47 protein-coding genes (2 of these 47 only partly in view) are annotated in these 57,138 nt (G+C 70.5%); 19 read left to right on the top strand and 28 right to left on the bottom strand.

Annotation, left to right across the window (positions count from 1 at the left end; genetic code table 11):
- Positions 1 to 374, top strand: partial view of an alpha/beta hydrolase gene (locus AB0B61_RS25265; RefSeq protein WP_358436237.1) — the 3' portion only. It extends 715 nt beyond the left edge of the window; the window shows 374 of its 1,089 coding nt (coding positions 716–1,089); the start codon falls outside the window, past its left edge; its stop codon occupies positions 372 to 374.
- On the opposite strand, the gene AB0B61_RS25260 is transcribed toward AB0B61_RS25265, so the two are convergent.
- The 4 genes from AB0B61_RS25260 to AB0B61_RS25245 are packed head-to-tail and all read right to left on the bottom strand — an operon-like array spanning position 351 to position 5,054.
- Positions 351 to 2,243 carry a DUF6807 family protein gene (locus AB0B61_RS25260; RefSeq protein WP_358436234.1) on the bottom strand — a complete coding sequence of 631 codons (1,893 nt, stop codon included), beginning with the start codon at positions 2,241 to 2,243 and terminating at the stop codon, positions 351 to 353. The genes AB0B61_RS25265 and AB0B61_RS25260 overlap by 24 nt on opposite strands.
- Before the next feature lie 2 nt (positions 2,244 to 2,245).
- Positions 2,246 to 3,295 carry a mandelate racemase/muconate lactonizing enzyme family protein gene (locus tag AB0B61_RS25255; RefSeq protein WP_358436231.1) on the bottom strand — a complete coding sequence of 350 codons (1,050 nt, stop codon included), beginning with the start codon at positions 3,293 to 3,295 and terminating at the stop codon, positions 2,246 to 2,248.
- The gene (locus AB0B61_RS25250; RefSeq protein WP_358436228.1) at positions 3,292 to 4,170 is read right to left on the bottom strand and encodes a 5-dehydro-4-deoxyglucarate dehydratase; all 879 of its coding nucleotides are present in this window, start codon (positions 4,168 to 4,170) and stop codon (positions 3,292 to 3,294) included. Before AB0B61_RS25250 ends, AB0B61_RS25255 begins: the two co-directional genes overlap by 4 nt.
- On the bottom strand, positions 4,167 to 5,054 hold the full coding sequence (locus AB0B61_RS25245; protein WP_358436226.1) for an NAD(P)-dependent oxidoreductase: 888 nt from the start codon (positions 5,052 to 5,054) through the stop codon (positions 4,167 to 4,169). Before AB0B61_RS25245 ends, AB0B61_RS25250 begins: the two co-directional genes overlap by 4 nt.
- A gap of 221 nt (positions 5,055 to 5,275) precedes the next feature.
- On the opposite strand from AB0B61_RS25245, the gene AB0B61_RS25240 reads away from it, so the two are divergent.
- Together AB0B61_RS25240 and AB0B61_RS25235 are read left to right on the top strand one after the other, a co-directional pair.
- Positions 5,276 to 6,247: a LacI family DNA-binding transcriptional regulator gene (locus AB0B61_RS25240; RefSeq protein WP_357656179.1), complete on the top strand. Its 972-nt coding sequence runs from the start codon at positions 5,276 to 5,278 to the stop codon at positions 6,245 to 6,247.
- Positions 6,244 to 7,185 (top strand): aldose epimerase family protein, encoded by a 942-nt coding sequence (locus AB0B61_RS25235; protein ID WP_358436224.1) that lies wholly within the window; start codon positions 6,244 to 6,246, stop codon positions 7,183 to 7,185. Before AB0B61_RS25240 ends, AB0B61_RS25235 begins: the two co-directional genes overlap by 4 nt.
- On the opposite strand, the gene AB0B61_RS25230 is transcribed toward AB0B61_RS25235, so the two are convergent.
- Positions 7,167 to 9,638 carry a SpoIIE family protein phosphatase gene (locus tag AB0B61_RS25230; protein WP_358436221.1) on the bottom strand — a complete coding sequence of 824 codons (2,472 nt, stop codon included), beginning with the start codon at positions 9,636 to 9,638 and terminating at the stop codon, positions 7,167 to 7,169. The genes AB0B61_RS25235 and AB0B61_RS25230 overlap by 19 nt on opposite strands.
- A 184-nt stretch (positions 9,639 to 9,822) precedes the next feature.
- Between AB0B61_RS25230 and AB0B61_RS25225 the strand changes: the two genes are divergently transcribed.
- The 7 genes from AB0B61_RS25225 (at position 9,823) to AB0B61_RS25195 (ending at position 17,097) form a co-directional block, all read left to right on the top strand.
- Positions 9,823 to 10,443 carry a response regulator gene (locus AB0B61_RS25225; protein WP_358436219.1) on the top strand — a complete coding sequence of 207 codons (621 nt, stop codon included), beginning with the start codon at positions 9,823 to 9,825 and terminating at the stop codon, positions 10,441 to 10,443.
- A 93-nt stretch (positions 10,444 to 10,536) separates the two neighbouring features.
- Positions 10,537 to 13,044, top strand: a complete 2,508-nt coding sequence (locus AB0B61_RS25220; protein ID WP_358436217.1) for a DNA translocase FtsK — start codon at positions 10,537 to 10,539, stop codon at positions 13,042 to 13,044.
- 78 nt (positions 13,045 to 13,122) lie between these two features.
- A complete protein-coding gene (locus AB0B61_RS25215; protein ID WP_358436215.1) occupies positions 13,123 to 13,887 on the top strand; it encodes a helix-turn-helix domain-containing protein in 765 nt (254 codons plus the stop codon).
- A 46-nt stretch (positions 13,888 to 13,933) separates the two neighbouring features.
- A complete protein-coding gene (rimO, locus tag AB0B61_RS25210) occupies positions 13,934 to 15,343 on the top strand; it encodes a 30S ribosomal protein S12 methylthiotransferase RimO (protein WP_357946937.1) in 1,410 nt (469 codons plus the stop codon).
- Positions 15,340 to 15,912: a CDP-diacylglycerol--glycerol-3-phosphate 3-phosphatidyltransferase gene (pgsA, locus tag AB0B61_RS25205; protein WP_358436212.1), complete on the top strand. Its 573-nt coding sequence runs from the start codon at positions 15,340 to 15,342 to the stop codon at positions 15,910 to 15,912. Before rimO ends, pgsA begins: the two co-directional genes overlap by 4 nt.
- Before the next feature lie 2 nt (positions 15,913 to 15,914).
- Complete coding sequence (locus tag AB0B61_RS25200) at positions 15,915 to 16,406, top strand: CinA family protein (protein WP_358436210.1); 492 nt, start codon at positions 15,915 to 15,917, stop codon at positions 16,404 to 16,406.
- Between the two features lie 334 nt (positions 16,407 to 16,740).
- Positions 16,741 to 17,097, top strand: coding sequence for a helix-turn-helix transcriptional regulator (locus tag AB0B61_RS25195; protein WP_357656163.1), 357 nt, complete (start codon positions 16,741 to 16,743; stop codon positions 17,095 to 17,097).
- Here the strand turns inward: AB0B61_RS25195 and AB0B61_RS25190 are convergent.
- Together AB0B61_RS25190 and AB0B61_RS25185 are read right to left on the bottom strand one after the other, a co-directional pair.
- Positions 17,094 to 17,873, bottom strand: coding sequence for a DNA-formamidopyrimidine glycosylase family protein (locus AB0B61_RS25190; protein WP_358436209.1), 780 nt, complete (start codon positions 17,871 to 17,873; stop codon positions 17,094 to 17,096). The two genes, AB0B61_RS25195 and AB0B61_RS25190, sit on opposite strands and share 4 nt — an antisense overlap.
- An 84-nt stretch (positions 17,874 to 17,957) precedes the next feature.
- Positions 17,958 to 18,407: an Rrf2 family transcriptional regulator gene (locus AB0B61_RS25185; protein WP_214638527.1), complete on the bottom strand. Its 450-nt coding sequence runs from the start codon at positions 18,405 to 18,407 to the stop codon at positions 17,958 to 17,960.
- 235 nt (positions 18,408 to 18,642) lie between these two features.
- On the opposite strand from AB0B61_RS25185, the gene AB0B61_RS25180 reads away from it, so the two are divergent.
- Entirely contained in the window at positions 18,643 to 19,824 is a 1,182-nt protein-coding gene (locus AB0B61_RS25180; RefSeq protein WP_358436207.1) for an ROK family transcriptional regulator, read from the top strand.
- A gap of 71 nt (positions 19,825 to 19,895) precedes the next feature.
- Here AB0B61_RS25180 and AB0B61_RS25175 read toward each other — a convergent pair whose 3' ends face one another.
- Genes AB0B61_RS25175 through AB0B61_RS25160 form a run of 4 tightly spaced genes read right to left on the bottom strand, consistent with a single transcriptional unit; the run spans position 19,896 to position 24,585 of the window.
- Positions 19,896 to 21,335 carry a glycoside hydrolase family 3 protein gene (locus tag AB0B61_RS25175; protein ID WP_358436205.1) on the bottom strand — a complete coding sequence of 480 codons (1,440 nt, stop codon included), beginning with the start codon at positions 21,333 to 21,335 and terminating at the stop codon, positions 19,896 to 19,898.
- Between the two features lie 58 nt (positions 21,336 to 21,393).
- On the bottom strand, positions 21,394 to 22,245 hold the full coding sequence (locus AB0B61_RS25170; protein ID WP_358436202.1) for a carbohydrate ABC transporter permease: 852 nt from the start codon (positions 22,243 to 22,245) through the stop codon (positions 21,394 to 21,396).
- On the bottom strand, positions 22,242 to 23,249 hold the full coding sequence (locus AB0B61_RS25165) for a sugar ABC transporter permease (RefSeq protein WP_358436199.1): 1,008 nt from the start codon (positions 23,247 to 23,249) through the stop codon (positions 22,242 to 22,244). Before AB0B61_RS25165 ends, AB0B61_RS25170 begins: the two co-directional genes overlap by 4 nt.
- A gap of 4 nt (positions 23,250 to 23,253) precedes the next feature.
- Complete coding sequence (locus AB0B61_RS25160) at positions 23,254 to 24,585, bottom strand: extracellular solute-binding protein (protein ID WP_358436196.1); 1,332 nt, start codon at positions 24,583 to 24,585, stop codon at positions 23,254 to 23,256.
- A 138-nt stretch (positions 24,586 to 24,723) separates the two neighbouring features.
- Between AB0B61_RS25160 and AB0B61_RS25155 the strand changes: the two genes are divergently transcribed.
- The 3 genes from AB0B61_RS25155 to AB0B61_RS25145 are packed head-to-tail and all read left to right on the top strand — an operon-like array spanning position 24,724 to position 27,651.
- Positions 24,724 to 25,869 (top strand): ROK family transcriptional regulator, encoded by a 1,146-nt coding sequence (locus AB0B61_RS25155; protein ID WP_358436194.1) that lies wholly within the window; start codon positions 24,724 to 24,726, stop codon positions 25,867 to 25,869.
- 12 nt (positions 25,870 to 25,881) lie between these two features.
- Entirely contained in the window at positions 25,882 to 26,541 is a 660-nt protein-coding gene (locus AB0B61_RS25150; RefSeq protein ID WP_358436191.1) for a M15 family metallopeptidase, read from the top strand.
- Between the two features lie 24 nt (positions 26,542 to 26,565).
- Entirely contained in the window at positions 26,566 to 27,651 is a 1,086-nt protein-coding gene (locus AB0B61_RS25145; RefSeq protein ID WP_358436189.1) for a glutamate--cysteine ligase, read from the top strand.
- Positions 27,652 to 27,661: 10 nt separating this feature from the next.
- Here AB0B61_RS25145 and AB0B61_RS25140 read toward each other — a convergent pair whose 3' ends face one another.
- From AB0B61_RS25140 to AB0B61_RS25100, 9 genes are all read right to left on the bottom strand, one after another.
- On the bottom strand, positions 27,662 to 28,411 hold the full coding sequence (locus AB0B61_RS25140) for a sulfite exporter TauE/SafE family protein (protein ID WP_358436186.1): 750 nt from the start codon (positions 28,409 to 28,411) through the stop codon (positions 27,662 to 27,664).
- Positions 28,408 to 30,249, bottom strand: coding sequence for a gamma-glutamyltransferase family protein (locus AB0B61_RS25135; protein ID WP_358436184.1), 1,842 nt, complete (start codon positions 30,247 to 30,249; stop codon positions 28,408 to 28,410). The genes AB0B61_RS25140 and AB0B61_RS25135 overlap by 4 nt, the downstream gene beginning before the upstream one ends.
- On the bottom strand, positions 30,246 to 31,214 hold the full coding sequence (locus tag AB0B61_RS25130) for an oligopeptide/dipeptide ABC transporter ATP-binding protein (RefSeq protein ID WP_358436181.1): 969 nt from the start codon (positions 31,212 to 31,214) through the stop codon (positions 30,246 to 30,248). Before AB0B61_RS25130 ends, AB0B61_RS25135 begins: the two co-directional genes overlap by 4 nt.
- Positions 31,211 to 32,179 carry an ABC transporter ATP-binding protein gene (locus AB0B61_RS25125; RefSeq protein ID WP_358436178.1) on the bottom strand — a complete coding sequence of 323 codons (969 nt, stop codon included), beginning with the start codon at positions 32,177 to 32,179 and terminating at the stop codon, positions 31,211 to 31,213. Before AB0B61_RS25125 ends, AB0B61_RS25130 begins: the two co-directional genes overlap by 4 nt.
- Positions 32,176 to 33,051, bottom strand: a complete 876-nt coding sequence (locus AB0B61_RS25120) for an ABC transporter permease (protein WP_358436175.1) — start codon at positions 33,049 to 33,051, stop codon at positions 32,176 to 32,178. The genes AB0B61_RS25125 and AB0B61_RS25120 overlap by 4 nt, the downstream gene beginning before the upstream one ends.
- On the bottom strand, positions 33,044 to 34,003 hold the full coding sequence (locus tag AB0B61_RS25115; RefSeq protein WP_358436172.1) for an ABC transporter permease: 960 nt from the start codon (positions 34,001 to 34,003) through the stop codon (positions 33,044 to 33,046). The genes AB0B61_RS25120 and AB0B61_RS25115 overlap by 8 nt, the downstream gene beginning before the upstream one ends.
- Entirely contained in the window at positions 34,003 to 35,610 is a 1,608-nt protein-coding gene (locus AB0B61_RS25110) for an ABC transporter substrate-binding protein (protein ID WP_358436169.1), read from the bottom strand. The genes AB0B61_RS25115 and AB0B61_RS25110 overlap by 1 nt, the downstream gene beginning before the upstream one ends.
- A gap of 78 nt (positions 35,611 to 35,688) precedes the next feature.
- On the bottom strand, positions 35,689 to 36,378 hold the full coding sequence (locus AB0B61_RS25105) for a GntR family transcriptional regulator (RefSeq protein ID WP_358436166.1): 690 nt from the start codon (positions 36,376 to 36,378) through the stop codon (positions 35,689 to 35,691).
- Positions 36,379 to 36,448: 70 nt separating this feature from the next.
- Positions 36,449 to 41,326: a DEAD/DEAH box helicase gene (locus tag AB0B61_RS25100; RefSeq protein WP_358436163.1), complete on the bottom strand. Its 4,878-nt coding sequence runs from the start codon at positions 41,324 to 41,326 to the stop codon at positions 36,449 to 36,451.
- Positions 41,327 to 41,415: 89 nt separating this feature from the next.
- Between AB0B61_RS25100 and AB0B61_RS25095 the strand changes: the two genes are divergently transcribed.
- A complete protein-coding gene (locus tag AB0B61_RS25095; RefSeq protein WP_358436160.1) occupies positions 41,416 to 41,904 on the top strand; it encodes a VOC family protein in 489 nt (162 codons plus the stop codon).
- Positions 41,905 to 42,143: 239 nt separating this feature from the next.
- Positions 42,144 to 42,338, top strand: coding sequence for a DUF3046 domain-containing protein (locus AB0B61_RS25090; RefSeq protein WP_225290661.1), 195 nt, complete (start codon positions 42,144 to 42,146; stop codon positions 42,336 to 42,338).
- A 65-nt stretch (positions 42,339 to 42,403) separates the two neighbouring features.
- Here the strand turns inward: AB0B61_RS25090 and AB0B61_RS25085 are convergent, their stop codons facing one another.
- Complete coding sequence (locus AB0B61_RS25085) at positions 42,404 to 42,685, bottom strand: hypothetical protein (RefSeq protein WP_358436158.1); 282 nt, start codon at positions 42,683 to 42,685, stop codon at positions 42,404 to 42,406.
- Positions 42,686 to 43,021: 336 nt separating this feature from the next.
- The gene (locus tag AB0B61_RS25080) at positions 43,022 to 43,489 is read right to left on the bottom strand and encodes an alpha/beta fold hydrolase (protein WP_358436368.1); all 468 of its coding nucleotides are present in this window, start codon (positions 43,487 to 43,489) and stop codon (positions 43,022 to 43,024) included.
- Positions 43,490 to 43,782: 293 nt separating this feature from the next.
- Here AB0B61_RS25080 and recA point away from each other — a divergent pair, with 293 nt between their 5' ends.
- From recA to rny, 3 genes are all read left to right on the top strand, one after another.
- Positions 43,783 to 44,883 carry a recombinase RecA gene (gene recA, locus AB0B61_RS25075; RefSeq protein WP_225290663.1) on the top strand — a complete coding sequence of 367 codons (1,101 nt, stop codon included), beginning with the start codon at positions 43,783 to 43,785 and terminating at the stop codon, positions 44,881 to 44,883.
- A 36-nt stretch (positions 44,884 to 44,919) separates the two neighbouring features.
- On the top strand, positions 44,920 to 46,587 hold the full coding sequence (gene recX / locus AB0B61_RS25070) for a recombination regulator RecX (protein WP_358436156.1): 1,668 nt from the start codon (positions 44,920 to 44,922) through the stop codon (positions 46,585 to 46,587).
- 878 nt (positions 46,588 to 47,465) lie between these two features.
- Positions 47,466 to 49,082, top strand: a complete 1,617-nt coding sequence (gene rny / locus AB0B61_RS25065) for a ribonuclease Y (RefSeq protein WP_358436153.1) — start codon at positions 47,466 to 47,468, stop codon at positions 49,080 to 49,082.
- Between the two features lie 537 nt (positions 49,083 to 49,619).
- Here rny and AB0B61_RS25060 read toward each other — a convergent pair.
- The 6 genes from AB0B61_RS25060 to AB0B61_RS25035 form a co-directional block, all read right to left on the bottom strand.
- Positions 49,620 to 50,582 (bottom strand): ABC transporter permease, encoded by a 963-nt coding sequence (locus tag AB0B61_RS25060; protein WP_358436151.1) that lies wholly within the window; start codon positions 50,580 to 50,582, stop codon positions 49,620 to 49,622.
- Positions 50,582 to 51,589, bottom strand: a complete 1,008-nt coding sequence (locus AB0B61_RS25055; protein ID WP_358436148.1) for an ABC transporter permease — start codon at positions 51,587 to 51,589, stop codon at positions 50,582 to 50,584. The genes AB0B61_RS25060 and AB0B61_RS25055 overlap by 1 nt, the downstream gene beginning before the upstream one ends.
- On the bottom strand, positions 51,586 to 52,656 hold the full coding sequence (locus tag AB0B61_RS25050; protein ID WP_358436145.1) for a dipeptide ABC transporter ATP-binding protein: 1,071 nt from the start codon (positions 52,654 to 52,656) through the stop codon (positions 51,586 to 51,588). The genes AB0B61_RS25055 and AB0B61_RS25050 overlap by 4 nt, the downstream gene beginning before the upstream one ends.
- Positions 52,656 to 53,678 (bottom strand): ABC transporter ATP-binding protein, encoded by a 1,023-nt coding sequence (locus tag AB0B61_RS25045; protein WP_358436142.1) that lies wholly within the window; start codon positions 53,676 to 53,678, stop codon positions 52,656 to 52,658. The genes AB0B61_RS25050 and AB0B61_RS25045 overlap by 1 nt, the downstream gene beginning before the upstream one ends.
- 48 nt (positions 53,679 to 53,726) lie before the next feature.
- Positions 53,727 to 55,553 carry an ABC transporter substrate-binding protein gene (locus AB0B61_RS25040; RefSeq protein ID WP_358436140.1) on the bottom strand — a complete coding sequence of 609 codons (1,827 nt, stop codon included), beginning with the start codon at positions 55,551 to 55,553 and terminating at the stop codon, positions 53,727 to 53,729.
- Between the two features lie 209 nt (positions 55,554 to 55,762).
- Positions 55,763 to 57,138: the 3' portion of a prolyl oligopeptidase family serine peptidase gene (locus AB0B61_RS25035; protein WP_358436137.1), read on the bottom strand. Its footprint extends 472 nt past the window's final position; only the last 1,376 of its 1,848 coding nucleotides appear in the window; the start codon falls outside the window, past its right edge; its stop codon occupies positions 55,763 to 55,765.

Genomic DNA, 57,138 nt, shown 5'->3' with positions numbered 1-57,138 from the left:
TGCGCGCGGCGCTGCTCGGCGCGTTCGACACCGGCATCGACGCGGTCGCCGTCGCCGCGATGGTCTCCACCTACCGCGAGGTCCTGGACGGCTACGTCGCCGGGCACACCTGGATGTTCTTCCCGCCCGGACTGTCGCGCGTCTGCGACTGGCCGGCGCTGGTCGCCGCCCGCGCGCCCGAACCGCTCCTGGTCATGTACGGCGAGCGCGACCAGCTGTTCCCGCCGGCCGGGATGCGCGCGGCGCACGAGGCCATCGCGCGCCACCACCCGGACGGCGGTTACGAGGGGGTCTTCTTCGACGCCCCGCACGTCTTCGACGTCCCCATGCAGGAGCACGCCTTCACCTGGCTAGAGCGCCACCTCGGCGGCTAGCCCGGCCGCCTCGGCGGCGGTCAGGCGCCCGTCGGCCACGACCACGGACACGCCCCGGGTCAGCTCGTCCTCGAAGACCAGCGGCGTGTCCCAGGCCAGCGCGGTGCCCACACCGGGATACTGCGCCACCCTGACGAACCACGGATCGTCCCCCGCCCGGACGAACACCAGCGTCCAGTCCTCGCCCGCCAGCGCCAGCCAGGGCGCCCGGGAGCCGTGGACCCGCTCCTCGCCGTCCTCCGACGAGGTGAACACCCGCAACCCCCGCGACCCCGCCGGCGCCCGCCAGAAGAAGCCGCCATAGCCCGCCCCGGCCCGGCCCTTGGTGGCCGAGCTCTGGATCGTCAGCGGCGCGCCCGTGAGGTTGTGCAACGTGAAGCCGAAGTCCAGCGCCCAGCCCCGCGACAGCGGGACGGCCCGCACGGTCCGCTCCTCACGCACCACCGGCTCCTCGCCCGGCCGCTGCCACAGCAGGGTCTCGGCGAAGCCCGAGGAGTCGCGCCCGGTGAAGGACACATGCCGCTGGATCCCGTGGTCGTCCAGCCACTGAGGCCCCTGGTCCTTGACGAACGTCCGGCCGCCCCAGAAGTTGCGCCCGCCGACATCGGTCACGGCCACCCCGGCGCCGAGGTGGTGCGGATGGTCAGGCGGCTGCACCTCGGTCACCACCGTGCCGTCCAGCGTGCGGACCGGGTGGAGATAGGGCCGCGGAGCCGCGCTGAACGGCAGGTCGGGCCGGGTGACGTACTCGGCCACCACCTGGTCGGCCACCATCAGCGGCACGGCCCAGCTCACGCCCAGCTCCGAGAAGAGCTCCAGCCGCTCCGCGCAGGACTCGACCACCTGGGCGATGCCGGGCAGCACCGGCCCGTCGCCGGACAGGTCCTGGTGGTCCTGGGCGATCGGCAGCGGATCGGGCGCGACCCTGATGGCATCCAGGACCTCCATGAACGCCCCGGTCCGGTGGATCGGCACGATCAGATCGGCTCCGGAGCGTACGTGCTCGACGAGGTTCTCCAGCAGGTCGGCACGGGGGAAGCGGCGCACGGGGCCGTCGCCGACGCGGACCTCGTCCACCGTGTACGTGAACGTGATCGTGCCCCGTTCACCGTGGACGACCACGTACGGCTCGTCGCGGCCGGTGGCGCAGAGCGTCACGGCGGCCACGATCGGCGGCCCGTCCGCCAGGTGGATGCGGATGGCCGAGGTGTCGTCCGACTCGATGGCGTTGGCGTGGAACAGCTCCGCCTCGACCGAGGTGACCGCGCCGCGCTCCTCGGCGCCCGCGACGGCGAGCGCGGTGGCGACGGCGTGCGCGAACGGGTTGGTCAACGCGCCGTCCACGATGTCCACGCCGTCGAGCCGGCGCCGCCCCGACCAGGAGCTGCGGGTGAAGTAGGAGGCGGGCCGCGGCCACGCCCCCGCCACCCCGATACCGGTGACGCGGCCGATCGTGTCCTCGGCGATCAGCCGCCGCACCTCCGGCAGGGCCGCCGACGCGAGGCTCTGGAAGCCCACCTGGCAGGCGAGACCGGCCTCGGCGGCGGCCTGCTCCATGCGCTCGAAGTCGGCGAGCGTGGCCGCCGTGGGCTTCTCCACCAGCACGTGCGCGCCGGCGGCCAGTGCCGCCAGCGTCAGGTCCGCGTGCGTCGGGATCGGGGTCGCCAGGATGGCGATCTTCGCGCCGGTCCGCTTGATCAGCTCGGGCAGGTCGGTGGAGAACTCCGGCGTGCCGAGCCCGTCGAGGTCTTCGGGGGAGACCGGCCGCACGTCGCAGACGCCCGCCAGCTCGATCTGACCGGCCAGCCGCCGCAGCCGGTTGAGGTAGTGGGCGCCGAACCCGTGCGCTCCGGCGAGTACGACCCGCATGCTCATCTCCAGTGGAGGCCGAGCCCCCGGTGCTCACCGACGCGCACCTTCGCGTCGTCCACGTGGACGGGATACGGCTCGGCCAGCAGGCCCAGCGCGGCGAACGAGGCGTCCTCGACCTCCTCGGCCATGCACGGCAGCGGCAGCGCCAGCGCGAGCTGCGCCGACAGGTCGGGCAGCAGATGCGGATAGACCGGTACGTCGAAGGTCCTGGCCAGCTCGGTGATGCGCAAGAACGGGGTGATTCCGCCAACCCTGACCACATTGGGCTGCACGATGTCGCAGGCCCCGGCCGTCAGCAGGTCGCGGAAGCCGTAGACGGTGTAGACGTTCTCGCCGACCGCGATGGGCACGTCCACGGACCGCCGCAGCTCCACGTGCGCGGCGACGTCGTCGGCGGGCAGCGGCTCCTCCAGCCAGTGCAGGTCGTACGGGGCCAGCGCCGCGACGGCGCGCCGGGCCCGGTGCAGGTCCCAGCGCTGGTTGGCGTCGATCATCAGCAGCGTGCCGGGGCCGACGACCTCGCGGACCGCGGCCACCCGCTCGACGTCCTCGGCGAGGTCGGGCCGGCCCACCTTCATCTTGACCCCGGGATAGCCCGCGGCCTTCCACCGGCCGGCCTGGGCGACCAGCTCCTCCAGCGAGTAGTGCAGGTTCACGCCGCTGCCGTAGACCGGCACCGTGTCCCGGCGCCGCCCCAGCACGTCGGCCAGGCCGCGCTCGCCGCAGCGCAGATCCCACAGCGCCAGGTCGACCCCGGCCAGCGCGACGGTGGTGATCCCGCCGGGCCCGGCCTCGCGCAGGTGCCGCCAGAGCCGGTCCCACACCACCTCAGGATGCGGGTCCAGGCCGATGACGGCCTCGCGGATGTCGTTCTCCAGCAGCGCCTGTACGGCCCGCGCCCCGATCTGCGGCGTCCAGGAGAAACCGGTGCCCGTCCGGCCGTCGTCGAGTGTGAGCTCCACGACCATGACGTGGTTGACGGGCACGTCCGGCCCCCACGGCCTGGACAGCTCGGCGGTGTGAGCGCTCACTTTCAGGTCACGGATCATGAGACGCCTGCCAGCGACCGCCCGTGTTCGATCAGGGCCTTCAGCTCGGCCACGTGCTCGGGCGAGGCGTCGACCAGGGGCGGGCGTACCGGGCCCGCGTCCAGGCCGCCGAGCCGTACACCGGCCTTGACCAGGGAGACGGCGTAGCCGGGGACCTTGGAGCGCAGCCGTACGAGCGGCTCGTAGAACTCGGTGAGCAGGTGGTCGGCGCCGTTCAGGAACGCGGTGGCGATCTCCGGTGCGAAGGCGAAGACGGCGGAGGAGTAGAGCTCCACGCCGATGCCCCGGTAGGCGCCCATCGTCAGCTCGGCCGTGGGCAGCCCGTTGAAGAACCTGAACTCCTCGCCGATCTCCCTGCGCACCGCCAGCACCGTGCGCTGGATGAGGTCGATGTCGCCCAGGCCGTCCTTGAGACCGATCACGCCCGGGATCCTGGCCAGTTCCACGACCTGCTCGGGGGTGGGCGCCACCGCGTCGCGCTGGTAGATGATGACCGGCAGGATCGCGGCGACCGCGCGTACGTAGGCGGTGAAGCCTTCGTTGGGGCCCTTGGCCAGGTAAGGCGGCATGAGCAGCAGGCCGTCGGCGCCCGCCTCGCGGGCCGCGCGGGCCTGGGCGAGCGCCGACCCGAGCGGGCCGCCGGCGCCCGCGAACACCGGCACCTGGCCGGCCGTGGTCTCGACGGCCACCCGGACGGTCGCGGCGTGCTCCGCCTCCGACAGCGCGGGGAACTCACCCGTGCCGCAGGCCGCGAACACCGCGCCGGGCCGGTGCTGGAGCCCGCGCCTGATGTGCTCGGCCAGCACCTCCTCGGCCAGCCCGTGGTCGGGGTCGAAGGGGGTCACGGGGAAGAAGAGGACTCCGCTGAGGTTCATCCGGTCTCCAGTTCGGTGTGCCACGATCTCTTGGGCGTCCAGCCCAGCATCCGCCCGGCCTTGGCGGAGGTGAAGGCGGGAGCGGTCCCGGTGAGGTTCGCGGCCGCGGCGGCGGTCGAGGGGATGACGGCGGGGAGCAGCTCCGCCAGCGGCTCGCGGGCCAGCGCGTCGGCCGCCCCCGCGAAGAACACCTCGCCGTTGGGCAGGTCGGGCAGGCGTTCGAGGAGCACCGAGATCAGGTCGGAGGCGTCCCTGGCGTCGAGGTAGTTGAACAGCGAGGCCCCGGCGATGTCCGGCCGGTCCAGCCGTTCGACGATCGTGTGGCCCGACTGGGTGGGCGCGCCCGCCCACTCCTCGGGAGCCACCACGAAGCACGGCCGCACCGCCGCGAACCGCGTCTCCGAGCCGCGCGCGAACGACGCCATCGTCTGCTCGGCCACGACCTTGGACAGGTTGTAGGCGTTCCACGGCGCGACGGGGTGCTCCTCGTCGATGGGCAGATAACTGGGCGTCCAGCCGCCGGGCGCGCCGTAGCCGATGACGGTCGGGCTGCTGGCCACGATCACCTTGCCGACCCCGGTGTTGCTCGCGGCCGCGCACATGTTGAAGGCGAGCTGGGTGTTGGTACGGAAGGTCAGCCCGTCGGTACGGCTGAACGGGGTCGCGATCGCGGCCAGGTGGATCACCGCGTCGGGCCGGAAGCGGGCCATGACGTCATACGCCTCGCCCAGGTTCGTCAGGTCGGCGGGCAGGGTGACCGCGGCCTCGCGGGGAGTGCCCGGGGTGACGTCGATGCCGATCACCTCGTGACCGGCCTGAGCCAATGAGGCGACCACGCTGCGCCCTAGCCGGCCGGCGCTGCCGGTCACCAGTGTTCGTGTCATCGGTCGTTCACCACTCCTGCTTGGGATACGGCAACCGGTTGCAGAAAGTATCGAGCCGGGGCCGGGAGAACGTCAAGCGGCCCGGCCTTCTCTCGCCAGTCGGTCTGGCCATATGAAGAGATATGGTGGGGATTTAGGTGAAAAATCCGGCGGGGATGGCTGATTGACAGTGATACAAACGATTGCACTAAAGTACTAGGTACGGTCGGAGGAGGCCAAGCGTGGCGGTGACGATTCGTGACGTGGCTGAAGCGTCGGGCGTGCATGTTTCCACGGTGTCCCGGGCGTTCTCCGCGCCCCACCTGGTCAACCCCGAGACGCGCACCCGCGTGCTCGCCATCGCCGAGGATCTCGGCTACCGGCCCAACCGCGCCGCGCGGGCGCTGACCACCGGCCGCACCCACAACATCGGCCTCATCGTGGCCGACATCGCCAATCCCTTCTTCCCTCCGCTGATCAAGGCCGCTCAGGCGCAGGCCAGGCTCCGCGACTACCACGTGTTCGTCGCCGACACCGACGAGGACCCGCAGGTGGAGGAGGATCTGATCCAGACCCTCACCAAGCAGGTCGACGGCGTGCTGCTGTGCAGCCCGCGCCTGACGAACCGGACGATAGAGCGGCTGCGCGAGGAGGTGCCGTTCGTCGTGGTCAACCGCCGGGCCAAGGGCATGCCGACCGTGCTCATGGACGTGGGCCGGGGAGCCAGGCAGGCCGTCGAGCACCTCACCGCGCTCGGGCACCGGCGCATCGCGCTGGTCACCGGGCCCAGCGGGTCGTGGACCAGCAAGGAGATGCAGGAGGCGGCCGCCGCGATGAACGACGTGGACGTCGTCTTCCTCGGCCCCAACCCGCCGACGGAGCTGGGCGGCCTGGCCGCGGCCACCGACGTCATCGCCTCGGGCGCGACGGGCGTGCTGGCCTACAACGACCTGGTCGCCATCGGCCTCATCGAGGGGCTGGCCGAGCGGGGCAAGAGCGTCCCCGGAGACGTCAGCGTGATCGGCGTGGACGACATCGTGCCGGGCCGGCTGAGCCGCCCGAAGCTGACCACGATCGCCATGCCCACCGCCGCCGCCGGCCGCATCGCCGTAGACCTGCTGCTCCAGTCGGTCGATTCGGCGGCCACCGCCGCCGCCACGATGCTGGAGACGGCCCTGATCGTCCGCGAGTCCACGGGAAAGGCACACAGATGATGTTCGGAACGCTGCCGTCGGGTGAAGAGGTCGAGCGCGTCGAGCTGTCCTCGGGACGGCTGCGCGCGAGCGTGCTCACGTACGGCGCCATCCTGCAGTCGCTGGAGGTGTCCGGCGTCAACGTGGTGCTCGGACTGCCCACGCTGGAGGACTACCTGACCCGCAGCCGCTACTTCGGCGCCGTCGTCGGCAGATACGGCAACCGCGTCGCGGGCGGCCGCTTCACCCTCGACGGGGTCGAACACCGCCTGCCGCTCAACAACGGGCCCAACAGCCTGCACGGCGGCAACCGCGGCTTCGACCGCAAGGTGTGGACGATCTCCGAGGCCACCGGCTCCTCCGTGACGCTCACGCTGACCAGCCCCGACGGCGACCAGGGCTATCCGGGCACGCTGACCGCCTCGATCACCTACACGCTCGAGGACGACGCCCTGCGCCTGGACTACACGGCCGAGACCGACGCGCCCACCGTCGTCAACCTCACCAACCACTCCTACTTCAACCTGGCCGGCAGTGGTGACGTGCTCGGGCACGTGATCCAGATGGAGGCCGAGCACTACCTGCCCGTCGACGAGGACAAGATCCCCACGGGCGAGCCGGCGCCGGTCAAGGGCACGGCGTTCGACTTCACCACGCCGCACGCGGTGGGCGAGCGCTACGACGGCGGCTACGACCACTGCTTCGTGCTCGACGGCGGCATCCGGGTGACCGACCCGGTCGGCGGCCTGACCATGGAGGTCACGACCACCGAGCCGGGCGTCCAGTTCTACGCGGGCGGCATGCTCGACGGGGTCGCCACGCCGTACGGACCGCACGCGGGTCTGTGCCTGGAGACGCAGCACTTCCCCGACTCGCCCAACCAGCCGCAGTTCCCCTCGACCGTGCTGCGGCCGGGCGAGACCCGCACCTCCACGACCTCCTACCGGTTCACCACCTGACCGCCCGCTCGCAGCGCGGTGGTGGCCCGGAGCACCAGCAGCGCCACGTCGTCATGTGACGGCTCGGTGGCGAACGACTCGACCACCTGCCGGATCCGCTCGGCCACGGCGTGCGCGCTCAGCCCCGAGCAGCCCGACAGGATCGCGGTCAGCCCGTCGTCGTCATCGAGCAACCGGTCGCCGTCGCGCCGCTCGGTGACGCCGTCGGTGACGCACAGCAGCAGCTCCTCGGGCAGCAGCTCGAACGTCTCGGTGTAGAACCGCGCGTCGCCGTCGATGCCCAGCAGCAGCTGCGAGGTGGCGACGGGCTGGACCTCGCCGTTCGCGCGCAGCAGCAGGGGCGGGGGATGACCCGCCGAGGCGAGCGTGCACAGCGCGCCGCCCTGGGGCAGCGGCGTCAGCTCGCCGCAGAGCAGGCTGAGGAAGCGGCCGTCCTCGCCCTCGTCGAGCAGCGTCTGGTTGAGCCGGTCGAGGATGTCGGACACGGTGTAGTTCTCCTTGGCCAGCAGCCGTACGGCGTGGCGGGCCAGCCCGGTCACCGCGGCGGCCTCCGGACCGCTGCCGCAGACGTCGCCGAGGGCGAAGCACCAGTGGTCGCCGACGGTGAACAGGTCGTAGAAGTCGCCGCCGACGTGCGCGCCCTCTTCGGCGGGCTCGTAGACGACCGCCGACTCCAGCCCCGGCATCGGCGCCACCCGCATGGGCAGCAGGCTGCGCTGCAGCACCCGTGACGTGGTCGCCTGCCGCGAGTAGAGCATGGCCGTGTGCAGGTTGAGCGCCACCAGGCGGCACAGGTCGGCGAGCAGGTCGGCCAGCTCCAGCGGAAGGGTCGGCTCGACGCGCCCGATCACCAGCGCGCCGTGCGAGCGGCCCTGAGTGAGCAGCGGGAAGGACAGCACGCTCTCCGGCCCGACCGGCCAGGTCACCTCGCCCAGCGCCGAACGCGGGATGACGGGCAGGACCTGGCGCAGGTCGGCGTTGTGGCGTTCCTCGCTGTGCCACACGTGCGCGAGTCTGGTCATGCCCGCCAGGTCGGTCAGGTAGACCGCCGCCCAGGTGGCGATCTTGGGTACGACCAGCTGGGCCGTCAGAGCCGCGATCAGCTCCTCGTCGTGCACGCCCGCCAGCAGCTCGCCGGCCTCCGCGAGGAACGACAGCCAGCCCCGATGCGCCCGATCCCGCTCGGCCAGCCGCTCGCGCTGCACGGTCACCGCCACCTGGTCCGCGATGTGCTGCAGGCTCGCGGTGAGCGCCTGGTCGAACCGGCCCGGCTCGGCGGCGGTCGCCACGAGGTAGCCGGTCACCTCGGCCGCCACCACGAGCGGCGCGCACACCAGCGACCTGGCCTGGAGCCGCTGCGCCAGCTCGACGTCGGTGGTCAGCAGGTCGTCGAACATCGCCGGGGCCTTCTGCTCCACGCCGAACACCCCGGCGGCCACCACGCCCACCAGCCCCGCGGTCGCCCCGGTGCCCGCCGCGACGCCGAACCGGTTGCCGCCCTCGGCCCGTACCAGCACATAGGCGGCGTCGGCCGCGCTGGACAGCTGGACGATCTGCGCGATGGTGTCGAGCAACTCGTCGAGCGGCATGTCGTGGTCGAGCAGGTCCTTGATGCGGCCGCCCGGCTCCCGTTTGAGTGGGGCGGGCGGGGAGGCCAGGACGTAGCGGTGGTCGCTGGACACCACGATCCAGATCGACCGGCGGTCCTGCGCGCGGCCGTCGGTACGCAGGTGGGAGATGTAGACCGGGAGCAGGTCCCCGTCGCGGTGCCGCATCCGGGACTCGCCGCGCCAGCGGCCCAGGCCGAGCGTGTCCGCCAGCGACAGCGCGCACGGGCCATGCCTGCGCCAGGCGACCAGGTCCGCCAGCGGCCGGCCGACCACCTGGGCGGCGGACCAGCCGAGCAGCGCCTCCGCCTCGGCGTTCCAGGTGACGATCCGGCCGTCGAGGTCGCTCACGACGACGGCGACGTGCAGGGTCTCCGTGGAGGCCGCGATCGCGGCGGCCTTCGTGGCCGGGATGCCGGAGGCGCTCTCGTGGCCGCACCCCTTGTCGAGCTCCATGCGGACCCAGACCCGCTTGGCGGCGCCCGTGTAGGTGACGCCCCAGGCGTCGGCGAGCATGCCGGCCAGCGCGAGACCGCGCCCGCTCGTGGCCATGCCGTCGGGCGGCGGCGACTCGGCGGCGGGCACGATCAGGGTCGGGTGGTGGTCGTCGACCTCGATCTCCAGCCTGGTCGGGACGGCGTTCGGGTCGAGCCGGCAGGTCAGCTCCAGCCCCGTGCCCGCGTGCACCACGGCATTGGTGACCAGTTCGCTGGTCAGCAGTACGGCGTCTTCGGTCAGGTGGCTCAGCTGCCATTCGCCGAGCACCTGACGTACGAAGCGCCGTGCGGCCGCGGGGGCTTGCGGGGTGCCGTCGAAGGCTGTGCTCGACACGCGGGTCGTGTCCACTATGCGTCCTAGAACATCACTCGATGTGGCAGTTCGGTCACTCTCAGAGTGGCAGACTGGACGGCTCCAATACCCCCCAGTTGCAAAGAAGGCCTCCATGGTCGTGCTGTTGGACCCCCCTGAGGTGAGATATGGGCGGGTCTCGGGCGGTCTCAGGTGGTCTCGGGGGAGAAGGAAGGTTGTGATGAATCGCCAGGTGAAGATCTTGCTGGTCGACGACAAGGACGAGAGCCTGGTCGCGCTCGAGGCGGTCTTACGCCCGCTTCAACAGCAGCTGTTCAAGGCCAGGTCGGGGCAGGAGGCCATGAAGCTGATGCTCCGCCACGACTTCGCGGTGGTGCTGCTCGACGTGCTCATGCCCGGTATGGACGGCTTCGAGACGGCCTCCCACATCAAGCGGTTCGACCAGGCGCGTGACGTGCCCATCATCTTCCTGACCAGCACCGAGCCGGGATCCGGCACCGCGTTCCGCGGTTACGCCGTGGGGGCGGTCGACTACCTCACCAAGCCGTTCGATCCGTGGGTGGTGCGGTCCAAGGTCGCGGTCTTCATCGAGTTGTTCCGCAAGAACGCGGTGCTGCGCGAGCAGACCGCCCTGCTGGGCGACCTGGTGCAGAACGACGTGGTGCTGTCGAGGAACGCTCAGGTGCTGTGCGGATTCTCCGAGCGGCTCGGCGCCGTCGAGGCGCGGCTCGACGAACTGGCCGGCTCCTGCGCCGATGACGAGGCATCGAGGGAAGCGATCAGAGACATGACCGAACTGGTGGCCGACATGCGGGCCGCCTTCGACGCGGTTCGATGGTGACGAGCCCGGGGTAGGAAAGCTTTCGCACCCCGCCGCCGCGCGTTCGGCGAGCCTGTGTGCGTTACGCGGTGTCTCCGTCGTACCTTTGGCATCATGGCCACCCGTACGCCGAAAAGCGCATCCAAGGGGCCGGCGAAGCGGTCGACCTCCGCCCGCTCGACCCCCGCCAAGCGCGCATCCAGCTCGACCGGGCGGCCGAGGGCGAAGGGGGCCGGGTCGGCCCGCAAGCCGGGCCTGACCCATCATGACCCGATCACCTGGGTCTTCACGATGATCGGCAAGCTGATCGTCGGGCTCTGGATGCTGCTCGCCAACGGCATCGGCAGCACCGCCCGGGCGCTCGGCAAGAACGCGCGCGACCTCGATCCCGCGCATCGGCGCGACGGGGTGGGCCTGTCCGTGCTCGCCGGCGCCATCGTGCTCGCCGCGATGACCTGGCGCCAGGCCGACAGCACGGTCTCCGGCGTGGTCAACGTCACCGTGCACAGCGTGTTCGGCTCGCTGGCGTGGGCGCTGCCGCTGCTGCTCGGCCTGCTCGCCTGGCGCTACCTGCGCCACCCCGACCAGAACGCCGACACCGGGCGCATGGTGATCGGCTGGAGCGCGCTGCTGGTCGGCGTGCTCGGCGTCATCCACGTCGCCAACGACACGCCCTACCCCGCCGGCACCGCCAACGACGGCATGGAGCGGGTGTCGCAGGCGGGCGGCATCATCGGGTTCATCGTCTCGGCACCGCCGATGAGCATCCTGCCCGCCTGGATCACGATCCCGCTGCTGCTGATCCTGTCGGGCTTCGGCGTGCTGGTCATCACGGCCACCCCCGTCCACCGCGTCCCGGAGCGGCTGGCCGAGCTCACGCACCTGCTGTTCGAACGGCACGCGCTCGCCGAGCAGGCCACGCCCGTCAAGAAGCGGACCAGGGCCAAGAAGGGCGAGACGGGCGACAAGCCCGATCTGGTCAAGCCGTACGACACGCCGGTGCTCTCCGAGCAGGACAAGCGCGCCGAGCACTCGCCCGAGATCGTGCCGGGGCTGACGGACGAGGAGGAGCCGCCCCCCGCGCCGGTCAAGAAGGCCGAGCCGCCGGAGCCCACTCCCGCGCCCCGCAAGGTCGAGCAGCTGGTGCTCTCACCCCAGGCCGGGCCGTACAGTCTGCCTGATCTGCAGTTCCTCAAGCCGGGCAGCGCGCCCAAGCCGCAGACCAAGGCCAACACCGTCGTCGTCAACGCGCTGACCAGCGTCCTTGAGCAGTTCGTCATCGACGCGCAGGTGATCGGGTTCACCCGCGGCCCGACCGTGACCCGCTACGAGATCGAGCTGGGCCCCGCGGTCAAGGTGGAGAAGGTCACGGCCCTCACCAAGAACATCGCTTACGCCGTTAAATCGGCAGATGTCAGGATCTTGTCGCCGATTCCGGGGAAGTCGGCGATCGGGGTGGAGATCCCGAACGCGGACAAGGACCTGGTCTCCCTGGGTGACGTGCTGAAGTCCCAGGTGGCGCAGAGCGACCACCACCCGATGATCGTGGGACTGGGCAAGGACGTCGAGGGCCGCACGATCGTGGCGAACCTCGCCAAGATGCCCCACCTGCTCATCGCGGGCGCCACCGGCGCCGGCAAGTCGGTCTGCGTCAACGGCCTGATCACCTCCATCCTGATGCGCGCCACGCCCGACGAGGTACGCATGGTGCTGGTCGACCCCAAGCGGGTGGAGCTGTCGGTCTACGAGGGCATCCCCCACCTGATCACGCCCATCATCACCAACCCGAAGAAGGCCGCGGAGGCCCTCGAATGGGTGGTGGGGGAGATGGACCGGCGCTACGACGACCTGGCCGCCAGCGGGTTCAGGCACGTCGACGAGTTCAACAAGGCCGTCAAGGCCGGCAAGCTGCAGCCGCCGCCGGGCAGTGAGCGGGTCTACCAGCCCTATCCGTACCTTCTGGTGATCGTCGACGAGCTGGCCGACCTGATGATGGTCGCCCCGCGTGACGTCGAGGACTCCATCGTGCGCATCACGCAGCTGGCCCGCGCGGCCGGCATCCACCTGGTCATCGCCACGCAGCGGCCCTCCGTCGACGTGGTCACCGGCCTGATCAAGGCGAACGTGCCCTCGCGGCTGGCCTTCGCCGTGTCGAGCCTCACCGACTCGCGGGTCATCCTCGACCAGCCGGGCGCCGACAAGCTGGTCGGCCAGGGTGACGCGCTGTTCCTGCCGATGGGCGCCAGCAAGCCCATCCGCATCCAGAACGCGTTCGTCTCGGAGAAGGAGATCGCCGAGATCGTCACGCACTGCAAGACGCAGATGCAGGCCGAATACCGCGACGACGTCGCCGCGGCGCCGGTCAAGCGGGAGATCGACGGGGACATCGGCGACGACCTCGATCTGCTCGTCCAGGCGGCCGAGCTGATCGTGACCACGCAGTTCGGCTCGACCTCGATGCTGCAGCGCAAGCTCCGCGTCGGCTTCGCCAAGGCGGGCCGGCTCATGGACCTGCTGGAGAGCCGCAACGTGGTCGGCCCCAGCGAGGGTTCCAAGGCCCGCGAAGTGATCGTGAAGCCCGATGATCTGCCCGGTTTGCTAGCTGACTTGCGTGGCGAATGACCCCAATGCACGTTCGCCCGACGACTACTGATTGAATGTGAATCATTACAGAACGTCGTGGGACGGAAGGCGCTAGCCATGCCGGAACAGAGCACAGGGGCCATGCTGGCGGCGGCCCGGCGGTCAGCCGGGCTGACGGTCGCGCAACTGAGCGAGACCACCCGCATTCGTGAGGCGATCATCTACGCGATCGAGCGTGACGACTTCTCGCAGTGCGGTGGTGATTTCTATGCGAGGGGGCATGTCAGGGCCGTAGCCAAGGCCGTCGGGCTCGATCCCGTGGCGACCGTCCACCTCTATGACGAAGAACACAGCGGGGCGGTCACGCCCATCCGGGCCGCCGCCGTCTTCCAGGCCGAGCGCAAGATCAGGATCAACGAGCGGCGCGGTCTCAACTGGACGATGGCGCTGGGCGTGGCCCTGGCCATCACCATGGTCTTCGGGGCGGTCAGGGTGCTCGGCGGCGGCACGTCGGACGAGATGCGCACCGCCGACTCCCACCTCATCCCGCCGAACGTCCCGATCAACGAGCACGCTCCCAAGCCGTCGCACGCCAAGGGGAAGGCGTCCAACGCGGCCGCCAAGGACGTCGTCGTCGTCAAGGTCAAGGCCAAGAGCCCGTCCTATCTGAACGTCAGCGACGCCAAGGGACGCAAGCTGTTCTCGGGAACGTTGGCGGCGGGCAAGAGCAAGACCTACCGGTCCGACACCGAGGTCCGTCTTCTGATCGGTGACGCGGGCGCCGTGTCGCTGCAGGTCGACGGCAAGGATCTAGGTCATCCGGGGGCTCTCGGGGAGATGGTGACGCGCTCGTTCAAGCCTTCCAAGGCACAACCTAGGTAGCCCGTGCGCCCGGTGGTGGCCAACTGCCGATACCGTAGTGTTCACCATGTCATCCCGCCGAACCGCATCGCTGATCACTCTGGGCTGCGCGCGCAACGAGGTCGACTCCGAGGAGCTGGCCGCGCGACTCGAGGCTGCCGGCTGGCAGCTGGGCGACGACGACCCCGATGTCGTCGTCGTCAACACGTGTGGCTTCATCGACTCGGCGAAGAAGGACTCCATCGACACGCTGCTGGCCGCGGCGGACTCCGGGGCCAAAGTGGTCGCCGCGGGCTGCATGGCCGAGCGCTACGGCAACGAGCTCGCCGACGCTCTGCCCGAGGCCAGCGCCGTCATCTCCTTCGACGACTACACCGAGATCGGCGGCCGACTCGACGACGTGCTCGCCGGTCGGCCGCTCAAGCCGCACACCCCAAGAGACCGCCGCACCCTGCTACCCATCTCGCCCGTGGACCGTGCCAGCGCGGGCAAGACCGCCATCCCCGGCCACGGCGACCTGCCCGACGGGCTGGCGCCCGCCAGCGGGCCGCGCGTGCTGCGCAAACGGCTCGACGAGAGCCCTGTGGCCTCGCTCAAGCTGGCCTCCGGCTGCGACCGGCGCTGTACGTTCTGCGCCATTCCGGCCTTCCGCGGCGCCTACGTCTCGCGCGATCCCGAGGAGCTGCTGGCCGAGGCCGACTGGCTGGGCCACCGAGGCGTCCGTGAGCTCGTCCTCGTCAGCGAGAACTCAACGTCCTACGGCAAGGACCTGGGGGACCTGAGGGCGCTGGAGAAGCTGCTGCCGCGGCTGGCGGCCGTCGAGGGCATCCAGCGGGTGCGGGCCAGCTACCTGCAACCGGCCGAGCTGCGCCCGGGGCTGATCGACGTGCTCGCCGGCACCGAGGGCATCGCCCCCTACTTCGACCTGTCCTTCCAGCACGCCAGTGGCACCGTCCTGCGCCGGATGCGCCGCTTCGGCGACCCTGAGCGCTTCCTGGGGCTGCTGGACAGCATCCGTGAGGGCGCGCCCGAGGCGGGTGTGCGCTCCAACTTCATCGTCGGCTTCCCCGGTGAGACCGAGGAGGAGTTCGGCGAGCTGGTCGGCTTCCTGGAGCAGGCCAGGCTCGACGTGATCGGCGTGTTCGGCTACTCCGACGAGGACGGCACCGAGGCGGCCGGCTTCGCCGGCAAGCTCGACCAGGACGTCATCGACGAGCGCGTGCGCGTCCTGACCGAGCTCGCCGAGGAGCTGACCGCGCAGCGCGCGGAGGAGCGCATCGGCACGGAGGTCGACGTGCTCATCGACGACGACCTGGGTGACGGCGGCTATGAGGGACGGGCCGCCCACCAGGGTCCCGAGGTCGACGGGTCCGTCACGGTCCAGGGCATCGGCCTGGTCCGCGGTCAGATCGTGCGCGCGGTGGTGGTCGACGCCGAGGGGGTTGACCTGATCGCGCGCATCAAGGCCGGTCCATGACCAAGGACGAGCGCCGCGTGGTGAGCCCGTGGAACATCGCCAACGTCCTCACGGTCCTCCGGTTGGTGCTCGTCCCCTTCTTCGTCGTCTGTCTCCTGCTGCCGGGCATGGGCTGGCGCCTGGCCGCGCTGGCGGTGTTCGGCGTGGCCTCCCTCACCGACCATCTGGACGGTGAGCTGGCCAGGCGCTACGGGCTGATCACCGACTTCGGGAAGATCGCCGACCCGATCGCCGACAAGGCGCTGACCGGCGCGGCCCTGGTGTCCCTGTCGATCCTCGGCGAGCTGCCGTGGTGGGTGACGGTCACCGTCCTGGGCCGCGAGCTGGGCATCACCGCTCTGCGGTTCGTGCTGCTCAGGCACGCGGTCATCCCGGCCAGCTACGGCGGCAAGGTCAAGACCGTGCTGCAGATCACGGCCATCGTCCTCTACATCCTGCCCGGCGTGCCCGACCCGATCCGCTGGGTGGTGATGGGCGCGGCCCTGGTCGTCACGGTGGCCACGGGCGTCGACTACGTGGTACGCGCGATCAAGCTACGGCAGGTGGCCCGGCGGGCCCGCGGGGAGTGATCATGGTTGGTGCCGCGGAGGTTCTCTCCTTGCTCGTACACCGGGCCGCCACGCTCGCCGTGGCCGAGTCGCTGACCGGCGGGCTCATCGGGGCGGCGTTCACCTCGGTCTCGGGGTCCTCCAAGTCGTTCAGGGGCGGGGTCATCTCCTACGCCACCGATCTGAAGCACCGGCTCCTGGAGGTGCCGGACGAGCTGCTGCGCCGGGAGGGGGCCGTGCACCCGGAGGTGGCGGCGGCGATGGCGGCGGGGGTCGCCCGGCTGTGCGAGGCGACATACGGCCTGGCGGTGACCGGGGTGGCGGGGCCGGAGCCACAGGATGGAAAGCCCGTCGGCACGGTGCATGTGGCCGTCAGCGGACCCGGAGATCAGATTTGGCAGAGACAGTTGAGGCTTGAGGGGTCTCGCGAACGTATCAGGGTAGAGACGGTGGACGAGGCTATCGATCTACTGGCAAGTGTGCTGAAGGGGAACAATGGGGAACATACCGGGTGATTACCGTGTTACGTCCCCAGCGAACATCCGAGGCACGGTCTCACACGGTGTCGGTTGATACGGGTACGGTGGAGCTGTGAGTGAGGTCCGTGAGCCATCTGCAAGCACCGAGCGCCCGGCAGGCGGGCCTAACGAGTCACGTAACGAACCTTCACGTAATGAGCTGTCACGCACTGAGCCATTGCGCAATGAAGGAAGCGCGGCGGGGCAGGGACGGAGACGTCCGATGATGACGGCGAGGAGCATGTACGAGCCGAAGAAGAAGAACGGACGGCACGATCCGACCGCGCGGGGCGTGGCGGTGAAGCCATCCACGCCGGGGAGGGAGCGACAGATGATTCTGCTGCGTCAGCTGCTCGGCGACGTGCTGAGGCGATTGAGGGTGCGGCAGGGACGCACTCTTCGTGAGGTGTCCACGCTGGCGCGTGTCTCGCTTGGCTACCTGTCCGAGGTTGAGCGCGGTCAGAAGGAGGCGTCATCGGAGCTGCTGGCGTCGATCTGTGGCGCCCTCGGGGTGCCGCTGTCGCAGGTGTTGCGTGAGGTGTCCGACCAGTTCGCGCTGGCGGAGCTCCAGGCCACCCCTGTCCTCGCCGACGCGCCGGAGCACGAGCGCATCCCCCTTCCCGAGACGGTGCCCGGGTCGATCTCCGACTCCGTGTTTCCCGAAGTCAAGGACATGGTGGCCGCCTAACGCGGTTGGCAGTCACCACACCACAGGATCAGGCGTTCCTGTGGCTGTGCGCCCATCTCCCCGCGGCTGATGCGACGACCGCATCGGCGGCAGGGTCGGCCTGCCCTGCCGTAGACCCACGTCTGGCCGGCCGGTCTGCGGTCGCCCGTGGTCACTGTGGCGGCGTGTGTCCTGTTCGCCGCCAAGAGCCGCTGGGCGAGTGTCACGAGCGCGTCCAGGTCCTCGATGTCGCCGACCTTCCGCCACGGCCAGATGCCGCGCAGGAAGAGTGTCTCGGCGCGATAGATGGTGCCGATTCCCGAAAGATTGCGCTGATCGAGCAGCGCCTCCCCGATCGTCCGTTCCGGCGCCTCGCGCAGGCGGCGCACGGCCTCGGCCGGATCCCAGTCGTCGCCGAGCAGATCGGGCCCCAGATGCCCGACGACATGGTGCTCGTCGGCGGTCTTCAGCAGGTCCACCACCCCCAGCCGCACGCCCACGGCCTGCCACTGCTCGTTGGCCAGCACCAGCCGGATCTGGTCGCCGGGGGCGGTGCGACGGCCGGCGGGCAGCACCCGCCAACTGCCGTTAATGCGCAGGTGCGTGTGCACGGTCAGGCCGCCCTCGACGCGGGTCAGCAGGTGCTTGCCGCGTGAGAGGCTCTCCAGGACCGTCCGGCCGCTGAGGTCGGCCGTGGCGTGCCGGGGGACGCGGAAGTCCGAACGGGTCAGGACCCGGCCGTCGAGCGCACCGCGGAGCCGGGCGGCCGTGCGGTAGACGGCATCTCCTTCGGGCATGCCTCCAGTCTAGAAACCCGCGCCGACGGGGTCAGAGCCGTGTGGGGTCAGTCCCAGGGCGGCGAGCCGGTCCGGCGGGTGGGGTCAGTCCCAGGCGGCGGGGTCGGCGGCGAGCTGGCGGACGCGGTCGGGGAGGGCGCCGCTGGCCACCTGGTCCAGCGTGACCTCCTCCAGGATGGCGCGTTCGGTGGCCCGCAGCGCGATCCACACCTGCTGCAGCGACTCGGCCGGTCCCCGGTAGCCCACGTGCTCGGGACGCTCACCTCGTACGTTGGCCAGTGGCCCGTCCACCGCCCTGATGACGTCGGCGAGGGAGATCTCCGCGGCCGCCCTGGCCAGGACGTAGCCGCCTTCCGGACCCCGCTGGCCACGGACCAGTCCGGCGCGGCGCATCTGCAGCAGGATGTTTTCCAGGTATTTGGGGGGCATGTCCTGCTCTTTGGCGAGCTCGCCCACGGTGGTCGGGCCGGCGCCGGCCGCGGCGAGTTCGGCGGCAGCACGGAGGGCGTAGTCGACACGAGCGGAAAGGCGCATGTTGTCGATTATCCCTCCTGGTCAACACTGGTTATGCGCAACGTCGCCAGAATGGGCGGCCTATCCGGACGCGGCAGGCGCGGTGCCTGCACGGACACCGCGATCAGTGGGCCGCCGAGGCGGCGCAGGACAGAGGGGATGATCGTGAGACATCCTCGTGTTCACCTGCGGTGATAAGCAAGGTCCAGGGCGCTAAACTTCCAACAACCTTTTCGATTTGACGGTGGGATTCAGCGTGGAGCGACGCCCTGGTGTGCCCAGACTGCTCAGGGAGATCAACGACCGGGCCGCGCTGGAGTTGTTGCTGGCCACGGGCCCGATGACGCGCGGTCAGATCGGCGATCGGACGGGGTTGTCCAAGGTCACCGCCTCGCAGACGCTGTCCAGGCTGGAGGAGCGCGGGCTGGTCGAGGTCGTCGGCACGCAGGCCGGCGGGCGCGGCCCCAACGCGGCGCTCTACTCCGTCATCCCCTCCAGCGCCTACGTGGCCGGGCTCGAGGTGGGGCCCGAGCTGATCTCCGCGGCCGTCGCCGACATCCACGGCCGGACGATCGCCGAGGTCACCGTCGATCCCACCGACCTCGACGACCCGGTCTCGGTGGTGCACGGCGCGATCATGAAGGCCTGCCGCAGCGCCAAGATCAGCATCGGCCGGCTGCGCGGCGTGGTCATCGGCACCCCCGGCGTGGTCGATCCGCGCAGCGGCGACGTGCGCTTCTCCTTCGACCTGCCCGGCTGGCACGAGGGCATCCACGAGGCGCTCGCCGGTGACCTCAAACGCGAGGTGACGATCGAGAACGACGTCAACCTGGCCGCGATCGCCGAGCGCGCCGACGGCGCCGCCCAGGGGCTCGACGACTTCGTGCTGCTCTGGTCCGCCCGTGGCCTCGGTCTCGCGGTGATGCTCGGCGGCAAGCTGCACCGGGGCCGTTCGGGCAGCGCGGGTGAGATCGGCTATCTGCCGGTGCCCGGCGTACCCCTGCCCGAGGACATCCGCACCGAGCCGGGCCGGCTGCCCTCGCTCGCGGGCGGCCTGCAGTCGCTCGTCAGCGCCGAGGCCGTGAGCGAGCTCGCGGGGGGTTATGGGTTCACGGCGGAGAGCGCCGGGCAGTGCGTGAAGGTCGCCGTGGCGGCCGGAGCCGAGGGCGAGCCCTTTCTCGACGAGATCGCGCACCGGCTCGCGCTGGGCGTGGCCTCGGTCTGCGTGATCCTCGACCCGGGCCTGGTCGTGCTGGCGGGCGAGGTGGGCCAGGCCGGTGGCACCGCGCTCACCGCCCGGGTGGAGGAGGCCGTGGCCCGCATCTGCCCCGTACGCCCCCAGGTCGTCACCACCACGGTCACCGACAAGAACCCGGTGCTGCGCGGGGCCGTCCTCGCGGCCCTGGACCAGGCCCGCGAGGCACTCCTCAAGCCGTGACCGGCCCGGCTCGGCCACGACCGGCCCGGCTCGGCCACGACCGGCCCGGCTCGGGCCACGGCCAGCCCGGCTCAGACGGTGAGTAGTTCCACGGCCGCCTGGGCGTTCGCCCGGGCCGCGCCGTACGTCGCGATGTAGGCCGCGCTGTCCGGCCGCCAGATCGGCAGCCCCATCTCGATCACCGTCGCGTCGGGCCGGGCCGCCACCAGGGCGGAGACCAGCTCGCGGCTGGCCTCGTTGCGGTGCGCGTCCTTGATCACCAGGACCAGCGACCGGTGCGTGGCCTTCGCCAGCAGCACCGGGACGTCCGCGTCGGCCGGCTTCACCCGGATGATCTCGGCCTGGGGCAGCCACGGCCCCACGCCCCAGGGCACATCGCCGACGGCGATCGTCGGCGGCGTGTCCACCTCGATCACCAGCGGCTCGACCAGCGGCTCCGTCACGCCCGTGAGCCGCACCGCGCGCCTGGCGGCGTGCAGGCCGACCCCGTTCTGCTCGACCGAGGGCGAAGCGGGCGAGCCGAACCACTCGCGCAGCGCCGCCAGCCTGGCCGCGGCCTCCTCCAGCCGGGCCGCGGGCAGCCGCCCCTCCCGTACGGCCGTGACGATCTCGTCGATGATGTGCCGCACGTCGTCGTGGGTGGGCAGCGGCCCCAGGCACAGCAGATCGGCGCCCGCGGTCAGCGACAGCACGGCGCCACCGGCCAGGCCGACGCTCTTGGTGATCGCGTGCATGTCCATCGCGTCGCTGATGACCGCGCCGTCATACCCGAGCTCGCCCCTGAGCAGTTCGGTCAGTGCGGCGGGCGACAGCGTGGCCGGGGTCGGGCCGGTCAGCGTGGGCACCGCCACGTGCGCGGTCATGATCGACTTGGTCCCCGCGCCGATCGCCGCCCGGAACGGCACCAGCTCGCGGGCGCGCAGCACGTCGAGCGTGACGTCCACGACGGGTACGGACACGTGCGAGTCGACCCGGGTCGCGCCGTGGCCGGGGAAGTGCTTGACGCAGGCGGCCACGTTCACCGACTGCAGGCCCTGGACGGCGGCCACCGTGTGCCTGGCCACCAGCTCAGGTTCGTCGCCGAACGACCTGGTGCCGATCACCGGGTTGTCGGCCTCGGTGTTGACGTCGGCGTCGGGCGCCATGTCCAGGTTGATGCCGAAGGCGGCCAGCTCCGAGCCGATCGCCTGGTAGACCCGGTGCGTGAGCTCGGCGTCGTCCACCGCGCCCAGCGCCGCGTTGCCCGGGTACGGGCTGCCGACGTGGTAGGCGAGGCGCGTGACGTCGCCGCCCTCCTCGTCCAGCGAGATGACGGGCTCGCCGGCCGCGCGCAGGGACGCGGTCAGCGCCCGCAGCCGGTCCGGGTCGGCGACGTTGAAGCCGAAGAGGGTGACACCACCCAAGCCGTTCTCGAGCTCGCGCAGCACCCAGTCGGGCGCCGTGGTGCCCTGGAAGGCGACGAGCAGCGTGCCGGCCGCGAGGCGGCGCAGCCCCCGATCACTCTGACTCATAGCTCCTCATCAATGGTTTTTTGGGCACGGCGAAGCCGCACGAAGATCCGTGGATCGGTCAGCCCTTGACGGCCCCGGCCACCAGACCGGAGACCATGCGGCGCTGAACCAGCAGGAAGAAGACGACGACCGGGATGGTCATCATCGTGGAGCTGGCCATGATGGCGCCCCAGTCGGTGCCCTTCTGCCCGAAGAAGTACTGCATGGCGACCGGCATCGTGTAGCCCTCCGAGCCGCTCATCAGGACCAGCGCGAAGATCAGCTCGTTCCACGCGGTGATGAACGAGAAGATGCTGGTGGCCACCAGACCCGGCGCGACCAGGGGGAAGAGCACCTTCCAGAACGTGGTCATCCGCCCCGCGCCGTCGATCCAGGCCGCCTCCTCCAGCGACTTGGGCACGGCGGCGACGAACGTACGCAGCATCCAGATGCCGAACGGCAGCGTGAGCCCCACGTTGACGACGATCAGGCCGGCCAGCTGGTCGTACAGGCCGAGCCGCTTGACGCTCAGGAACAGCGGGATGAGCAGCGCCTCGGAGGGGATCATCTGCACGATGAGCAGCAGGATCAGGAACGTGTTGCGCCCCTTGAACCTGAAGCGGGCCACCGCGGTCGCCGCCAGCAGCGAGAAGACCGCCCCGATGAGCACGGTGCCCACCGCCACGATCGCGCTGTTGCGCATGTAGAGCCAGATCGAGTGCCCGGCCACGCCCTCGCTCAGCACCCGATCGACGTGCTCGAAGGTGAAATGGGTGGGGAACGGGATGAAGTCGGTGGTGAAGATCTGGTCGTTGGCCTTGAACGAGGTCGAGGCCATCCAGTACACCGGGAAGATCGCGACCAGGAACACCAGCAACCCGGCGGCGTTCAGCGCGATCTTGCCGAGCTGTTTGCGGGCGAGCGGGGTCACATCTCCTCCTGCTTGACGAGCTGCCTGACGTACACCGCGGTGATGACCAGCAGGATCGCGGTCAGCACCAGGGCGATCGCCGCGCCGGAGCCCATCTTGGGCGGCGGCCGGAAGGCCTCGGCGTAGGAGTAGATCGACAGGTTGAACGCCTCACGGTTCGATGGACCGCCCATGAGCACGTACAGCTGGCTGAAGACCTTGAAGTCCCAGATGATCGACAGTACGGTCAGCACCGCGAAGACCGGCTTGAGCAGCGGAAAGGTGATCTTCCTGAACGTCCGCCAGGCCGACGACCCGTCCACCCGCGCGGCCTCGTACAACTCCGCCGGGATGCCCTTGAGCCCCGCCAGCACCGACACGGCCACGAACGGGAAGCTCGCCCAGACGACGCAGATGATCAGCACCATGTAGATGGACCACGCGTCGTTGAGCCAGGGCTGGCCGGTCCAGTCGGTCCGGCCGAAGAGCAGGCTCGACAGCCAGTCGGGCAGCAGGTTGAGTGCCCAGTTGATGACCCCCGCCTCCGCGTCGAACAGCCACTTCCAGATGACGCCCTGCGCCACCGGCGGCACGGCCCACGCGAACATGATGCCGACCACCACGAACGTGGACATCTTCCTGCCGAGCTTGTTGAGCAGGACGCCCACCGCCGTGCCGACGATCAGTGTCAGTGACACCGCGACGACGGCGAAGACGAGCGTGTTGCGCAGCGAGGACCAGAAGATCTCGTTGTCGAAGATGCGGGTGAAGTTGTCCCAGCCGACCCAGGTGGCGGGCTTCTTGCCGCTGATCTGGACCAGGCCCACCTTCTGGAAGGCGATGACCCCGACCTGGAACAGCGGGTAGAGCAGCAGCGCTCCGATCACCAGCAGGCCGGGGATCAGCAGCACGTACGGCACCGACCAGGTGGGCAGGCCGCTGGCCCGGGCCGGGCGGTGGGAGTTGGGCCGCCGCGGGGTGGCGGACTGGCCGCCACCCCTGGCGAGCGTCGAGGTGTTCGTCATAGGGCTAGGAGGCGGCGTTGAGGATGTCTTCGAGCTCCTTGTTGGCCTTGGCCAGCGCGTCGTCGGCCGAGGACTTGCCCTCGATCACCGTGCGGGCCGCGTTCTGCAGCACCGCCTTGGTCTCGTTGGCCTCGGTCCAGTGCGGGCTGGCCGGGAAGGCCTTGGCCTTGGCGAAGGCGGCGGCGAACGGCGCCTGGGCCGGGTCGCTGGCCAGCGCGGCCAGGGCGTCCGGGTAGACGGGGAGCAGGCCGCCGTCCTTGGCGTACTTGTCGCCCCACTCCTTGCCGGAGGCCAGCTTCACGAACTCCTTGGCCGCGTCCTTCTCCTTGGCGCCACCCCACACGGCGATGTCGTTGCCGCCCAGGAAGGACTGCGCCTCGCCGCCGTCCTTGGACGGGAGCGGGAAGAAGGCCAGCTTGTCGCCCTTGAGCTTGCCCTTGCTGTCCTCGTCGATACCCGGCAGGTCCCACGACGCGGTGAGGTACATGCCCACCTTGTTGTTGGCGAAGCGGGTGCGGATGTCGGTGGTGTTCTGGGTGAGTCGCGACTTGCTGGACAGGCCGTCGGTGACCAGGCCGGTGTACTGGGCGAAGCCGGACTTGAAGGCGGGGTCGGTCAGCTTGCCGACCCACTTGTCGCCCTCCTTGACGGCGTAGTCGCCGCCGGCGGTCCAGGCGAGGGCGCCCAGCAGGTGGTTGGCGTCGGAGCCGCCGTTGAAGGCGAACCCGTCGACGTCCTTGCCCTTCTTGGACTGGATCTTCTTGGCCGCGGCGATCATGTCGTCCCAGGTCTTCGGGACGTCGATCTTGAGCTCCTTGAACCAGTCGGCCCGGTACAGGACCGCCCGGCTGCCGCCGCCCCACGGCACGGCGTAGGTCTCGCCGTCGATCGTCTCCAGGCCCATCAGGTTCTTCGGGATCTGCGCCTGGTCGCCCGAGGCGACGATGTCGGTGACGGGCTCCAGGGCCTCCTGGCTCTGCCACAGCGGCACCTGGTCGTTGCCGATCTCGGTCACGTCAGGACCGGTGCCGCCGGCCGCCGCGGCGGTGAACTTGTCGTTCACCTGCGGCCACGGGATCCACTCGACCTTCACCTTGGCGCCGGTCTGCTGCTCATAGGCGGCGACCAGCTCGTCGGTGTACTTCTGCGCGGCGGGGTTGCTGTCGCCCAGGCGCCAGAAGGTCAGCTGCTTGCCCGCGTACTTGGGGCCGGACGCGGGGGCGGAGGCCGCCGCGCTCGGCGAAGCCGCGGGTGTCCCGCCGGAACCACAGGCGGCCAGGCCCAGGGCCAGAGCGGCAGTGGTGACCGTAGTGGCGGTGATCTGCGCGATCCTCACAGGGTTCTCCCTTCCCGGGTGCTCGCTTGCGGTCCGCACCAGGCTGATCTGCATGTCCGAACGACTGCTGCTAAACTAACAAGAAACTTTCTTAAAAAAAACGCCCGTTAGCCATTCGTGACGAGAGGGAGCGCGTCGATGAGCCGAAGCCCGGGGACCCCTCGGCTGCTCCGCCGGTTGAACGACCGCACGGCACTCGAACTCCTCCTGGAGGACGGGCCGCTGACCCGTGCGGAGCTCGGTGAGCGGACCGGCTTGTCCAAGGTGACCGCAGGTCAGCTGCTCGCCCGGCTGGAGGAGCGGGGGCTCGTCCGGGTGGCGGGGGAGCGGGCGGGAGGCAGGGGTCCGCACGCGGCGCTGTACGCGGTGAACCCGTCCAGCGCGTACGTCGCCGGGCTCGAGGTGCTGCCCGACAGTCTCACCGTGGGTGTGGCGGACATCACAGGACAGATCGTGGTCGAGGTCACCGTCAACCCGGCGGACGGGGATCCGGTCAAGGCCGTGCACTCCGCGGTCCAGCGGGCCTGCGCCTCGGCCCGCGTCAGCCTGTCACAGCTGCGCGCCTTCGTGATCGGCACCAGGGGTGTGGTCGATCCGGGCAGCGGCGACGTGCGCTTCTCCTGCGACCTGCCGGCCTGGCACGTCGGCGTGCTGGCCAGCCTGCGCCAGACGCTGGGTGTCCCGGTGATCATCGAGAACGACGTGAACCTGGTCGCGCTGGCCGAGCACCGCTACGGCGCCGCCGCCGGATACGACGACTTCGTGGTCATCTGGGCGGGTGTCGGCCAGGGGCTGGGCGTCATGCTCGGCGGGCGGCTGCACCGGGGCATCAGCGGCACGGCGGGCGAGATCGGCTGGCTGCCCGTGCCGGGCGAGCCGCTGCCCGTCGACGTGTCGCAGCCGACCTCGGGCTCCTTCCAGCGGCTGGTCGGGCACGACGCGCTGAGCGGGCTCGCCACCACGCACGGCGTGCTCGGCACCACGGTCCCCGACCAGGTACGCAACGGCTGCGACGGGTACCTGGACGAGGTGGCGGCGCGCCTGGCGGTGGGGGCCGCGGCCGTGACGGTCGTCCTCGACCCCGGCCTGATCGTGCTCAGCGGCGACGTCGGCCGGGCGGGCGGCGAACGCCTGGCCGCCAAGGTCGAGGAGGCCGTCGCCCGGTTCTGCCCGACCCGGCCCAAGGTCGTCACGACCGGCGTGGCGGGCAATCCGGTGCTGCGCGGCGCCTTGGTCGCGGCCTTGGCACAGGCCCGAGATCAGGTTTTCTCCGACACTGTGTGAGAATTTCTGCCTATGTGGCAGCTCACGAGCGACATCGTGCTGATCTCCGATCCCCGCGTCGCCGCGATCCCGGTGCGCGACAACGGCGAGGAACTGGCGGACGTACGCGGGCGCCTGCGCGTGGACAAACGCATGGCCGACCGCGCGGGTGCCTACGCGCACCTGCGGTCCGGGCTGCTGGCCCGGCTGGAGCGGGCCGAGCGGCGGCTGCCCGACGGCTTCCATCTGCTGGTCGTCGAGGGCTACCGGCCGATCGACACGCAGCGCCGCATCTTCGAGGAGTACCGCGACGGGCTGCGCGCCGCCTTCCCTGACATGTCGCTTGACGAGGCATATATCGCGGCGAGTCGGTATGTATCGCCGGTCGAAGTGGCCCCGCACACCGCCGGGGCCGCCGTCGATCTGACGCTAAGCGCGCCCGACGGCACGGAGTACGACATGGGCACCCAGGTCAACGACAACCCGGAGGAAAGCGACGGCGCCTGCTACATGGACGCCACGAACATCTCGGCCGACGCCCGCGCCCATCGCAAGATCCTCGCTGACGCCCTGGAGCCTGTCGGCCTGGTCAACTACCCGACGGAGTGGTGGCACTGGTCCTTCGGCGACCAGTATTGGGCGCTGGCCGAGGGAAGGCCGTACGCACACTATGGCCCATACCGCTTTGCCTAGCGGAAAAAAGGGCATAAAAGGGATGTGACTCCTCTTGTCGGGATCGAGGAGGAGTACCTCATCGTCGATCCCTGGTCGCGCCACGTGGCTCCCCGGGCGGCAGAGGTGTTGGCCGCCGCGACGGACGTTCTAGACGTCGTTCACGAGATCACCCGTTTCCAGGTCGAGGTACGTACCGCTCCTTCGGCCGACCTCGGTGAGTTAGGCACGCGGCTGAGGGCCGCGCGCAAGGAGGTGGCCGAGGCGGCCCGCTCGTGCGGGCTGGCCGTGGTCGCCAGCGGCATCCCCGTCCTCGGTGACGTCGTGCCGAGTCCGCTCACCGACGACGTCCGTTACGAGCAGGGCCGGATCCTCTACCGCGCGCTGCAGGACGAGCTGAGCATCTGCGCCCTGCACGTGCACGTGGACGTCCCCGACGAGGAACAGGCCGTCTACGTCGGCAACCACCTGCGTCCTTGGCTGCCCACGCTGATCGCGCTGGCCGCGAACTCGCCCTTCTTCGTGGGGCGCGACACCGGCTACGCGTCCTGGCGGGTGATCAGCTGGGGCCGCTGGCCGGTCTCCGGCGCACCGCCGTACTTCCCGTCGTACGCCGACTACGAGCTGGCGCTGCGCGCGCTGTCGCAGTCGGGCGCGCTGATGGACCCCAAGACGGTGTACTGGGACGCGCGCCCGTCACCCTCGCTGCCGACCATCGAGGTGCGCGTCGCCGACGTGCCGCTGGACGTCAGCGACAGCCTCACCATCATCGGGCTGATCCGCAGCCTGGTCGTGACCGCGCTGGCCGCCGTGGCGCGCGGTGACCGGGGCCTGCCGATCCCGTCGGAGGTCGTCCGGGCCGCCTACTGGCGGGCCGCCCGCGACGGCCTCGGCGGCGACAGTCTCGACGTGCGTGAGGGGGCGCTGGTGCCGGCGCGGGTGATGGCGGGGCGTCTTCTGGAGCACGTACGGGACGCCGCGGACGAGGCCGGTGACCTGCCGCTGGTCGAAGAAGGGCTGGGCCGGCTGCTCGGCCGGGGTTCCGGAGCGGAGCGGCAGCGCAGGGCGCACGCCCGCACCGGGCACCTGGCGGCGGTCGTGGACGACCTGATCGAGGCCACGGTCGCCTGACCGGTCCATTTCAGCGCAGGGCGAGCACGGTGGCTACGCCGAGCCCGAAGACGACCACCACGCCGCGCAGCACCGCGGGCGGCATGAGCCGGGCCAGACGGGTGCCGAGGAAGCCACCCGCCAGGCTCGCCGGCGCGACCACCGCCACCGCCTCCCATCGCACGGGCCCGAACAGCGAGAACGCCACCACCGACACCGTGCTGATCACCAGGGACAGGGTCGCCCGCACGGCGTTGACCCGATGCAGGTCGTCATGCAGGAACAGCCCGAGCACCGCCAGCAGCAGCACCCCCATGCCGCCGTTGAAATAGGCGCCGTAGCAGCCGCCGAGGAACACCCCGAGGTGGACCAGCCCGCTGGTGCCCTGGCGCCCGTCGCCCTCCAAGCGCTTGCGCAGCCACGGCTGGGCCAGCAGCGCCAGACTCGCGAAGGCCACCAGCCACGGCACCAGCGAGTCGAACAGCCGTCCCGGTGTGAGCAGCAGCAGTGAGCTGCCCACGATCGCGCCGAGCACGGTGGTGGCCGAGAGCACCGTGGCCCGGCGCCGCTGCCCGTGCAGCTCGGCCCGGTAGCCCAGGACCCCGCCCAGGTAGCCGGGCCACAGCGCCACCGCGTTCGTCACCGAGGCGGTGATGCTCGGGTAGCCGAGCGCCAGCAGCGCCGGGAAGGAGATCAGGGTGCCCCCGCCGGCCAGGGCGTTGACCGCCCCGGCCAGCAGGCCCGCCCCGGCCAGGAAGCCCAGCTCGGACAGCTCGATCATCGGCCGGCCGCGTAGCCCTGGGCGCCGCGCGGGTTGGCGGCGGCCTTCAGGAAGCCGCTGTCACGGGCGACCGCGCTGAGCCGGCCGAGCGACCACGGCCCCTGCACCTCCACCTGGTGGCCGCGCCGCTGGAGCTCGGCGACCACCGCCGGGTCCAGCCGGTTCTCGACGTGCATGACGCCCGGCCGGGAGCCGCGCGGGAAGAAGGAGCTGGGGAAGTGCTCGGAGTGGAACATGGGGGCGTCGACGGCCTGCTGCAGGTTGAGCCCGCCGTGGACGAGGGAGAGGAAGAAGTTCAGGCTCCACTGGTCCTGCTGGTCGCCGCCGGGTGTGCCGAACGCCAGCCACGGCTTGCCCTCGCGCAGCGCGAACGACGGCGACAGCGTGGTGCGCGGGCGCGTGCCCGGCCGCAGCGAGGCGGGCAGCCCCTCCTGCAGCCAGAACATCTGCGCCCGGGTGCCGAGGCAGAAGCCCAGCTCGGGAATCGTGGGCGAGCTCTGCAGCCAGCCGCCGCTCGGCGTGGCGGAGACCATGTTGCCGTGCCGGTCCACGACGTCCACGTGACAGGTGTCGCCACGGGTGGAGCCGTCGGAGCCGACTGTGGGCTCGCCCACACCGCCACGGGTGGAGCCATCGGAGCCGACCGTGGGCTCGCCCACACCGGACCGTACGCCCGAGATGCCCGGCGCGGTGCTGACCGTGCCGGCGCCGGGGAACACCGGCAGCCGAGGCGTGCGCCCGCCGGGCGCGCCCGGCCGCAGCTCCATGTCGGCCTGGGCGCCGATGAGCGCGCGCCGCTTCGCGGTGTAGGCGTCGTCGAGCAGGTCGGCCATGGGCACCTCGGCGTCGCCGTACCAGGCTTCGCGATCGGCGAAGGCGAGCTTGGCGCTCTCGATCACCGTGTGCACGTAGTCGGCGCTGAGCTGTCCCATCGCGTCCAGGTCGAACCCCGACAGCAGGGCGAGCTGCTGCAGGAAGACCGGCCCCTGCCCCCACGGGCCCGTCTTGCAGACCGTGTGCCCGTGGTAGTCGAAGGTGACCGGCTCCTCGACCGACGCCGACCAGCCCGCCAGGTCGTCGCCGGTGAGCAGGCCGCCGTGGACCTCGCCCGAGCTGTCGCGCCAGGAGGTCTCGGCGCTGAACCGGGCGATCGCCTCGGCGACGAAGCCCCGGTACCAGGCGTCGCGGGCGGCCGCGATCTGCCCCTCGCGGCTGCTCGACGCGGCCCGCGCCTCGGAGAGGAGCCTGCGGTAGGTGGCGGCGAGCACGGGATTGGTCAGCTTGGCACCCGGCACCTTCCCCTGCGGCAGCCAGGTCGCGGCGGACGTTGGCCAGTCCTCGAGGAAGAGCCGCTCCACCGACGAGACCGTGGTGGCGATCCGGTCGAGCACCGGGACGCCGTGGGTGGCGTAGTGGATGGCGGGTTCGAGCACGTCGGCCAGCGTCCAGGTGCCCCAGCGCTCCAGCATGAGCATCCAGCCGCCGAACGCCCCGGGCACGGTGGCCGCCAGCAGCCCGGTGCCGGGCACCACGTCGAGCCCCAGGCCGGTGAACCGGTCGATCGTGGCGGCGGCGGGGGCGATGCCCTGCCCGCACACGACCGACACCCGTTCCTCGTCCTGGCTCCACAGCAGGATGGGCACCTCGCCGGCGGGCCCGTTCAGGTGCGGCTCCGCCACCTGAAGGACGAACCCGGCGGCGACGGCCGCGTCGAAGGCGTTGCCGCCGCGTTCGAGCACGCTCATGCCGGTAGCGGAGGCCAGCCAGTGCGTGCTGGCCACCATGCCGAAGTCTCCGGTCAGCTCGGGCCTGGTGGTGAACAAACTGCGTCCCTTCATCGATTTTGGGCTGCGTCGGGTACGTGATCGGCCGTGACCAGGTGGCAGGCGACCGGGTGGCCGCTCGTACGGGGGTCTGTCAGTGCCGGCTCGCTCGTCCGGCAGGCGTCGTACGCCAGCGGGCACCGGGTGTGGAAACGACAGCCGGAAGGCGGATCGACCGGGCTCGGCACGTCGCCGCCCAGCACGATCCGGCGCCGCTCGCGCTGCCTGACCGGGTCGGCCACCGGCGCGGCCGACAGCAGGGCCTGCGTGTAGGGGTGGCGGGGTTCGGCGAAGATCTGCGCCGTCGGCCCGGACTCCACGATCCTGCCCAGGTACATCACCGCGATCCGGTCGGCCAGGAACTCCACCACCGACAGGTCATGGGTGATGAACAGGCAGGAGAAGCCCATCTCCCGCTGCAGATCGGTGATCAGGTTGAGCACCGACGCCTGCACCGACACGTCCAGCGCGGACACCGGCTCGTCGGCCACCACCAGCTTGGGCTCCAGGATCAGCGCGCGGGCCAGTCCCACCCGCTGCCGCTGCCCGCCGGACAGCTCGTGCGGGAAGCGCGACCTCATCTCCGGGCGGAGCCCGACCTGCTCCAGCATGGCCGCGACCCGCCCGCCCGCCTCGCGCCGGCTCGCGATCCCGTGGTGCAGCAGCGGCTCGCCGACGATCTGCTCGATCGTGAAGCGCGGGTTGAGCGAGGAGTAGGGGTCCTGGAAGACCATGTGGACGTCCCTGCGCAGCGGGCGCATGGCCCGGCGCGACAGGTGGGTGATGTCGCGGCCGTCGAGCCGGATGCCGCCCGAGGTGGGCTCGGTCAGCCGCAGTACGCACTTGCCGACGGTCGACTTGCCGCTGCCCGACTCGCCGACCAGGCCGAGCACCTCGCCTTGGCCGATGCTCAGCGACAGGCCGTCCACGGCGCGTACCTGGCCGTAGTGCTTGACCAGGTTGTCGATCTCCAGGATCACGACCGCCCTCCCGGGTGGAAGCAGGCCGCCAGATGATCGTCCGGCAGTTGGGGCTCTAGCTGGGGTCTTTTGCTTCGGCAGTCGTCCTGCGCGCGGGTGCAGCGCGCCTGGAAGGCGCACTCGTCCGGGTCCGTCAGCGGCGAGGGCACCATGCCGGGGATCTCGGCGAGCCGGCCGTTCACGGCGGCCGAGGGCAGGGCGTTCATCAGGCCCAGCGTGTACGGATGGCGTGGGCGCGCGAACAGCTCGGTGACGGGCGCCTGCTCCACGGCCCGGCCCGCGTACATGACCACGGCCCGGTCGGCGATGTCGGCGACCACGCCCAGGTCATGGGTGATGAGGATGACCGCGGTGCCGAGCCGGTCGCGCAGGTCGCGGAACACGTCGAGCACGCCCGCCTGGATCGTCACGTCCAGCGCGGTCGTGGGCTCGTCGGCGATCAGCACCCGTGGGGAGCAGGCCACCGCGATCGCGATCATCACCCGCTGGCGCATGCCGCCCGAGAGCTGGTGCGGGTACTCCTTGATCCGGCGGGCGGGCAGCGGGATGCCGACCAGCTCGAGCAGCTCGACCGCGCGGTCCCGCGCGGCCCTGCGGGAGAGCCCCTCGTGCCGGCGCAGCACCTCGGTGATCTGGTAGCCGACCGTGAACGACGGGTTGAGCGAGGTCATCGGCTCCTGGAAGACGACCGACACGTCCTTGCCCCTGATCTGCCGCATCCGTGACTCGGGCAGCGTGGTCAGCTCGCGGCCATCGAGCTTGATCGAGCCCGACAGCCTGGTCGTGTCCGGCGGGAGCAGCCTCGGCACGGACATCGCGGTGACCGACTTGCCGCAGCCGGACTCGCCGCAGAGCGCCAGGATCTCGCCCTCGCCCAGTTCGAGCGAGATGCCCCTGACCGCCTGCACCAGGCCGTCCTCGGTGTCGAAGTCGACGGTCAGGTCGGTGATCTCGAGTAGGCTCATCGGCCGCTCCTCGGGTCGAGAACGTCACGCAGCCCGTCGCCCAGCAGGTTGAAGCCGAGCGTGGCCAGCGCGATCATCAGTCCCGGCCAGATCGCCAGCCACGGCGCGACGTCCAGGTACTGCTGGGCGGTGGTGAGCATCACGCCCCAGGACGGCGTCGGCGGCTGGACCCCCAGGCCGAGGAACGACAGGGTCGACTCACCGATGATCGCCGCCGGGATCGCCACCGTGGCCTGCACGATGAGCGGGCTGGAGCAGTTCGGCAGCACGTAGCGGAGCAGGATGTGGCGGTCGGTCGCGCCATCGGCGATGGCCGCGGCCACGTAGTCCATCTCCCTGATCGCCAGCACCTCGCCACGGGTGATCCGGATGACCGCCGGCAGCTGGGAGAAGCCGAGCGCCAGCACCACACCCTTCAGCGAGGGGCCGATGATCGCCGCCAGCCCCACCGCGAACACCAGGAACGGGAAGGCCAGCGTCACGTCGACCAGCCGCATCACGACCGGGTCCAGCCAGCGCCGGTAGAACCCGGCCACCAGCCCGATCGGGATGCCGATCACCATGGCCAGCAGTGTGGACAGCACGCCGGCCTGCAGTGATACCTGCGCCCCGTGCGCGATCCTGGCCAGGGCGTCGCGGCCCAGATCGTCGGTGCCGAGCGGGTGCGCACCCGACGGCGGCGCGAGCGTGGCGGTGTAGTCCTGCGCCGACGGATCGCCGGTGAGCAGGGGACCGAGCAGCGCCAGCAGCAGGAACCCGGCGACGAGCACCAGCCCCGCCATCGGCATCGGGCGCCGCCTGAAGCGCCGCCACAGCCTGCGGCGGCGATCGGACCGGCCCGTCGTCACCGGTACGGCCAGCGCGTCAGCCATGCCCGCCTCCCGACAGCCGGATGCGGGGGTTGAGGAAGGCGTAGGCGATGTCGACCAGGAGGTTGACCAGCACGTACCCGATGACCGTGATCAGCACCACAGCCTGGATGACCGGATAGTTGCGGGTGAGCACGGCGTCCACGGTCAGCTTGCCGAAACCGGGGATCACGAAGATCTGCTCCGTCACCACCGCGCCGCTGATCAGCGCGCCCAGCTGCAGGCCCAGGACGGTCACCACGGTCGTGAGGCTGTTGCGCAGCGCGTGCGCGCCCACCACCTTGGCCTCCGACAGGCCCTTGGACCGGGCGGTCCGCACGTAGTCGGCCGACAGCGCGCCCAGCATGGCCGAGCGCGTCTGCCGCATCAGGATCGCCGCGAACCCGGTGCCGAGCACCAGGGCGGGCAGGATCATGCGCTGCAGGTTCTGGCCGGGGTCCTGGGTGAACGGGACGTACCCGGAGGCGGGCAGCCAGCGCAGCGTCACCGCGAACAGCAGGATGCCGAGCAGCCCCAGCCAGAAGTGCGGCACGGACAGCCCCGCCAGGCCGAAGCCGGTGGCCACGTAGTCGGGCAGCCGGCCCCGCTTCATCGCGGCCACGATGCCCGCGCCCAGGCCCACGACGATCGCCACCAGCAGGGCCAGCGCCGACAGCTCCAGCGTCACCGGCAGCCGCTCGGCCAGGATGTCGGCCACCGGCAGCTGGTCCTGGGTGGAGCGGCCGAGGTTGCCGGACAGGGTCTGGCCCACGTAGTCGACGTATTGAACCGGCAGGGGCTTGTCCAGGCCGAACTCGTGGCGGATCGCCTCGACCATCGCGGGCGAGGCCTCCTCACCGGCCATCACCACGGCCGGGTCCCCGGGCAGCGCCCTGATCCCGAGGAAGATCAGGATGCTGGCCAGGAACAGCACGATCACCGCCGAGCCCGCTCTGCGGAGGATGAACCAGACCATCAGGCGGCGAACCCAGCGGTGACGAAGCGGGGCAGGCCATCCTTGAAGTACTGGACACCGGCGACGGTCTTGTTCATGCCCAGGTAGTACTTGTTGTGGTACAGGTACACCACGCCGCGCACCTCGGCCGCCCGCTGCAACGCCTTGGCGTACAGCTCGGCCCGCTGGGCCGGCTCCGTGGCCGCCGCGGCCTCCTTGATCGGGTCGTCGATGCCGGGGTCGGACATGCCGCTGTAGTTGTTGCTGCCGCGGCTGGTGATCAGGTTCGACAGGTTGCCGTCCGGGTCCACCCGGCCCGACCAGCCGTTGAGCACGGTGTCGAACTTGCCGGCCTTGCCCTGTTCCAGCGTGCTGACGAACTCGGCCGTCTGCACCGTGACGTTGAAGCCCGCCTCCTTGGTCATCTGCTGGATGACCTGGGCCAGGCGCTGGTTGGTGGCGTCGTTGGGCGTGGTCAGCGTGACCGGGATCGGCGTCGGCACGCCGGACGCCTGCACCAGCTGCTTGGCCTTGGCCAGGTCGCGCTTGGCGCACTGGAGCACGGGCGCGCGGTAGGGGCTGTCGGCGGGCAGCGGGAAGCAGTCGGCCTCGTACAGGCCGTTGTAGACGGTCTTGTTGATCTGGTCGCGGTCCAGCGCCAGCTCGAACGCCTCGCGCAGCTGCGGGCTCTTGGCCAGCGGGGTGTTGACCGGGCCCGGCTTCTCGGTGGAGCCGTTGGCGTTGCCGGTGTTGATCGTGAGGCCGTAGTAGCCGAGCCCGCCGCCGGACACGACGGTGAGGTTCGGGTCGGCCTGTACGCCCTTGACCGTGGTCGTGGCCAGCTGGTCGGCCACCTGGACGTCGCCGGACTTCAGGTTCGCGGCCCGTACGTTCGGGTCGACGATGATTTTGTATACGAGCTTGTCGAGCTTCACCTTGGCGGCGTCGTAGTAGCCGGGCGCCTTGTCCAGCACGATCTGGCTGCCGGAGGTGCGACTCGCGAACGTGAACGGCCCGACGCACACCGGGCTCGCGCCGAAGTTGTCGCCCGCCGCCTCCAGCGCCTTGGGCGACATGATCATCCCGGCGCGGTCGGCGAGCTGCGCCGTCAGCGGCGTGAACGCGCGCGCCAGCGTGAGCTTGACGGTGGCCGGATCGACCACACTCACCTTCGACACGGCGGCCAGGTCGGCCTGGCGGGCCGACTTCTCCCAGGTACGGTGGCGATCCAGCGACTTCTTGACCGCCTCCGCGTCGAAGGCGGTGCCGTCGTTGAACTTCACGCCCTCGCGCAGCTTGATCGTCACTTCCTTGCCGTCGGCCGAGACCTCGGGCAGGGCGGTCGCGAGCTGCGGCACCAGCGTGGCCTTCGCGTCGATGTCGAAGAGCTTCTCGCACATGCTCGCGAACACCTCGCGGCCCACCAGCGTGGTGGACACGCTCGGGTCGAGCGCGTCGGGGTCGGCGTTGAGCGCGATGTTCAGGGTGCCGCCGCTCTTGACGGCGCGGCTGTCGGACGTGGCGTCGGCCACTGACGGGGCGACGGGGGTGCCGCTCGAACCGCCTCCACCGCAAGCCGTCAGGGCTATGGGGAGTACGGCGAGCGTCAAGACCAGCCTGGGTCTCATGGTGCCTCCGGGGGGAAGAACTTTAGGAGACTGTATACAAGAACCTGGATTTCAGCGGTGTTTCGTCACCGCATGTTGTTATCCGACCGTTTTCTCATCGTGTTGGGTCTTCGCCGGGCCTACTGCGGCCAGGAACGACCGCCTGGCAGCGGCGACGTGCGCGACCGCCCTGGCCTGGGCCTCGTCCTCGTCGCCCGCCGCGATGGCCTCGCACAGGCTCAGGTGCTCCGACCAGGAGTGCGGTCCACGTGCGGCCGCGGTCTGCCGGAAGACCCACTGAGCCCGCAGCAGCATCGGCGCCATCATCAGATTGAGGTAGGAGTTGCCCGCCACCTCGCCCACGGCCAGGTGGAAGGCGGTGTTGAGGTCGGCCACCCGTTCGAGCCTGCCCTCCTCGACCGCCTCCTTGGCCGAGTCGAGCACCAGCCGCAGCCGCGCGGCCGTCTCCGGGGTTCGCTTGCGCGCCGCCAGCCGGGCCGCCAGCCCCTCGATCGCCATCCGCACGTCGAAGAGCTCCTCGGCCTCCGCCGGCGACAGCCGCGCCACGGTGGCGCCGATCCTGGGGACGACCTGCACGAATCCCTCGGCGGCGAGCACCCGGATCGACTCGCGCACCGGGTTGCGCGACACGCCCAGCCGGGCGGCCAGCCGGTCCTCGACCAGGCGCTCACCCTGGGGGAGCTCGCCGGAGATGATGAGTCGGCGGATCTCCGCGGTCACCTGGTCGCGAAGCGGGAGATGGGCGCCGCCCAATGTCAGCTCAGTCATTTGAGGGAATCGTATACAAAGTTGCGGGCGTTTCCGGTGTCGTCGCGGAATCCAGCGGGTGACCGGTTGGTCAGGCGCGCAGGCGCAGGCCTCGGGGTGTCGGGTGGAACCCGGCCTCCTCCAGCGCCGCCGCCAGTGGTGACTCGCCGATCGAGGCGCCGTCGGCCCGCTCGACGGTCAGCTTCCCGAGCGCCCCATCTCGTACGGCCAGCGCCAGCGCGTCCACGGCCGGCCGCAGCCGCTCGTCATCGGCGAACGACAGCAGCGTCTTGCCGCCCCGCTCCACGTACAGCACCAGGAACCCGTCCACCAGCACCACCAGCGCGCCCGCCTTCCTGCCAGGCTTGTGCCCCACCTCGCCGGGATGCGCCGGCCACGACAGCGCCGCCCCGTAGGGGTTGGCCGGATCAGCCGCGGCCAGGACGACCGCCCGCCGATCGGTGGCCCGCCCGGATGGGCTCAAGTGGTGGTCGCCGGATGCCGGGCCGGTCGGCGCGAGGCTCGGGGCCATGGCGCGCATCCGGTCCACCGCCCCCGGCAGCGCGAACTGCGCGCCCCCGAGCCCTTCGACGAAGTAGCCCCGGCGGCACCGCCCACTCTCCTCGTAGGCCCGTAGCACCTGGTAGACCGGCGTGAACCCGCCCGGCAGCCGCTCCGACGTCACCGCCCCGCGGGTCACCACGCCATGCCGTTCGAGCAGCACCTCGGCCTGGGCCTGCGCCCGCTGGGTGGCGTCCTCGGCGGGCGCGGGAAGCAGCCACCAGCGCCCGCCCACCGTGGGCGGCCCGCTCCTGCTCGGCAGCACGGCCCGCCGCCGGCGCGTGGTGGCCGGCCGGTGCGCGGGCCGGCCCGATCCGAGCGTGGCCCGCAGCGGCGCCAGCGTGTCGCCGGACACGCGTCCCGACCACACCAGATCCCACAGCGCCGACACCAGTGTCGCGTCGTCGAGCGAGCCGAGCTGGTCGGAGATCCCCCGGAAGAACAGCGCCCCGCCGCCGCCCAGCACGTCGAGCACCTGCTCGTGCACCGGGGTCATCGTGATCTGGCCGGGCTCGGGCAGCAGCAGGGGAGCGGTGTCGGCGAAGTAGAGCGACACCCAGCCGTCGCCGCCGGGCAGCGATCCCTGGCCCACCCACATCACCTCGCCCGACGAGGTCAGCTCGTCGAGCAGCGCCGGGTGGTAGCCGGGCACGCGCGACGGCAGGATCAGCGTCTCCAGCGCCGACGCGGGCACGGCGGCTCCCTGTAGCTGCTCGACGCTGTGGATCAGCGCGTCCATCGCCCGCGCCGCGCCGGCCGCGCCGCTGCCGCGTGGCGTCAAGCCGGCCGCGCCGTCGGTGCCGCGGGGCGTCGAGCCGGTGATGCCGTGCCAGGCGGGCATGAACAGCGCGAGCGTCTCGGGCGAGACCGGTTCGACCTCTTTGCGGAGCCGGGCCAGAGACCTGCGCCGCAGCATCCGCAGCACACCGGCGTCGCACCACTCCTCGCCCCGGCCGCCCGGCCGGAACTCGCCGTTGACCACCCGCCCGGCCGCCGCCAGCCGGCGCAGGGCGTCGGTCACCACGGCCACGCCGAGGCCGAACCTGGCGGCGGCCGTACCGGCATGGAAGGGCCCGCGCGTACGGGCATGGCGGGCCACGAGGTCGGCCAGCGGGTCGGCGACCGGCTCCAGGAACGCGTGCGGGATCCCGACCGGCAGCGGCGCGCCCAGCGCGTCACGCAGCCGGGCCGCGTCCTCGATCGCCGCCCACTGCTCCTCGCCCGCGATCCGCACCTTGATCGCCCGGCGGGCGCGTTCGAGCTCCGCCAGCCAGGCGGGATCGCCGCCGCGCAGGCTCACGTCGGGCACGAGCAGCGGCCCGTGCGTGCGCAGCAGGTCGGCCAGGTCCTCGGCGTCGCGCAACGGCCGGTCGAGCCTGGCCAGCTCGCGTTCGGTGTCGGAGATGACGTCGGGGTCGAGCAGCTCCCGCAGGTCGGCCTCGCCGAGCAGCTCGGCCAGCAGGGTCATGTCCAGCGCCAGTGCCTGGGCCCGGCGCTCGGCCAGCGGCGCGTCGCCCTCGTACATGAACGCGCCTATGTAGTGGAACAGCAGCGACGCGGCGAACGGCGACGCCTGCGACGTCTCCACCTCCACCACCCGCACTCGGCGCGCGGCGATGTCGCGCATCAGCGCCACCAGCCCGGGCACGTCGAACACGTCCTGGAGGCACTCACGCATCGTCTCCAGCACGATCGGGAACGACGCGTACTGGGAAGCCACCCCCAGCAGGTGGGCGGCCCGCTGCCGCTGCTGCCAGAGCGGGCTGCGCCGGCCGGGCGTGCGGCGCGGCAGCAGCAGGGCCCGGCCCGCGCACTCCCTGAACCGGGAGGCGAACATCGCCGAGCCGCCCAGCTCCTCGGTGACGATCCGCTCGATCTCCTCGGCGTCGAACGCCGCCACGTCGGTGGGCGGCTCGACCAGCGTGTCGGGGATCCGCAGCACGATGCCGTCGTCGGAGTGCACGGCCTGCACGTCGAGGCCGTAGCGCTCACGCAGCCGCCGGTTGATCGCCAGAGCCCACGGAGCGTGGATCCGCGCGCCGTAGGGGGAGTGGATGACGACGCGCCAGTCGCCGAGCTCGTCGTGGAAGCGTTCGACCAGGAGGGTGCGGTCGTCGGGGACGTAGCCGGTGGCCTCACGCTGCTCGTCGAGGTAGGCGCGCAGGTTGCGGGCGGCGTATTCGTCGAGGCCGGCCGCTCGCATGCGGTCGTTGGAGGTGTTTGCCGCGTGTTCGCGGAGGAACGCGCCGATCGCCTTGCCCAGCTCGGCCGGCCTGCCCGGCGTGTCGCCGTGCCAGAACGGCAACTTGCCCGGCTGGCCGGGCGCGGGGGAGACGAGCACCCGGTCGGCCGTGATGTCCTCGATCCGCCACGACGTCGCGCCCAGGACGAACACGTCGCCGACCCGTGACTCGTAGACCATCTCCTCGTCGAGTTCGCCCACCCGGGACGCCTTCTCGCCCACCAGGAAGACGCCGAACAGCCCGCGGTCGGGGATCGTGCCGCCGTTGGTCACCGCCAGCCGCTGCGCGCCCGGACGGCCCTGCAACGTACCCGTCACCCGGTCCCAGACCACCCGCGGCCGCAGCTCGGCGAACTCCTCGCTCGGGTAGCGGCCGGCCAGCATGTCGAGCGTGGCCTCCAGCGCGGTACGCGGCAGCGTCGCGTAGGGAGCGGCCCGCTTGACCACGGCCTCCAGCTCGTCGACCGTCCACTCCTCCAGCGCGGTCATCGCCACGATCTGCTGGGCCAGCACGTCGAGCGGATTGCGCGGGTAACGCAGCTCCTCGATCTGGCCGCTCATCATGCGTTCGGCCACGACGGCGGTCTGGATCAGGTCGCCGCGGTATTTCGGGAAGATCACTCCCTTGGACACCGCGCCCACCTGGTGCCCCGCCCGGCCGATGCGCTGGAGCCCGCTCGCCACGCTCGGCGGCGCCTCCACACACGCGACCAGGTCGACGGCGCCCATGTCGATGCCCAGCTCCAGGCTGGACGTCGCGACCACGGCGGGCAGCCGGCCCGACTTGAGCGCCTCCTCGATCTGCGCCCGCTCCTCCTTGGACACCGAGCCGTGGTGCGCGCGAACGATCTCGGTGACCACGCCCTTGCTCGCCCCGGCCTGCGCCATCATCTCGGCGGGCGCCCGCTGGGGCGAATCTCCCGGCTGTGGCGTCCGCCCGGACGGATCTGCCGGTGGCGGCGTCCGCCGGGGCGGATCTCCCGGCAGGGGCGTCTCCCAGATCGACAGGTCGATGGCCTCGGGCCCCTGTACGCGCTCGTAGGCAAGCTCGTTGAGTCTGGTGCAGAGGCGTTCGGCCAGCCGTCGGGAATTGGCGAACACGATCGTCGACGAATGCGCCTCGATCAGCTCGAACAGGTGGTTTTCCACATGCGGCCAGATCGACCGGCTGGACGGCTCGGGCTCTCCGCCGTCGGTGAACCCGCTGTCGCCGAACCCCGGTCCGTTGTCGCCGAACCCGGACCCGCCGTCGGCGGACCCCGGCCTGCCGTTAGTGGACCCCGGCCTGCCGTTAGTGGACCCCGGCCGGCCCTCCATCTCCGTCATGTCCTCGACCGGGACGACCACCTCGACCTCGATGACCTTGTCGGAGGGCGGCTGCACGACCGTCGCGGGGCGGGACCCGCCGAGGAACGCCGCGACCTCGCTCACCGGTCGTACGGTCGCCGACAGCCCGATCCGCTGCGCGGGCCGTTGGAGCAGGGCGTCGAGCCGCTCGAGGCTGAGCGCCAGATGGGCACCGCGCTTGGTGGCGGCCACCGCGTGCACCTCGTCGACGATCACCGTCTCGACGCCCCGCAACGCCTCGCGCGCCTGGCTGGTGAGCAGCAGGAACAGCGACTCCGGCGTGGTGATGAGAATGTCGGACGGGTGGGCGGCGAACCGCCTGCGGTCCTCGGCCGGGGTGTCGCCGGAGCGGATCGCCACCGAGATCTCCGGCACCGGCAGGCCGAGCCGGCGCGCGGTCTGCTTGAGCCCGGCCAGCGGGGCACGCAGGTTGCGCTCCACGTCGACGGCCAGCGCCTTGAGCGGCGACACGTACAGGACCTTGGTCTGCTTCTTGACCTTCTTGGAACTGGCGTCGCTCTGCTTCGTCCCCGGCTTCGGACCCGCGTCGCCTTGCTTCGGCCCCGCGTTGACCTGCTTGGAACCTGCCTCGGCCTGTGTCGGATCCGCCGGAGTGGTGGGGTGGTCGGCGGCGGCCAGGCGGTCGAGGGACCACAGGAAGGCCGCCAGCGTCTTGCCCGACCCGGTGGGCGCCACCACGAGGGTGTTGTCGCCGCGCGCGATGGACTCCCACGCGCCTTCCTGCGCGCTCGTGGGCGCCTCGAACGCTCCGGCGAACCACTGCCTGGTGGTGTGGGAGAAATGTTCTAGCGAGCTCACCAGCACATACTGCCTCGTCGCACCGACAGAAAACTCATTGTGGCGGCGGTGCGAGATTGAGGCGGGGGCGCTGCGGACATAGAGCGAGCGTGGGCATCGACTACGCAGCCATTGAGAACCGCCGCGAGGACATCAGGGAGCGCTACCTCTTAGCGCACCGGCCATCCAGTAGCGCGCGCGGCCTGCACCATTTCGCCCTGCTGTCGTCGGACGTGGAGCGGACGGTCAAGTTCTACCAGGAGCTTCTTGAGTTCCCCTTGACGGAGATTTTTGAGAACCGTGACTTCAAGGGCTCCAACCACTTCTTCTTCGACATCGGCAACGGCAACCTCCTCGCCTTCTTCGACTTCCCGGGGCTCGACCTCGGCCCCTACCAGGAGGTGCTCGGCGGGCTGCACCACATCGCGATCTCCGTCGACCCGGCGACCTGGGAGCGGCTGCGCGGCAAGCTCGAGGTGGCCGGCGTGCCGCACCAGATCGAGAGCGGCGCCTCCATCTACTTCAAGGACCCCGACGGCGCCCGGCTGGAGCTGCTCGCCGACCATCTGGGTGAGATGTACGGCTCGCGCGTGATGTGATCTACCGTCGCGACGCTCTACGCGTGCGCGGTGTGCCCGCCCGAGGGTCCTTACTGATGCCCGCGTGCCTTTCGGCTCTTTCCGATTTCTCCTGCTGTACGGCTAAGCGCTGGGTTAACCGGAGCTGGCGGCGCTTCTTTCGGTTGGCTTTGCACGCGGCGGACTTGGGCGGGGAGTGCTTGGGGGTCTTTGCCATGGGGGTGTCCTACCCACCCTTCCGGCGGTTCCATACTTGTGTGATGCGGCTGACCGAGTTCTGGAGACGGATGCGCGCCCACTTCGGGGAGTCGTACGCCGACTCGTGGGCCCGCGACTACGTGCTCGCCCCGCTCGAGGGGCGGACGGTCGACCAGGCGCTGGCGGACGGCGAGAGCGCCAAGACCGTCTGGCGCGCGGTCTGCCAGGTGGAGAACGTCTCCTCCCGGCTCCGCTGACCTCTCGGCTCCGCTGACCTCCCGGCTCCGGCTGACCTCACGGCCCCGCTGATCTCGCTGCCCCGCTAACCTCCCTGCTCGTAATCCTCCATGCTCTCTTTCAGCGAGCGGGCCGTCAGATGCAGGTCGTCGGCGGTGCCCTGACCGCCGGGTGACCACAGGAACTGCCACCCACGACCGGCGGGGGTGGCGAAAACGAGCGTCTGTCTACCGGTGCGGAGATGCCACGCCCACAGCACCGGCTCCTCCCCGCCGATCATGCGGCTCGCCAGCCCGTGACCGGGCAACAACTTGGCGAGTGCTTCCAGATGGGTGCGCCGTTCCCCGGTGTACGTGCTGCTCGTCACGTCGCCGCCTCCAAGCCTCTGCTTCAGAGTCTCCCCAGCTCACGGTGCGTGACAACACGTAAGGCGTATTGCCTATCAATGTCGGGTGTGTGGAAACGCTGTGGAACCAGGGCGGGGTGCTGTGCGGCGTTAGGCCCGGCAGTCGGGTGCCGAGGCGAAGCGGTTAGAACGCGCCGCTTCGGCCGCCCAGTCGTAGGTCGGTCGCAGTTGTGACGGCTGGTGTCCGGCTGCCCTGACGCTGATGATGGTCGGCATGCGGCGGCGGCTGATCCGGGCGTTCGGCGGGGTGACCTTCGTCATCTCGATGGCCGGGTTGGGCACTTATCAACCGGCCCTCTAAGGTGCTGACTCGCCGAAGACGCGAACGAGCTCATCGGCGACGTCTCGACGATCAGCGCGCGCGTCGATGGTGCTGTGCACCCGCTCTCGCGCCTGCGCGATCATCTCCTCGGGCCATGAGTGACCCGACAGCCCAGAGGAGATCAGCACGAGCCCCGCCACTCGGTGCGCAGCCACCAACGCCGCCTCCACCGCGTAGGAGCCCCCCATCGAATCGCCCACCAGCGCCGCCCGTTCCACGCCGAGTCCGTCCATCACACGCAGCAGGTCTTCGTGGTGAACGAGTTCGCCGGCCGGATCGGCCGACTCACCGTACCCGCGCCAGTCGTAACTGATCACCCGGTAACGATCGGACAGCGAGTCGCGCTGGTGTCGCCACATACGCCGATCGGCGATGCCCGCGTGGATGAGCACCACCGCAAGACCCTCCCCCATATCGTCATAGGCCAGACCATCGATCAACATCACGCCCCAGATCGTATGAGCCGAGTCGGAGCTTCTGGACCGGGTTCGCAGCCGGCGTACCCAGGCCCACGTCCACGATCTCAACGCCCTGAGTCCGCTCAAGCCTCGATGTCATAGGACAACCGCGTGTACTTAGTGGAGTTCCGCGTGTTCCGGATGTGATCGAACAGCCGTTCGGCTACCATGGAACCTGCCAGGCCAACGCCCTCCCCCCGACGATTCCCAAAACTGTCGGTGGCAGGCCGTAGCTTTCACTCGACTGATCGGACCACAACCCTCCAGGGGGAGTTCCCATGGCTATCAACGACCGCGAGAAGGCCCTCGAGACCGCCCTCGCTCAGATCGAGAGGCAGTTCGGCAAGGGCTCCGTCATGCGCCTCGGCGACGACGTCCGAGCCCCCATCGAGGTGATCCCCACGGGTTCGATCTCCCTGGACGTCGCGCTGGGCATCGGCGGGTTGCCGCGTGGCAGGATCGTCGAGATCTACGGTCCGGAGTCCTCGGGTAAGACCACGGTCGCTCTGCACGCGGTGGCCAATGCCCAGCGCGCGGGCGGCATCGCGGCGTTCATCGACGCCGAGCACGCCCTCGACCCCGAATACGCCAAGAAGCTCGGCGTCGACACCGACGCCCTGCTCGTCTCCCAGCCCGACACGGGCGAGCAGGCGCTCGAGATCGCCGACATGCTGATCAGGTCGGGCGCCGTCGACATCATCGTCATCGACTCGGTGGCCGCCCTGGTCCCCAAGGCCGAAATCGAGGGCGAGATGGGCGACAGCCACGTCGGCCTCCAGGCCCGTCTGATGTCCCAGGCCCTGCGCAAGGTCGCCGGCGCGCTCAGCAACACCGGCACCACCGCCATCTTCATCAACCAGCTCCGCGAGAAGATCGGCGTCATGTTCGGCTCGCCCGAGACCACGACCGGTGGTAAGGCGCTCAAGTTCTACGCCTCGGTCCGCCTCGACATCCGCCGCATCGAGACGCTCAAGGACGGCACGGAGGCGGTCGGCAACCGTACGCGGGTCAAGGTCGTCAAGAACAAGATGGCCCCGCCCTTCCGGGTCGCCGACTTCGACATCCTCTACGGCGTGGGCGTCTCCCGCGAGGGCGGCCTCATCGACATGGGCGTCGAGCACGGCTTCGTCCGCAAGTCCGGCGCCTGGTACACCTACGAGGGCGACCAGCTCGGCCAGGGCAAGGAGAATGCCCGCAACTTCCTGAAGAACCACCCCGACATGTCCAACGAGATCGAGAAGAAGATCAAGGACAAGCTCGGCGTCGGCCCCCGCTTGGACGCCCCCGCCGAGGCCCCCGCGGCCCCGGCCGCCCCAGCCGCCGCTCCCTCGGGCCGCGGCGCCAAGGCCGCCGCCACGCCGAAGCCCGGTGACGTCTGATCGGTCGCCACATGAGTGTCTCTGATCGGTCCTCGCATGAGTGACACGGACCCGTCGCAGGCGCCCCACTCCCACGACTGGGGCGCCTGGCCCGACCTCCCCACCCCACCTCCGGGCCGCCGCCGCAGCTCCAGCGCCAACCTCTCCCCACGGTCATCAACCCCGGAGGACACCTGGCCCTCCGGACCCTCATCGGACGACTCACCCCGAGGCCGGAAACCCTCCCGGAGGAAACGGTCCAGCGGGAGGCTGCCCGGTGGCGATCCGTCTGATGGGAGGCCGCTTGGCGGCGAACCGTCTAGCGGGAAGCTGCCCGGCACCGAACCGGCCGGTAGGAGGCCGTCCGGTGAGAGGCTGTCTGGGGGTGAGCCATCGGGTGGGCTACCCGGTAGCGGACCGCCAGGTGGAAAGCTGACCGGTAGCGAACTGTCCGGTGGGAAGATGCCTGGCGCTGCACTATCCAGTGGAAAGCCGTCCGGCGGGGAGCCGTCGGCAGGGTGGCCGTCGCTCAGCGAATGGCGCCAACGGTCCCGCCCCTCGGCCGAGCCACCCTCGGCTGACTCATCCCCGGCCCAGCCCGCTCACGCACCTGCCGAGCCGAGCTCCGGGCTGGGCGCAGCATCGATCGCTGAGTCGTCCGGTGATTCGGGCAGCGGACAGAACACCGAGCGGCTCTCAACCGCGCCCCAAGAAACCGTCTGGCGGCCTGCCCAGGACAACTCACCGCCCGCCGCAGGCAATGCGTCTCCCCGAGGCCAGGACGTGCCTCCGCCTGCCCAAGGCAACTCACTGTCCACCACAGGCAGGGCGTCTCCCCGGGGCGACGACGTGTCTCCGCCTGCTCAAGGCAACTCACTGTCCACCGCGGGCAATGCGTCTCCCGGGGGCCAGGACGTGCCTCCGCCAGCCCAAGGCACTTCATCGTCCACCGCGGACAACCCCTCTCCCCGAGGCGACGTGCCGTTCTCCCAGGACGGGCTGTCGTCCGGTGCGGGCACCGACAGCGGTCAGTTCGAGGGCGGTTCCTATACCGGTGGCCAGGCCGAGGATGATCCGTACCAGGGTGGCCGACGTGGGGAGAGGCGCTCCGGTAGAGGACGGCGGTCAGGTGGGCGGGGTGGGAAGGGGGCGCGTTCGGCGGGCTCTCGGGGGCGTGGTGGGTGGCTTCCCGACGGGCCCGACGAGGGGTCGGCCGCCGGTGCAGCGCCCCACGCCGACCCTGAGTCGGTGGCTCGGGCCATCTGTCTCCGTCTGCTCACGATGGCTCCCAAGACGCGAGCCCAACTGGCCGAGGCGCTCCGTAAGCGTGACGTGCCGGATGAGGCCGCGGAGACGGTCCTCGACCGCTTCTCCGAGCTGGGCCTGATCAACGACGAGGCATTCGCCGAAGCCTGGGTCGACTCCCGCCACCACGGTCGTGGGCTCGCCAAACGCGCCCTGGCCGCGGAGCTTCGCCACCGCGGCGTCGACTCCGAGACCGTCAACGAGGCCGTGGACCGCCTCGAGCCCGACCAGGAGCTCGAAACGGCGCGCCGCCTCGTCGAACGCAAGCTGTCCTCCACCCGCGGCCTCGACCCCCAGGTCCGCACTCGCCGCCTCGCCGGAATGCTGGCCAGAAAGGGGTACGCCCCGGGACTGGCCTTCCGCGTCATCCGCGAGGCGCTGGAGACGGAGGGCGTCGAAATTGAGGACGACTTCTCCTGACCCCCACATGGCCCCCGCCCGCACTGGATCACTCCCGATCGTTCCCCCAAGTTCCGTTTACTGCCAGGCCGCTCCGCCCCGCCAGGCTGAGCTCGGCGGGGCCGCTTTCTTTCGGTAAGGAGCGCGTGGTCCTGTTGCGGGGGGCTGAGCGTCCGTAGACGAGTGGCCCACACCCGCATGACGTTCCGGCCGCTGGCAGGTTGTTCCGTCCCGTCGGGCGGGGATGCTCGGGCCCGTTTCGGTACGGGCGCTGGCCTGTTCCGGTACGGCGCACGTTCTCTTTGGCACGGGGTATCGAGCTTCGATCGGGATATCGAGCCTCGGTTTGGCGCAGGGGTGCGGTTCGTCGGGTGGGCACTCAGGCTCTGGGGCGGGTTGTTTGGTTCCTGGCGGCATCGGCGTGCGGGTCGTCCGAGGGGGTGCCCGGTCTTTCGGGGCGGGGTTTTGGGTCCTGCCGGTAGCGGGGTGGTCCTCTTTCTGGGCCGGGGCTCCGGGTTTGGCGGGAGGGCGTGCGTAGTTGCGTGTGGGACGGCATTTCGGGGCAGAAGCGGGAAATCTGTCTCAATGAAGAGATGCAAGCCCGTAAGACACGCTTGATGACTCGTTTGCTTGCTCGTGACTTGTTCGACGCATAACCTCGACGGCAGTGAGGAGTTACTCCGCGCAGTGCGGATTGCCATACCGGTGATTGACGGACGAACGAGCTCGGTGGATCGAGGCAGGCGAGGTGTCGGCTACCCCAGTCGACGCCCGGTCAGTCTTGGTTGGATATCGGTCGTGGTGAAGATGCCGTTTGGGCGATCAGCGCCGCGCATGTGACCCCTCCCGTTTTGAGGGCGCGTTACGAGTCTTGACGACGCGAGGAGGGCGGGGAGCACATGGGGCCGCTTGTCGTGGTGCTGTCGGTGGCGGTGCTCCTGCTGGCGTTCGGGATGATCGCCGCGTTGCTCATCGTCGTCCGCCGCACGTCGGGCAGCGGTTCGCGAGTGCTCAAGCCGAGCCCCGAGCAGTTGCAGGCCGTACACGAGGAGCTTGAGCTGGCTCGTGAAGAGGCCGGGGAGATCCGGGGCAAGGCCGAGTCCGATGCCGAGGAGATCCTGCGCAGGTCGGCGGCCGCCGCCGAGAGCGCGGCGCGGCTGCGGAGCGAGGTCGAGGAGGAGGGGCGGATACTCAAGGCCGAGCTCAAGGAGCTCCGGGCCGACCTCGAACGCAGGGAAGGGCGGCTGGCCGAGCGCGAGCAGCGGCTCGATGAGGAGGCCAGGCGGCAGGCCGAACGCGATCGCAAGCTGGGCGAGACCGAGGTCGAGCTGGCAGACAGGCGCGCGGAGCTGCTGCAGGTGGAGAACGAGCGGCGGGTGATCCTCGAGCGCGTCGCCGGGCTCACCGGTGAGCAGGCCAAGGGCGAGCTGGTGCGCGAGATCGAGAACCAGGCCAAGCGCGAGGCCGCGCTGATCGTCAGGGAGATCGAGGGCGATGCGCGCAAGGAGGGCGAGAAGCGCGCTACCAAGATCGTGACGCTGGCCGTGCAGCGGATGGCGGCCGAGCAGACGGCCGAGTCCGTGGTGAGCGTGCTGCACCTGCCCGGCGATGAGATGAAGGGCCGGATCATCGGCCGTGAGGGGCGCAACATCCGGGCGTTCGAGTCGACGACCGGCGTGAACCTGATCATCGACGACACCCCGGAAGCGGTGTTGCTGTCGTGTTTTGACCCGGTACGCCGGGAAACTGCCCGGCTCACGCTGGAGAAACTGGTACTCGACGGCCGCATTCACCCCCAGCGCATCGAGGAGGCGCACGAGCGCAGTCGTGCGGAGGTGCAGGAGCTGTGCGCGCGGGCGGGTGATGACGCGCTGGTCGAGCTGGGCATCACCGACATGCACCCCGAACTGACGCTGCTCCTCGGCCAGCTCCGATACCGCACCTCCTACGGACAGAATGTCCTCAAACACCTCATCGAGTCCGCGCACATCGCCGGAATCATGGCCGCCGAGCTCAAGATGGACCAGTCGCTGATGAAGCGCTGCGCCCTGCTGCACGACATCGGCAAGGCTCTGACACACGAGGTCGAGGGCAGCCACGCGCTGATCGGGGCGGAGATCGCCCGCAGATACGGCGAGCAGGAGGACGTGGTGCACGCCATCGAGGCGCACCACAACGAGGTCGAGGTCCGCACGGTCGAGGCCGTGCTCACGCAGGCGGCCGACGCGATCAGCGGCAGCCGTCCGGGTGCGCGACGGGAGTCGCTGGAGGCGTACGTCAAGCGGCTGGAGCGGCTGGAGGAGATCGCGCAGTCGTATGACGGGGTGGAGAAGGTGTTCGCCATGCAGGCAGGCCGGGAGATCCGGGTGATGGTGAAGCCGGACGCGATCGACGACATCCAGGCGCAGGTGATCGCGCGGGATGTGGCCAAGCAGGTCGAGGAGGAGCTGACCTATCCGGGGCAGATCCGCATCACCGTCGTCCGAGAGTCGCGAGCGACCGAGTTCGCGCGCTGAACAGTTCTCTGTGCTGAAAGTCGAGATCACTTTTCTGTACGGCAGGCCTGGTGGACCCCACCCGCCGCACGGGGCCGGGCCCTGTCCAGGGGCACGCTCCTCCGGCGGAGGTGGCTGGGGGCCGTGACGTGCGCCTTCTTGGCCCGGTCCGTGGGCCGTGGGTTGGGCTCCGATGACAGGCGCCGGACTCCGCCGTGCCACGGCCCGCCGACGCGGCGCTCGAAGGGCGAGGCGGGGGAGTGGTCGGCTGCCGGGGGGAGCGGGTGGTCGGAGGGTGAGGCGGGGCGTGGTCGGTCGGAGGGTGAGGTGGGGAGCGGGCGGGAGGGAGAGGCCTGCCCCGGCCGACGCGGAGGCACGACGGCTCGCCGTAACCGTCGGAGGACGGGGCGGAAGTGTGGTCGGGCGGAGGAGTGGTTGGTAGGAGGGCGGCGGCCGGCGGGTACGGGTGGCCGGAATGGGAGAAGGTCTGCTCCGGCTGCGTTCCGCCCGGCCGCCCCCACCCGTCGCACTTCCCCGGCCACAGGTCCCACGATGGGTTCAGGTCAGGCGGATGCGGGGGTCCAGGAGGCCGTAGGTGATGTCCACCAGGAGGTTGGCCACGACGACGGCGGTGGTGGCGAGGACGACGACGCCCATGATGACCGGGAGGTCGCCGCTGACGAATGCCTGCACTACCGCCTGCCCGATGCCGCCGAGCCCGAAGACCGACTCCGTCACCACCACCCCGCCGATCAGCGTGCCCACGTCGACGCCGAGTTGCGTCACCACCGGCGTCAGGGCGGCGCGTAAGCCGTGCCGGTAGATGACCTGGCCTTCCGGGACGCCCTTGGCGCGGGCCGTGCGGATGTAGTCCTCGCCGAGGATGTCCAGCATCGACCCGCGTGTCAGGCGTACGTAGGAGGCGGCCTGGACCATGGCGAGCGTGATCCAGGGCAGGATCAGGTGGCGGGCCCATTCGCCGGGGCTGTCGGTGAGCGGCACGTACGAGTCCGGCGGCAGCAGCGGCGCCCCGGCCATGGAGAGCTGGAAGAACAGGAAGTACAACAGCAGCAGACCGACCACGAAGGTGGGCATGGACACGGCGGCCAGGGCCAGGAACGTCACGACGCGGTCCAGCGGGGAGCGCGCCCGGGTGGCGCTGATGACCCCGGCGCCCACGCCGATGACGACCCAGAGGATCGCGCCGCCGATCACGAGCGAGGCCGTGGGCGGGAAGTCCTGGGAGAGGAGCTTGCCGATGGATTCTCCGGAGAAGTACGACTGGCCGAGGTCGCCGTGGATGAGGCGGTTCAGGTAGTCGAGGTACTGGACGAGGATCGGGCGGTCCAGGCCGAGGTTGTGGCGGATGAGCTCCACTTGTTCGGGGGTGGCCTGGCGGCCGGCCAGCGTCCTGGCAGGGTCGCTGGGGGCGACGAAGAACAGCAGGAACGTGCCCAGCGTGACGAGCCATAGGACGAGCACGCCCAGCAGCGCCCGACGGAGGAGGAAACGGCGGAGCATCAGGCCCCCTTACGACGGCGGCGGCGGTCAAGGCGGTCACGGCCGTCACGGCGGTTGCGGCGGTCACGGCGGCCGCGGCGGCTGAACAGGCGTTCCATGCGTGGGTCGATGGCGTCCCTGATGCCGTCGCCGACCAGGTTGAAGGCGAGCGTGGTGAGCAGCAGGGTGGCCGCGGGGAAGCCCAGGTACCAGTAGGCGACCCGGTAGAAGCCCTGCGCCTCGCTGAGCAGGTTGCCCCAGGAGGGGGTGGGCGGCACGATGCCGAGCCCGAGGAACGACAGCGTCGACTCGAAGACGATGGCCGCCGGCACGAGCAGCGTGGTCAGGACGATGACCGGGGCGAGCAGGTTCGGCAGGATGTCGACGAACATGATCCGGAGATCGCCGCAGCCGATGGACCGGGCGGCCTCGACGTACTCGCGCTCCTTCAGTGAGAGCGTCTGGCCACGGACGACCCGCGCGATGGCCGCCCACGAGTAGAAGGCGATCACCCCGATCGTCGCGGTCAGCGACGGCCCGGCGATCGAGACGACCGCGATGGCGAAGATCAGGTACGGGAACGACAGCACCACGTCCATGAGCCGGGACAGCACGGTGTCGATGACGCCGCCGTAGTAGCCGGCCAGCAGGCCGACGACGACGCCCACCAGCGCGGCCAGCCCGGTGGCGACCACACCGACCAGCAGCGATACCCGCGCCCCGTACAGAACCCTGATGAACAGGTCGCGGCCGAGCCGGTCGGTGCCGAACCAGAACGTGCCGTTCGGCGCGATCGGCAGCCCCTGCGCGGTGATGCCGGTGTCGCGGAACTGCTCGTCCGGGTCGTGGCCGTTCCACGCGGCGATGAGCGGGGCCGCCAGCGCCAGCAGGCAGAGCAGGACCACGATCAGGCCGGAGACCAGCGCGACCTTGTCGGTCCTGATCCTGGCCCAGGCGAGCTGCCACGGGCTGCGGCCGGCGATCGTCCGGTCGCTGACGGCGTCCGGTCTGATCTCGGTGAGCGTCATGCGAGCCTCCTCCCGGAGCCGGAGCCGGAGCCGGAGCCGGAGCCGGAGCCGGAGCCGGAGCCGGAGCCCGAACCGGAATTGGCAGTGGTCAGGTCCTCGCCTGCCTCGACGGGGAAGTGGCAGGCCACCAGGTGGTCCCGGAGCGCCAGCGGCGGTTCCTCCGATGAGCAGCGCTCCCGCGCCTTCGGGCACCGGGGATGGAAGCGGCAGCCCGACGGCGGGTCGATCGGCGAGGGGACGTCGCCCGTCAGGATGATGCGCCGTCGCCGTTCGGCCTCGTCCGGGTCGGCCACCGCCGTGGCGGAAAGGAGGGCGTTCGTGTAGGGATGCCGGGGATGTTCGTGCAGCTCGTCGGCCCCCGCCAGTTCGACGATCTTGCCCAGGTACATGACCGCGATCCGGTCACTGATGTGCCGCACCACCGACAGGTCGTGCGCGATGAACAGGTACGTCAGCCCGAACTCATCCTGCAGGTCCTTCAGCAGGTTGAGGATCTGCGCCTGGATGGACACGTCCAGCGCGGACACCGGCTCGTCGCAGATGATCAGCCGGGGCCGCAGCGCGAGCGCCCTGGCCACCCCGATCCGCTGCCGCTGCCCGCCGGAGAACTCCGCGGGGAAGCGGTTGTAGTGCTCGGGGTTGAGCCCCACCCGTTCCATCAGCTCCTGTACGGTACGGCGCAGCTCGGCGCCGCGGCTCACCCGGTGGACCACGAGCGGGTCGGCGATGATCGAGCCGACGCGCCGGCGCGGGTTCAGTGAGCCGTAGGGGTCCTGGAAGATGACCTGGATGTCGCGCCGGTAGGCCCGCATCCTGGCTCTGGGCAGGTTCGTGATGTCGTCGCCGTCGAAGCGGACCCGGCCCGAGGTGATCGGATGCAGGCCCGCGACGCAGCGGGCGAGCGTCGACTTGCCGCAGCCGGTCTCGCCGACCAGCCCGAGCGTCTCGCCCGGTGACAGGTCGAAGCTCACCCCGTCGACCGCGCGCACCTGCCCGATCGTGTGCTTGACCAGCAGGCCGGTGGTGATGGGGAAGTGCTTGACGACGTTCTCGACTTCGAGGAGCATCAGGCCTCCTTCGCCTGCAGTCGCAGCGCGTCGGCCTCCGGGCCGAGCCCGACCGCCTCGTGGGGCAGCCAGCAGGCCGAGGCGTGCCCGCCGCCGCCCGTGACCCTGGCCGGCGGCGGCCGTTCGGCCGCGCAGACCGGCATGGCGTACGGGCAGCGCGGGTGGAAGGCGCAGCCCGAGGGGAGGTCGATCAGCGACGGCGGGGAGCCGGGGATGGGCCGCAGCCGTTCGCCCCGGGCCCCGGTGCTGCCCGGGATCGACTCCAGCAGCCCCTTGGTGTAGGGGTGGTGCGGGCGGTAGTAGAGGGTACGCCGGTCGGCCCGCTCGGCCACCAGGCCCGCGTACATGACCAGCACCTCGTCGGCGATCCCCGCCACGACGCCGAGATCATGGGTGATGAGGATGAGCGCGATGTCGAACTCGGCCTGGACCCGGCCGATGAGCTCGAGGATCTGCGCCTGGACGGTCGCGTCGAGCGCGGTGGTCGGCTCGTCCGCGACGATGAGCTTCGGGTTCAGCGCCAGCGACATGGCGATCATCGCCCGCTGCCGCATGCCGCCGGAGAACTGGTGCGGATAGTCGTCCACCCGCCGGTCCGGCCGGGGGATGCCGACCAGGCCGAGCAGTTCGATCGCGCGCTTGCGGGCCTCGGCGCGGCTGGTGCCGGGCCGGTGGACGTGGAAGAGCTCCTCGATCTGCCGGCCGACCTTGTAGAGCGGGTGCAGGCTGGTCAGCGGGTCCTGGAAGACGACGCTGATCTCCGCTCCGCGGATGCGGCGTAGCTGCTCGCGGTCCAGTTCGAGCAGGTCCACCCCCTCGAACAGGGCGGTGCCGGATATGTCGGCTCCGGGGGAGAGGCCGAGGATGGCCTGGGTGCTCACGGTCTTGCCGCTCCCGGATTCGCCGACGATCGCCAGCGTCCGGCCGCGGTCGACGGTGAACGACAGTCCCCGCACCGCCTGGACCAGGCCGTCGGAGGTGGGGAAGGTCACCTTCAGGTCCGTCACCTCTAGCAGGCTCATGTTCCTCCCTCACAGCGCCCCGCGGGAGTCCCGCGGGGCGCCGCACGGTCATGGCGAGTTGGGGTCAAGCCAGAGGTTGGTGATGTCGTAGAGCTGGAACGCGGGAAGATACAGCGCGTTGCGCACCCGCTTGCTCTTGTAGATCGGCGTGTTCTGGTTGTTGAACGGCACGATCACCGCGTCGGCCATCACCGTCTGGTCGACCTGGTGCCAGAGTCCGGCCGCCTTGGTCGCGTCGGGCTCGGCCAGCGCCTGCTTGATGAGGGCGTCCACCTTGGGGTTGCTGTAGCAGCCGTAGTTGCTCGTGCCCGGCGTGCAGTTGGTCTGGAACAGCGGCTGGGAGACGGCGCGGCCGTTGTTGCCGTACCAGTCGGGTACCCAGCCGGGAGCTGAGATGTCCCACTTACTGTCCTTGGCGATGGTCGGGTTCTGCAGGAACGCGCCGTAGTAGTCGCCCTGCCGTACGGGCAGGCCCTTGACGGTGATCCCGCACTTCTGCAGGTCGGCCGAGTAGGACTGGAAATTGGCCGGGTGGTTGCCCGCGTTGCGGAACGCGCCGATGAGCGTCATCCCGTTCGGGTAGCCCGCCTCGGCGAGCAGCTGCTTGCACTTGGCCGGGTCACCCTGGTCACCGGGCGTCGGGTACGGGTTGTACTCCTGGTAGCCGATGTTGCCCGGTGGGATGGCCGTGTGCAGCGGGGTCGCCACGTCGGCACCGCCGTAGATCTTGGCGATGGCCACCTTGTTGATCGCGTACTCGATGGCCTGGCGCACCTTGACCTTGCCCATGGCGCCGTTCTCGTTCTTGCTCTGCTGGTTGAAGACGAGATACGGGTTCGTCACGGCGCCCGGGAAGATCTTGAAGTCGGGGTCGCCGCTCTTCAGCCGCGGGATCTGGGCGGTCGGCACCGGCAGGTCCCAGGACAGGTCCGCGCTGCCCGCCTCGATCTGCTGCTGCACCGCGTCGGGCTCGGTGACGCCCATCTTGACGTCGACGGCGTTGACGTACTGGTGCCTGATCGGGTCGGCCGCCTGCGTCCAGGCGGGGTTCCGCTCCAGCCTGATCGACTTGGTGGCCACGTACTGGGTGATCTTGTACGGGCCGTCGGAGATCACGTGCTGGCGGAAGGTGGCGTCGTCCGGCACGTACTGGTCGTACTCCTGGGGCGCGGCCGAGGAGAAGTTGAGTGACAGGATGTTGAGGAAGTCGGCCGCCGGCTGGACCAGCGTGAACACGATCGTCTTGTCATCCTTGGCCTGAACGCCGGCGATGTCGTGCGAGTTCTGGAAGGCCGCCAGCGCCGCCGCCGTGGGCTTGGCCTTCTCGAACGCCTTGCCGTAGGCCGCGCAGTAGGCGGCCATGCCCTTGATCGTGCTGGTGTAGTAGCCGGGCGCGCCCGCTCCGGCCACCGGGTTGCAGAGGCGCTTGAAGCCGCGGACGAAGTCGCCCGCGGTCACCGCCCGCGGCGGCTGGGTGTCCCATTGGACGCCGTCACGCAGCTTGATCGTGTACGTGAGGTGGTCGGCGCTGAGGCCGCCGTTGGCGGTCGTCGGCAGCTCGGTGGCGACGTCGGGGACGACGGCGAAGCCCTTGGTGGTGTCGGACTCCTTGGCCACGCCGTTCAGGTTGAACAGCTGGCGCGCGTAACCGCGCAGGATGCCGTTGGTGACCGTGTAGTAGGAGCTGGTGGGATCGAGATGGTCGACGTCGCCGCCGCCCACCAGCCTGATCGTGCCGCCCGACAAGGGCTTGCCGGTGTCCTGGGGCGCTGTCGGCGGTGCCGAGCCGTTCGTGCCGGTGTCCGTGGCGCAGGCGGCGGCGAGCAGACTTGCCGCGGCCACCACGGCGATGCTGAGATGGCGCAAGCTGGCCATCTGGCCCTCCCTCTGCCGAGATGGGGATATGTGGCTGGCCAGTGGGGCGCGCTTCGTGGCCGCGAGGCGCGCCCCACGTGCTGCTCCTTCGAGCAATCCACGTGGGGAGGGCGGTGTCGAGGACGGTTATTCAACCGTTGGCGAGTAGCGACCGCCGAGTGATAGCGGTTGTGTCCAAGAACCGTGATTGATGGCGACGAAAGCGAGAATCAGCTGAAAATCTGCTGGTAGAACGCCAGCTCCGCGGCCAGGGCGGTGGCCCGCGTCTCGGTGCGGCGGAAACCGTGCGACTCGCCCTCGAACGCCAGATAGGTGCACGGGACGCCGCGTTCGGCCAGCGCGTCGGCGAAGGCCGCCGCCTGCTCGGGCGGCACCACGGGATCGTCGAGCCCCTGGAGCAGCAGCATCGGGCAGGAGACGCCGTCGACCAGCGCCAGCGGCTCGCGCTCGGCGTAGAGCCGCGGGTCCTCCGGGCCGACCAGCCACTCCACGTAACGCGACTCGAAATCATGGGTGTGGGCATGGAGCGGGGCGAGCGCGCTGACGCCGTAGTAGGACACGCCCCCCGCGAACACCTCCGAACGGCAGCAGGCCGCCATCACGGTCCAGCCGCCCGCGCTGCCGCCGCGCACCGCGATGCGCCCGGGATCGGCCAGCCCCTCGGCCACCAGCCATTCGGCGGCCATGATCGTGTCCTCGACGTCGACGACGCCCCACTGCCCCTTCAGCCGGTCGCGGTAGGCCCGGCCGTAGCCGCTGGACCCGCCGTAGTTGACGTCGAGCACACCGATGCCGCGTGAGGTGAGGTACGCCTTCTCCAGGTCGAGCGCCGTGCCCTCGTGCGCCGTCGGACCGCCGTGCACGAAGAGCACGTACGGAGGCGCGTCCGCCGAGTCCTCGGCGGCCGGGTTGGACGGCGGATAGAGGAAACCGTGCACCCGGTGCCCCATCTCCACCGGACGAGGCGTGGGCAGGCAGGCGAGGTCGGGCAGCTCCTCGACGTCGCGCCTGAGGGTCTCGGCCTGGCCGGAGATGGTGTCGACGCGGATGAGCGACTTCGCGACCGCGGCGCCGTACGCGATGCCGATCACCGAGGTGCCGTCGGCGGCCAGCGCCGGATCCCACCCGTCGCCCGGCGGATCGAGGTCGGCGAGCCGGCCCGTCTCCGGGTCGAGGATGCCGAGCCGCAGGTCGCCACGCCCGTGCAGCACCGCGAGCCGTCCGTCGCCGAGCACGATGTACGGCAGGCCGCCCAGCGTCCACAGCGGCCAGGCGAACTCCTCCTCCAAAGGATGGAGCGGCTGCGGCGAGAGGTCGTGGAGGCCGGTCTGGTAGAGGTTCCACCAGCCGGAGCGGTCGGAGATCAGGTAGAGGTGGCCGTCGTCCTTCCAACTGGGCGCGAGCACGGACTCGGCCGGGCCGCCGCCCACGGTCCACGATGTGCCGTCGGACAGGCGGGTGACGCGGAGCTCGGTGCCGCTCCATGGCATGAGCGGGTGGTTCCAGGTGAGGTAAGCGAGATGCCGTCCATCGGGGGAGATGGCGGGAGAGGCGTAGAAGTCGCCGCCGGTGACCCATTCGCGGG

This window comes from Nonomuraea sp. NPDC049158 (genome assembly GCF_040648335.1).
Lineage (GTDB): Bacteria > Actinomycetota > Actinomycetes > Streptosporangiales > Streptosporangiaceae > Nonomuraea.
The sequence above is the reverse complement of the archived record's forward strand: the minus strand, read 5'-3'. Positions and strand labels throughout refer to the sequence as shown.

Bases quoted from the DNA above. Each gene is read 5' to 3' on its own strand.
- AB0B61_RS25245 (WP_358436226.1), bottom strand. From the start codon at position 5,054: ATGACACGAACACTGGTGACCGGCAGCGCCGGCCGGCTAGGGCGCAGC.
- recX (WP_358436156.1), top strand. From the start codon at position 44,920: ATGAGTGACACGGACCCGTCGCAGGCGCCCCACTCCCACGACTGGGGC.
- AB0B61_RS25175 (WP_358436205.1), bottom strand. From the start codon at position 21,335: ATGAGTCAGAGTGATCGGGGGCTGCGCCGCCTCGCGGCCGGCACGCTG.
- AB0B61_RS25040 (WP_358436140.1), bottom strand. From the start codon at position 55,553: ATGGCCAGCTTGCGCCATCTCAGCATCGCCGTGGTGGCCGCGGCAAGT.
- AB0B61_RS25215 (WP_358436215.1), top strand. From the start codon at position 13,123: ATGCCGGAACAGAGCACAGGGGCCATGCTGGCGGCGGCCCGGCGGTCA.
- recA (WP_225290663.1), top strand. From the start codon at position 43,783: ATGGCTATCAACGACCGCGAGAAGGCCCTCGAGACCGCCCTCGCTCAG.
- AB0B61_RS25200 (WP_358436210.1), top strand. From the start codon at position 15,915: ATGGTTGGTGCCGCGGAGGTTCTCTCCTTGCTCGTACACCGGGCCGCC.
- AB0B61_RS25155 (WP_358436194.1), top strand. From the start codon at position 24,724: ATGAGCCGAAGCCCGGGGACCCCTCGGCTGCTCCGCCGGTTGAACGAC.
- AB0B61_RS25195 (WP_357656163.1), top strand. From the start codon at position 16,741: ATGATTCTGCTGCGTCAGCTGCTCGGCGACGTGCTGAGGCGATTGAGG.
- AB0B61_RS25255 (WP_358436231.1), bottom strand. From the start codon at position 3,295: ATGATCCGTGACCTGAAAGTGAGCGCTCACACCGCCGAGCTGTCCAGG.
- AB0B61_RS25050 (WP_358436145.1), bottom strand. From the start codon at position 52,656: ATGCTCCTCGAAGTCGAGAACGTCGTCAAGCACTTCCCCATCACCACC.
- AB0B61_RS25225 (WP_358436219.1), top strand. From the start codon at position 9,823: ATGAATCGCCAGGTGAAGATCTTGCTGGTCGACGACAAGGACGAGAGC.
- rny (WP_358436153.1), top strand. From the start codon at position 47,466: ATGGGGCCGCTTGTCGTGGTGCTGTCGGTGGCGGTGCTCCTGCTGGCG.
- AB0B61_RS25115 (WP_358436172.1), bottom strand. From the start codon at position 34,003: ATGGTCTGGTTCATCCTCCGCAGAGCGGGCTCGGCGGTGATCGTGCTG.
- AB0B61_RS25110 (WP_358436169.1), bottom strand. From the start codon at position 35,610: ATGAGACCCAGGCTGGTCTTGACGCTCGCCGTACTCCCCATAGCCCTG.
- AB0B61_RS25080 (WP_358436368.1), bottom strand. From the start codon at position 43,489: ATGTTGATCGATGGTCTGGCCTATGACGATATGGGGGAGGGTCTTGCG.
- AB0B61_RS25260 (WP_358436234.1), bottom strand. From the start codon at position 2,243: ATGCGGGTCGTACTCGCCGGAGCGCACGGGTTCGGCGCCCACTACCTC.
- AB0B61_RS25135 (WP_358436184.1), bottom strand. From the start codon at position 30,249: ATGAAGGGACGCAGTTTGTTCACCACCAGGCCCGAGCTGACCGGAGAC.
- AB0B61_RS25250 (WP_358436228.1), bottom strand. From the start codon at position 4,170: ATGAACCTCAGCGGAGTCCTCTTCTTCCCCGTGACCCCCTTCGACCCC.
- AB0B61_RS25105 (WP_358436166.1), bottom strand. From the start codon at position 36,378: ATGACTGAGCTGACATTGGGCGGCGCCCATCTCCCGCTTCGCGACCAG.
- AB0B61_RS25235 (WP_358436224.1), top strand. From the start codon at position 6,244: ATGATGTTCGGAACGCTGCCGTCGGGTGAAGAGGTCGAGCGCGTCGAG.
- AB0B61_RS25140 (WP_358436186.1), bottom strand. From the start codon at position 28,411: ATGATCGAGCTGTCCGAGCTGGGCTTCCTGGCCGGGGCGGGCCTGCTG.
- AB0B61_RS25055 (WP_358436148.1), bottom strand. From the start codon at position 51,589: ATGACGCTCACCGAGATCAGACCGGACGCCGTCAGCGACCGGACGATC.
- AB0B61_RS25165 (WP_358436199.1), bottom strand. From the start codon at position 23,249: ATGACGAACACCTCGACGCTCGCCAGGGGTGGCGGCCAGTCCGCCACC.
- AB0B61_RS25045 (WP_358436142.1), bottom strand. From the start codon at position 53,678: ATGAGCCTGCTAGAGGTGACGGACCTGAAGGTGACCTTCCCCACCTCC.
- AB0B61_RS25150 (WP_358436191.1), top strand. From the start codon at position 25,882: ATGTGGCAGCTCACGAGCGACATCGTGCTGATCTCCGATCCCCGCGTC.
- AB0B61_RS25125 (WP_358436178.1), bottom strand. From the start codon at position 32,179: ATGAGCCTACTCGAGATCACCGACCTGACCGTCGACTTCGACACCGAG.
- AB0B61_RS25090 (WP_225290661.1), top strand. From the start codon at position 42,144: ATGCGGCTGACCGAGTTCTGGAGACGGATGCGCGCCCACTTCGGGGAG.
- AB0B61_RS25120 (WP_358436175.1), bottom strand. From the start codon at position 33,051: ATGGCTGACGCGCTGGCCGTACCGGTGACGACGGGCCGGTCCGATCGC.
- rimO (WP_357946937.1), top strand. From the start codon at position 13,934: ATGTCATCCCGCCGAACCGCATCGCTGATCACTCTGGGCTGCGCGCGC.
- AB0B61_RS25190 (WP_358436209.1), bottom strand. From the start codon at position 17,873: ATGCCCGAAGGAGATGCCGTCTACCGCACGGCCGCCCGGCTCCGCGGT.
- pgsA (WP_358436212.1), top strand. From the start codon at position 15,340: ATGACCAAGGACGAGCGCCGCGTGGTGAGCCCGTGGAACATCGCCAAC.
- AB0B61_RS25185 (WP_214638527.1), bottom strand. From the start codon at position 18,407: ATGCGCCTTTCCGCTCGTGTCGACTACGCCCTCCGTGCTGCCGCCGAA.
- AB0B61_RS25060 (WP_358436151.1), bottom strand. From the start codon at position 50,582: ATGCTCCGCCGTTTCCTCCTCCGTCGGGCGCTGCTGGGCGTGCTCGTC.
- AB0B61_RS25220 (WP_358436217.1), top strand. From the start codon at position 10,537: ATGGCCACCCGTACGCCGAAAAGCGCATCCAAGGGGCCGGCGAAGCGG.